Annotated in this window: 39 protein-coding genes, 1 tRNA gene and 2 pseudogenes (1 of these 42 cut by a window edge); 20 read left to right on the top strand and 22 right to left on the bottom strand. The window is 40.0% G+C overall.

Going from position 1 to position 57,671, the window contains the following annotated elements:
• The 4 genes from KME09_11455 to KME09_11440 all read right to left on the bottom strand — a co-directional run.
• Positions 1-467, bottom strand: partial view of a family 10 glycosylhydrolase gene (locus tag KME09_11455; protein MBW4534539.1) — the start only. 1,438 nt of this gene lie to the left of the window's left edge; 467 of the gene's 1,905 nt are visible here — the first part of the coding sequence; the start codon lies at positions 465-467; its stop codon lies off the left edge, out of view.
• A gap of 409 nt (positions 468-876) precedes the next feature.
• Positions 877-1,779 carry a hypothetical protein gene (locus KME09_11450; GenBank protein ID MBW4534538.1) on the bottom strand — a complete coding sequence of 301 codons (903 nt, stop codon included), beginning with the start codon at positions 1,777-1,779 and terminating at the stop codon, positions 877-879.
• 628 nt (positions 1,780-2,407) lie between these two features.
• A complete protein-coding gene (locus tag KME09_11445; protein ID MBW4534537.1) occupies positions 2,408-7,243 on the bottom strand; it encodes a caspase family protein in 4,836 nt (1,611 codons plus the stop codon).
• A 134-nt stretch (positions 7,244-7,377) separates the two neighbouring features.
• Positions 7,378-7,581: a hypothetical protein gene (locus KME09_11440; GenBank protein MBW4534536.1), complete on the bottom strand. Its 204-nt coding sequence runs from the start codon at positions 7,579-7,581 to the stop codon at positions 7,378-7,380.
• A 454-nt stretch (positions 7,582-8,035) separates the two neighbouring features.
• On the opposite strand from KME09_11440, the pseudogene KME09_11435 reads away from it, so the two are divergent.
• Positions 8,036-9,036 (top strand): annotated as a pseudogene (locus KME09_11435) (DUF4351 domain-containing protein).
• An 88-nt stretch (positions 9,037-9,124) separates the two neighbouring features.
• Here the strand turns inward: KME09_11435 and KME09_11430 are convergent.
• The 3 genes from KME09_11430 to KME09_11420 all read right to left on the bottom strand — a co-directional run bounded on the left by KME09_11430 (position 9,125) and on the right by KME09_11420 (position 11,262).
• Positions 9,125-9,271 (bottom strand): hypothetical protein, encoded by a 147-nt coding sequence (locus KME09_11430; GenBank protein ID MBW4534535.1) that lies wholly within the window; start codon positions 9,269-9,271, stop codon positions 9,125-9,127.
• On the bottom strand, positions 9,268-9,534 hold the full coding sequence (locus KME09_11425; protein MBW4534534.1) for a UPF0175 family protein: 267 nt from the start codon (positions 9,532-9,534) through the stop codon (positions 9,268-9,270). Before KME09_11425 ends, KME09_11430 begins: the two co-directional genes overlap by 4 nt.
• Before the next feature lie 270 nt (positions 9,535-9,804).
• A complete protein-coding gene (locus KME09_11420) occupies positions 9,805-11,262 on the bottom strand; it encodes a folate/biopterin family MFS transporter (GenBank protein MBW4534533.1) in 1,458 nt (485 codons plus the stop codon).
• A 90-nt stretch (positions 11,263-11,352) separates the two neighbouring features.
• Here KME09_11420 and KME09_11415 point away from each other — a divergent pair, with 90 nt between their 5' ends.
• The 3 genes from KME09_11415 to KME09_11405 all read left to right on the top strand — a co-directional run bounded on the left by KME09_11415 (position 11,353) and on the right by KME09_11405 (position 16,527).
• Positions 11,353-12,129, top strand: a complete 777-nt coding sequence (locus KME09_11415; protein ID MBW4534532.1) for a methyltransferase domain-containing protein — start codon at positions 11,353-11,355, stop codon at positions 12,127-12,129.
• Positions 12,130-12,346: 217 nt separating this feature from the next.
• The gene (locus KME09_11410) at positions 12,347-13,903 is read left to right on the top strand and encodes a CPBP family intramembrane metalloprotease (protein MBW4534531.1); all 1,557 of its coding nucleotides are present in this window, start codon (positions 12,347-12,349) and stop codon (positions 13,901-13,903) included.
• A gap of 203 nt (positions 13,904-14,106) precedes the next feature.
• Positions 14,107-16,527 (top strand): tetratricopeptide repeat protein, encoded by a 2,421-nt coding sequence (locus KME09_11405; GenBank protein MBW4534530.1) that lies wholly within the window; start codon positions 14,107-14,109, stop codon positions 16,525-16,527.
• A 77-nt stretch (positions 16,528-16,604) separates the two neighbouring features.
• Here the strand turns inward: KME09_11405 and KME09_11400 are convergent, their stop codons facing one another.
• The gene (locus KME09_11400) at positions 16,605-18,272 is read right to left on the bottom strand and encodes a mechanosensitive ion channel family protein (GenBank protein MBW4534529.1); all 1,668 of its coding nucleotides are present in this window, start codon (positions 18,270-18,272) and stop codon (positions 16,605-16,607) included.
• Positions 18,273-18,668: 396 nt separating this feature from the next.
• Between KME09_11400 and KME09_11395 the strand changes: the two genes are divergently transcribed.
• Positions 18,669-19,337: a superoxide dismutase gene (locus tag KME09_11395; protein MBW4534528.1), complete on the top strand. Its 669-nt coding sequence runs from the start codon at positions 18,669-18,671 to the stop codon at positions 19,335-19,337.
• Between the two features lie 252 nt (positions 19,338-19,589).
• Here the strand turns inward: KME09_11395 and KME09_11390 are convergent, their stop codons facing one another.
• Positions 19,590-21,884 carry a response regulator gene (locus KME09_11390; GenBank protein ID MBW4534527.1) on the bottom strand — a complete coding sequence of 765 codons (2,295 nt, stop codon included), beginning with the start codon at positions 21,882-21,884 and terminating at the stop codon, positions 19,590-19,592.
• A gap of 403 nt (positions 21,885-22,287) precedes the next feature.
• On the opposite strand from KME09_11390, the gene KME09_11385 reads away from it, so the two are divergent.
• From KME09_11385 to KME09_11375, 3 genes are read left to right on the top strand one after another with little or no spacing between them, the layout of a single operon-like run.
• Positions 22,288-22,656 (top strand): ferredoxin--nitrite reductase, encoded by a 369-nt coding sequence (locus KME09_11385; protein ID MBW4534526.1) that lies wholly within the window; start codon positions 22,288-22,290, stop codon positions 22,654-22,656.
• 56 nt (positions 22,657-22,712) lie between these two features.
• Positions 22,713-23,159, top strand: a complete 447-nt coding sequence (locus KME09_11380; protein MBW4534525.1) for a DUF309 domain-containing protein — start codon at positions 22,713-22,715, stop codon at positions 23,157-23,159.
• A gap of 32 nt (positions 23,160-23,191) precedes the next feature.
• Positions 23,192-23,533, top strand: a complete 342-nt coding sequence (locus KME09_11375; protein ID MBW4534524.1) for a histidine triad nucleotide-binding protein — start codon at positions 23,192-23,194, stop codon at positions 23,531-23,533.
• Positions 23,534-23,560: 27 nt separating this feature from the next.
• Here KME09_11375 and KME09_11370 read toward each other — a convergent pair whose 3' ends face one another.
• Positions 23,561-24,127, bottom strand: a complete 567-nt coding sequence (locus KME09_11370) for an HPF/RaiA family ribosome-associated protein (GenBank protein MBW4534523.1) — start codon at positions 24,125-24,127, stop codon at positions 23,561-23,563.
• A 347-nt stretch (positions 24,128-24,474) separates the two neighbouring features.
• Here KME09_11370 and KME09_11365 point away from each other — a divergent pair, with 347 nt between their 5' ends.
• Together KME09_11365 and KME09_11360 are read left to right on the top strand one after the other, a co-directional pair.
• Positions 24,475-25,254, top strand: a complete 780-nt coding sequence (locus KME09_11365; GenBank protein ID MBW4534522.1) for a DUF1206 domain-containing protein — start codon at positions 24,475-24,477, stop codon at positions 25,252-25,254.
• A gap of 81 nt (positions 25,255-25,335) precedes the next feature.
• Positions 25,336-25,473: pseudogene (locus KME09_11360) on the top strand (IS5/IS1182 family transposase).
• 100 nt (positions 25,474-25,573) lie between these two features.
• Here the strand turns inward: KME09_11360 and glgX are convergent.
• From glgX to KME09_11340, 4 genes are all read right to left on the bottom strand, one after another.
• Positions 25,574-27,685 (bottom strand): glycogen debranching protein GlgX, encoded by a 2,112-nt coding sequence (gene glgX / locus KME09_11355; GenBank protein MBW4534521.1) that lies wholly within the window; start codon positions 27,683-27,685, stop codon positions 25,574-25,576.
• A 115-nt stretch (positions 27,686-27,800) separates the two neighbouring features.
• The gene (locus KME09_11350; GenBank protein MBW4534520.1) at positions 27,801-28,652 is read right to left on the bottom strand and encodes an alpha/beta hydrolase; all 852 of its coding nucleotides are present in this window, start codon (positions 28,650-28,652) and stop codon (positions 27,801-27,803) included.
• Positions 28,653-28,766: 114 nt separating this feature from the next.
• On the bottom strand, positions 28,767-30,518 hold the full coding sequence (locus KME09_11345) for an EAL domain-containing protein (protein ID MBW4534519.1): 1,752 nt from the start codon (positions 30,516-30,518) through the stop codon (positions 28,767-28,769).
• On the bottom strand, positions 30,511-30,987 hold the full coding sequence (locus KME09_11340) for a response regulator (GenBank protein MBW4534518.1): 477 nt from the start codon (positions 30,985-30,987) through the stop codon (positions 30,511-30,513). Before KME09_11340 ends, KME09_11345 begins: the two co-directional genes overlap by 8 nt.
• A gap of 432 nt (positions 30,988-31,419) precedes the next feature.
• Between KME09_11340 and KME09_11335 the strand changes: the two genes are divergently transcribed.
• The 3 genes from KME09_11335 (at position 31,420) to KME09_11325 (ending at position 35,483) form a co-directional block, all read left to right on the top strand.
• On the top strand, positions 31,420-32,700 hold the full coding sequence (locus KME09_11335; GenBank protein MBW4534517.1) for a serine/threonine protein kinase: 1,281 nt from the start codon (positions 31,420-31,422) through the stop codon (positions 32,698-32,700).
• A gap of 174 nt (positions 32,701-32,874) precedes the next feature.
• On the top strand, positions 32,875-33,717 hold the full coding sequence (locus KME09_11330; protein MBW4534516.1) for a hypothetical protein: 843 nt from the start codon (positions 32,875-32,877) through the stop codon (positions 33,715-33,717).
• Between the two features lie 170 nt (positions 33,718-33,887).
• Positions 33,888-35,483, top strand: coding sequence for an NAD(P)H-quinone oxidoreductase subunit 4 (locus KME09_11325; GenBank protein ID MBW4534515.1), 1,596 nt, complete (start codon positions 33,888-33,890; stop codon positions 35,481-35,483).
• Between the two features lie 271 nt (positions 35,484-35,754).
• Here the strand turns inward: KME09_11325 and KME09_11320 are convergent, their stop codons facing one another.
• Positions 35,755-36,816, bottom strand: coding sequence for a response regulator transcription factor (locus KME09_11320; GenBank protein MBW4534514.1), 1,062 nt, complete (start codon positions 36,814-36,816; stop codon positions 35,755-35,757).
• A gap of 505 nt (positions 36,817-37,321) precedes the next feature.
• Between KME09_11320 and KME09_11315 the strand changes: the two genes are divergently transcribed.
• Positions 37,322-38,923, top strand: a complete 1,602-nt coding sequence (locus KME09_11315) for a sodium:proton antiporter (GenBank protein ID MBW4534513.1) — start codon at positions 37,322-37,324, stop codon at positions 38,921-38,923.
• A 96-nt stretch (positions 38,924-39,019) separates the two neighbouring features.
• Positions 39,020-39,391: a DUF2237 domain-containing protein gene (locus KME09_11310; protein MBW4534512.1), complete on the top strand. Its 372-nt coding sequence runs from the start codon at positions 39,020-39,022 to the stop codon at positions 39,389-39,391.
• 64 nt (positions 39,392-39,455) lie between these two features.
• On the opposite strand, the gene KME09_11305 is transcribed toward KME09_11310, so the two are convergent.
• From KME09_11305 to rpsT, 7 genes are all read right to left on the bottom strand, one after another.
• On the bottom strand, positions 39,456-41,033 hold the full coding sequence (locus KME09_11305; GenBank protein ID MBW4534511.1) for a pre-peptidase C-terminal domain-containing protein: 1,578 nt from the start codon (positions 41,031-41,033) through the stop codon (positions 39,456-39,458).
• 300 nt (positions 41,034-41,333) lie between these two features.
• Positions 41,334-41,666 (bottom strand): metal-sensitive transcriptional regulator, encoded by a 333-nt coding sequence (locus tag KME09_11300; protein MBW4534510.1) that lies wholly within the window; start codon positions 41,664-41,666, stop codon positions 41,334-41,336.
• A gap of 400 nt (positions 41,667-42,066) precedes the next feature.
• Positions 42,067-45,996, bottom strand: coding sequence for a DNA-directed RNA polymerase subunit beta' (locus KME09_11295; protein ID MBW4534509.1), 3,930 nt, complete (start codon positions 45,994-45,996; stop codon positions 42,067-42,069).
• Between the two features lie 60 nt (positions 45,997-46,056).
• Entirely contained in the window at positions 46,057-47,940 is a 1,884-nt protein-coding gene (locus tag KME09_11290) for a DNA-directed RNA polymerase subunit gamma (protein MBW4534508.1), read from the bottom strand.
• Positions 47,941-48,055: 115 nt separating this feature from the next.
• The gene (gene rpoB / locus KME09_11285; protein MBW4534507.1) at positions 48,056-51,367 is read right to left on the bottom strand and encodes a DNA-directed RNA polymerase subunit beta; all 3,312 of its coding nucleotides are present in this window, start codon (positions 51,365-51,367) and stop codon (positions 48,056-48,058) included.
• An 82-nt stretch (positions 51,368-51,449) separates the two neighbouring features.
• Complete coding sequence (locus tag KME09_11280; GenBank protein MBW4534506.1) at positions 51,450-52,238, bottom strand: TatD family hydrolase; 789 nt, start codon at positions 52,236-52,238, stop codon at positions 51,450-51,452.
• 112 nt (positions 52,239-52,350) lie between these two features.
• Positions 52,351-52,641, bottom strand: coding sequence for a 30S ribosomal protein S20 (rpsT, locus tag KME09_11275; protein MBW4534505.1), 291 nt, complete (start codon positions 52,639-52,641; stop codon positions 52,351-52,353).
• 261 nt (positions 52,642-52,902) lie between these two features.
• Here rpsT and hisD point away from each other — a divergent pair, with 261 nt between their 5' ends.
• The 5 genes from hisD (at position 52,903) to rpsD (ending at position 57,611) form a co-directional block, all read left to right on the top strand.
• Positions 52,903-54,198 carry a histidinol dehydrogenase gene (gene hisD, locus KME09_11270; GenBank protein MBW4534504.1) on the top strand — a complete coding sequence of 432 codons (1,296 nt, stop codon included), beginning with the start codon at positions 52,903-52,905 and terminating at the stop codon, positions 54,196-54,198.
• Between the two features lie 194 nt (positions 54,199-54,392).
• Positions 54,393-54,481: transfer RNA gene (locus KME09_11265), tRNA-Ser, on the top strand.
• Positions 54,482-54,627: 146 nt separating this feature from the next.
• The gene (locus tag KME09_11260; protein ID MBW4534503.1) at positions 54,628-55,989 is read left to right on the top strand and encodes an ABC transporter substrate-binding protein; all 1,362 of its coding nucleotides are present in this window, start codon (positions 54,628-54,630) and stop codon (positions 55,987-55,989) included.
• A 329-nt stretch (positions 55,990-56,318) separates the two neighbouring features.
• Positions 56,319-56,792, top strand: a complete 474-nt coding sequence (sodN, locus tag KME09_11255) for a superoxide dismutase, Ni (protein MBW4534502.1) — start codon at positions 56,319-56,321, stop codon at positions 56,790-56,792.
• A gap of 210 nt (positions 56,793-57,002) precedes the next feature.
• Positions 57,003-57,611 carry a 30S ribosomal protein S4 gene (gene rpsD / locus KME09_11250; GenBank protein MBW4534501.1) on the top strand — a complete coding sequence of 203 codons (609 nt, stop codon included), beginning with the start codon at positions 57,003-57,005 and terminating at the stop codon, positions 57,609-57,611.
• Positions 57,612-57,671 lie beyond the last annotated feature (60 nt).

Raw genomic sequence — 57,671 nt, 5'->3', positions numbered from 1 at the left:
AATTGACTTTGAGGGTAATTTGACCAGAGAATTTTTTGAGCGGCAGTCCATTCTTCTCTTGCTGCTTGATACTGCTGTTGTTCTACTAAGTAATTAAATTTTTGTCGTCCTTTAGTCGCTAACTGCAATGCAAGATGAGAATGTTGATATTTAGTGCTAGTTAACTTGATATTTGCCTTTTGCGTAATGGTGTCTGACTCCAGTAGTTTGCGAATTACAGATTCGGTGGAGATATCGACGTTACTTTGGGTCGCCTCAGCCATCAATAAAGTCGCTTTAAAGCGATTAATCAATCCGTTTAACTCCTGAGTCATTAAGCGGGCTTCGCCAGGAGTAATAGCCAACTCATCATTGGCTGGATGATTAAGCGTTGCTGATTTGACCTGCTCTTGGTTGAGGTTAGCCAGGGGAGTTGATGCCTCGACTATTTCAGAAAATAAGAGCATAGTAGTAACCAAAATTGGCATTAATTTAGTTACGACCCCAAGACTCTGTTTAATTCTAATTGTTATTAGAGAGCTATTAGGTGTTAAAACATCAGCATTTAATCGCACAAAAATCTCCTCAAGTATTCGCTATTTAATAGCAGTTTCAATCAAAAGTTATCTAATTTTAAGCTAGAGAATTTACTAAAGTATCAGTATTAGTAACGACTTAAAACTAATAGGGTTATTGAAACTACTAGATATTACGGGGAGAGTGATTGTGCTAATTCTTTTTGATACTATTTCTTCTTGAAGTTAGACTTGATATTTTAAGTTTAAATCTCGCGCAAAGACGCCAAGACACAAAGGGGTTAAATTTAATTTAGTGCATTGCTATAGAAAATTGGTATGAGTAATCAATTTATCAAATTACTAATTTTGATTAGTAAAATTAATTTTGCTGTTGATATCTTTCTAGAGAGCGATTTAATTCAGATTGTTGATATCTAATAATTGCTTCAACCTCTTGCGCTGTTCTTTTTAATTCCAAAACCTCTAATTCGGTAAGTCTCTTATTTCTTTCAAGCACTTGCAATTCCTGGTTTTTTTCAAACTTAACTCGTTCCTTGGCTAAAGCTGCACCATAAAAACTATCTTGCCATTCAACAACCCGCTCGAATTCTTCATTACGTAAATTAGCAGCTAAATTATTAAATAATTGTTCCGATAAAATCTCTCTTTTATCTTTAGCATTTTCGACAAATAGAGTCGCATATACTTCAGGTGAAACTATTCTTAAATAAGTTTGAGCGATCGCTAAATCTACTTGAGCTAATTGGAGATATTGTTGTAAAACTTCGGCGATATTTTTTTGTTTTGCACATTGTTGAATTGCGGTTAAACTCGGTTTAAAATCATCAGGAAGTTGTCCTTGATTATCACTAGAGTTAATTGAGGCAGCACCGATATGCGAAGCGGTATCTCCAACTATGCGAGACAAGTCCTTTAGGACACCAAGACTTAAACCTCCTGAACGAGAAAACGAAATCATTTGTTCTCCGCAGCTTAAAGAAGCATTTCCTTCAGGAACAACTAATTGAGTACGAGAACCATTCGTCCAAAAATTATCTTTGGCATCTTCATCAGTTACAGTAACGGACGATGTTCCACTATTAGCACTTTGTCCCTGTCCTTGTTGTTGTGAACCAGCTTCTTGTACATCAATATCAACATTTTCATTGTTATTGTTGTTATTGGTGACGCTTTCTGTATTTTGAGCCTTAACTTGATAACTTAGTACGTTAGAGACAAATGTAGCTATTAAGATAATTTTTAATAATTGGTAAGTCTTCATTTAAAATAAAGCTAGAAAAAAGCTAGAGTTAAAAATAAATAGATTTTAGTAAAATTATCTGGCCTAATTATTTATTTGCATATTAAGTTTTAAAGAAGAATTTATGTCAAATTTAAATACATTTAAAATGAAATATTTTGAGCATTTTATCGACATAAACTTTGCTCGTTTGGTTTGACATTAGGATTAGTAGCGAGATAATCAGTAAGGCGATTGCATCCTCGATTTAACAAATCATCTAAGTCTAATGATTTGACTGGTGTGTCCACGTATGGTTTTAATTAACTCCCCTGTTTTGGGGTTCCAGAGTTTAATAGTGCGATCGCTCTACAAAAACCTTCGATTTTATGAAGTGAGTTGATTGCTAAAGTTGAACTACTATTAGACAAACAATTAGAAAATACCAAAGAAAAAGTTTCCGAGTTTGAATATAGAAAAATGGATTTAAAGTATATAAAGAAATTCTTATTGCTTTGCTCATATTTTATCTTTTTAATAACTTTTGAAGCTGATATCTATAGTCATGATTATGATAATTTTTCTTACTAAGACTAATTTTCCAATCCAGTCATTGCGCTAAATAAACAAATTATATGATACTGTAGGGTAGGCTATCGCTGTTAATACTTTAACGACAAAGTTTTTGATCGCTGAATTTAACATTAGGATTAGTAGCAAGATAATCTGATAGACGATCGCATCCTCGATTTAATAAATCATCTAAGTCTAAATTCCACCAAAATAAACCCTGTTGTGATTCTCCACTAATGATCGATTGGTCGTCACTACTAAACGCCAAGCTATTAATTTGACTAGTATGTCCCCGCAGGTTTTTGATTAACTCTCCTGTTTTCGGGTTCCAGAGTTTAATAGTGCGATCGCCACTTCCAGTCGTCAATACTGTACCATTGGAATTGAAACTAACTGTAGTTACGCCGTCTTGATGCCCTGTTAAAGTATGTAATAATTCACTACTTTTACCTGCATCTTTAATCGACCAAATTTTAACTGTATTGTCCCAGCTTCCAGAGGCTAAAAATTTACTATCGGGGGTAAATGCCAAAGAAGTTATCGCCAGATTATGAGCTTTTATAGTTTGTAATAGATCGCCTTTAATCGTCCAGAGTTTAATTGTATTATCGTAACCAGCAGAAGCTATTAGTTCACTATCAGGACTAACTACAATGGTTTTAATACTATCAGTATGTCCAGTGACTGTTCTAATTATTTTTGCTTGACCTACTAGATTCCAAATCTTAATAGTTTTATCTTCACCAGCAGAAATTAAAGTCTGACTATCAGGACTAAAAACAAGACTATTAATACCATCTTGATAACCTTTAAGAGTATTAATTAATTCGCCTGTTTGAGCATTCCAAAGTTTAATTGTTTGATCCCAACTGGCAGAAGCAATTGTCTTTTCATCAGGACTATATTTGATTTGTGAAATAGTTGCTTGATGTCCTAGTAAAGTGTGAATTAAATTTTGTGTACCATCATTATTATTGCGCCAAATTTTAATTTTACTATCTCCATTGACATCTCCAATAGCAGCAGCAAAAGTATCAGGATTTTTCGGAGAAACTGCAACACTATAAATTTCTTCAACTTGATTGCGATCGCGAGGAAATATCTGCCAAATTTTCACAGTTTTATCTACACCAGTAGAAATTAATTTATAGCGATCGCTATTGGTTTTATGAGGGAGAAACTGAATATCTAATATTTCTCCAGTATGTCCAGTTAAAGTCTGTTGCAAAATACCCTCTTTGTTCCAGATATAAATCTTGCCATCAATTGTTGTCGTGGCTAATAATTTTTGATCTGGACTAAGACTAAGATGATTAACTGATTCTGGATGGGAATATGAGCTAATTAATTGTTGATTATTTTTAGCCCTTAATTGTACTATGCTGTCGTCGTTAGTTGAAATCGTATAAATATTATTTCCAGTTGATTTTGAAGTTTTCTGAGTCAGATAAATCGGATTAATAATTTGTTGCTCACTACCATCTAAAGGAAAAGAAATAGACTGTATTTGAGCTTGTTCTAAAGTCAGAGTTTTGAGCAAATTACCGTTTGCTTGCCAAACTTTTACAGTTCCATCATCACTAGCAGTCGCATATATTTTGCCATTATCGCTAATACTAATAGCATTTACCTGTTGACTATGACCTTCAAGTCGATTTAATTCTTGTGTGCCGTAAATAGACTGTTGCAAAGTTGCAGTAGTTTTATATTTAGTTTCTTGCCAATTTTCTTGACCAACTAAAGCTTTACCCAAGTTATTAATTTGTTGAAATTGCTTGCCTGCTTTGACACTGGTGGTTAAAGATTCTAACTGTTGATTGGAGAGTAATTGTGCTTCGGCGACAGCAGTTAAACTATCAATATTTTCAACTTGAGTAATTAGTTTCTGGCGATATGTACCCACTCCCAAAGCAGTAGCAGCAAGTGCTAACACTCCTAACACAACGGCAGTGAATTGTGCCTGGCGTAAGCGTTTTTTTGCTTCCTGTTGTTCGGCTAATCTCGCATCAATACAAATGGCAACATATTCTTTAGCCGTATCGGATAACTCATCGGTGTATTTAATATAAATCTCTTCCGCTTCAGCCAAACGAACACCCTTAAGTAAAAAATCATCCTGTCGATCCTTGTGCAACCATAAAACTGCTGCCTGTTCGATTTGACGTTGCGATCGCAATCTCGACCGATTTTCTTCTAGCCACCAGCGTAAACTTGACCAATGACGAATCAAAATTTCGTGGACAACTTCTACTGTTGCCTCCTGACGCATGGTTTCCAGAAATAGTTCGTCATCTTCTGGCGGGTTAGCTGCGCTACGGCTTTGTCCAATATTATTACCGCTATCTAGATTCACTACTAACAGTTTGGCATCGGTTAGAGTACGCAAGGTTTGATTAACTAAATCGGCGGGATATTTAGCCACGATTAAATCAGATTTAGTCAGGCGACGACGAGTATCTTCTGTCCCTTCTCCCAACTGGGTTAGGTTGAGAAAAATCCAACGCGCACAATCTTGAGATGCAGCATCGAGGCAATCGTATACTGCCTGTGCTTGTCTTTCTAATGCACCTTTGACCCCCTCTAACTCTTGATAGGCTTTGAGGGTTAATTGACCATTCTCTCTTTTTGACCATAGCTGCTGTAAGACAAACTGCAACAGAGGCAAATCACCAGAGGAACGATCTAAATCTTGTAACAACACCTCGACTAAACCAGACTCCACCTGTAAACCTACCTGTTGTGCTGGTTTAATAATCGCCTGGCGATAATCGGCTTCTGTCAAATACGGTGGCACTAAAATACTGTTTTTCTGCAATATTTGGGCTAATTCTGGGCTTTCAAGGCAAGCTGCCACAAAATCGGCTCTAATAGTTAGTACTAGTTTAAAGCGATCGCCTGCATATTCAACTGCACCTAAAATTAATGCCAGAAATTCTTGACGTTCACTCTCTCCCGCGAGGGTAAATAATTCCTCAAACTGATCGATTACCAATACCACCATTGCTTCGGTGCGAGTTCGCAACCAGCGGACAAACCCCTCTACTCCCTGATAGAGTAAGCCTTCAATTTGTAACTGTTGCTGCGCTTGAGATTGCCGATCTGAAGAGTCGGTCAACAACCTCGCTAAAGCCTGTACTGGCTCACTTCCAGGACGAAAACAACCTAACCACCAGCGATCGCTTCCAGGAATTTGCTTACCCTGTCTGAGTTGCGCCATTAATCCCGCCTGTACTACAGAGGATTTACCACTTCCAGAAGCACCCACTACCGCAATACTAGTCCTGTGGCTAATCTGATTAACTAACTTCTGGACTAAGGTTTCTCGACCATAAAAATATTCGCTACTGGCTTGATCGAAAGCCTTTAATCCCATATAGGGACAGATTCCTAAGTCAAATACTGGCTGATCACCATTACCATTTTTGATCAGTAGTTCAATTACTCCCTGTGTACCCGACAACCAAACTTGAGGTGTAATTCCTGTCCCCGCTAAAGCGATCTGTAGCTGGCTAATCCAAGCTGCAATCGGCAATCCTTGTTCAACATCAGCACTCTGTAGGGTTGCTAAGACGATATCAGCAAACTGTTGAGAATTATCTAAACTGGCATTGGCTGCAATTAAACACTGTCCGCGATCTGTTTCGAGTCGCAAATCTTCAACCCATTCTGCTAGAGAATCTTCTCCAGGACAATCTAAAATGACAATCTGCTGAGTAGCGTGGGAATTTTGCAGCATTTTTCTGAGCCAGAAACGCGATAAGCTAATCCCATCCTGTAAAATCAACCAAGATCCTGTCTCATTCGTCGATACTTCTCCTCGCAAGTATAGTAAAGCGGTGCTGATTTCGTTAGTTTCATTTTGAGTATTAAGACAAGTTGCGATCGCATTTTTCACCTCCGACCAAGATTCGTTGGTTTGGGGAAAATATCTCAGGTTAAAATCTCCCCCACTCTGCAATATCTGACTCAAGGCTAGAGTCTTGCTGTTCGCCTTAAACCCGCCATCAACTACCAAAGCCTGTCGGGGATTAACATCTAACTTACAAAATGACTGTTTACCTAAAATCACCTTGCCAAACCCTTCCACAATCCGCTTGGGAGTTTGTAAGGGGAACTCCGATTGCAGTTTGCTTTCTCCGCGACTACTTTTTTGCTGATTAATTAAGCGGATCTGCTGATTGGTTTTATCGATATAGCGTAATGTCTGATGATAAACATATTGATATAAAGCGTCGGCTTCAATTATCCCTTGAGCATCAGCAGCTTCTCCCCGCAAACCCCGCATCAAGTAATAAGTAAATACTCCATGTCCTAATTCGGGAAACTCCCAAGACTGTTGCGTCTGATCGCAAGAGAGTAAAGCATAAAAACCTTGGCTAGCTGCTGCTTTATGACGTAATGTCTTCACTAATTGCGAACTAGGATCGCCTAAAGATGCTGTCCCCCTAAGAGTCATCCCACCACTATGACAAGCATCCAACCACACAAGCTGTTGACTAGCTGCACAGTTACTTAACTGTTTAAGTAAGTTGTTTAAAGGTAAACCCGTAACCAGAAGATCTTGAGTATTAGTATCAGCTAAACATAAAACGACCTGTTGAGTTTCGGTCTCTAAAACACCGTGTCCTGAAAAGTAAAACAGAACCGTATCATCTTTCTCAGCGGATTTAATAATATGCTGGATACTTTGCTGAACTTCGATTAACTGAGGTAACTCACTAACAAAATCATGATGAATAATAACTTCTTTATTAGTCAAACTAGCAGTTGCTTCTTTTAGCGCTTCTCCCAACCCTTGACAATCTAAAGCAGAATACTGTAGCGCAGATAAATTTTGGCGATCGCGATAATCATTAACTCCTACCAACAAAATCCAAAGTTTAGCGGGTCGTAGATCGGGTTTTGCTTTAGTAGTTTTAGCGCGAGGACACATCGCTTGTTTAAGAAGTTATTTTAACTGTTCAGTATATATCCATAGGTTTAAGGTGATGTATTTATGCAATAGTTTTTAGCTAATTAAAAAATATCCCAGCTAGTTACTGAACTTTCTACAAGTTTAAGTACCAACTAAAACCCATAACTTTCACTGAAATCGAGCATACAAGATTCAATCTCTTCTAACTTAGATTGCAGCTTCTTATACTTAGCCGCCAAGGCGAGAAAGTCTTCGTAATGCTGTAGTGCTAATTCAACTGCTTCTTGAGGATGGCGATCGAGATACATTTTGAGACGAACAACTTGTAACTCGGATTCTAAAGGAAGAGAAATCATGATTTATTGGCGAAAAAAGTGAACAGTTTTTAATATTTTTGCAAGACTAGAATCTGAATTGTCAAACTATCTTGAAAGTTAAATCTTAGTTAAATACTTTGATTTCTCCATTTTTATTAACTACAAGACAGCTGCGATCGTTAAATTACTCATTACTTAGTGAATGACATACATCATAGTAATTAAACTATGGTAATAATTCTGTTTAAACTGATACTTCTCGTAGTTAAATAAACGTTTTATATACGATATGAAATTATATTAATCAAGACTGCAAATATATAAAATAGTGAATATACGTAAACCAGAAACATTTAATATTTTCTTAATAAAAAACTAAATACCGATTTTATTAATTAAATATTAAGTAAATTTAACTAAACGTCTAATGTGAATTAGCTTCGTTCATTTGCTTGCGCAGCTAACCCTTTAGCTAATTCCATACACTGTATCTATGGCTAAGATTAATCACGACCAACTATTTAAAGAGCTTTTAACTACTTTCTTCGTTGAATTTCTGGAACTTTTCTTTCCCTCTGTTCTTGAATATCTGGACACTGATTCAATTCAGTTTGTAGATAAGCGGTGCGACCCCGCGTCGGCGTAAGACGCAAGGGAACGCGCACCAAGAAGGAAATTTTTACTGATGTAGTTGGCGGTGAAAAGAAAATCATGGATATTGTTGCTCTAGCTAAGTTTCAAGAACAGGATTACTCGTTTCTAATTCATGTTGAGAATGAATCCAGCAGCAAAACTGATTTCAATCAAAGGTTATTCCGTTATTTCTGTAGTCTTTTCCTGAGATATAACCGCCCTATTTATCCCATTGTCGTCTTTTCCTACGATTCTCCGCAAAGGCTAGATAAAGGTAACTTTGTGATTGACTTTCCCGATAAGCAGGTTTTGAAGTTTGACTATGAAATAGTGCAGCTTAATCGTCTGGATTGGCGCGATTTTTTACAGCAGAAGAACCCTATCCTAAAGGATACCGCTTCGCATATAGCTGCTGCGCTGATGGCGAAGATGAAAATTGATAAACAAGATCGCCCGACGGTCAAGGCGCAATGTCTTGGTCTCTTGGTTACTCTCAAGCTAGACCCTGCCAAGATGCAGTTGATTTCAGGCTTTGTCGATAGTTATCTTCGTCTTAACTCTAATGAGGAGGCGTTATTTCAATCTGAGTTAAGTACAATGGAAATAAGGGAACAAGAACAGATTATGCAGATTACTACATCTTGGAAAAAACAAGGAATAGTTGAAGGTCGTGAACAAGGCATAGTTGAAGGGCAAAGCAGTACTATCCTACGTCTACTCAACCGTAAACTGGGAAATCTCCCAGAGTCAATCACCGATCGCATCAAGTCTTTAGAACCAATCCAGTTAGATTCTCTGACAGAGGATTTACTTGATTTTCAGTCTCTTGACGATCTTCAGAATTGGCTCAGTAACTCCTAGAGTAGGTTTTTCAACATTTTGTGAAGATCGCTATCTGGATATGGCACTAGCAGAAATCTTCTTTAAACAATACAATCGCTTTCGATCTCTAAAATTGTACTGGTGCTTTCTCCGCTTTTAATTCTTCATAGACAGCTTGAGGAATTGCGATCTCACCAAATAGATGGGGCAATAGCTCAACTTGTTCGATGAGTATCAAATAGCACAGCACAAATGTATCTGCTACAACAATCATTCAGACAAAAGATTATTCAGAGTTTGCCTGTCTTGTTCTAAATCTAACTCCGTATAATTTAAGTAAGCTTGCGACTTTTTAAAAAACTCCTCAACTTCCCAAAGAGAAGATAGATTAAGTAAACTTTGAACTTGTGCTGAGGTAAGAGAGCCAGTACGGTAAGCTTCTACAGCTAAAGCTTCCTTAGCTCGTTGAGATACATTTCCCCACTGGGCTGTTAATTGTTGTCCTATTGCTTCAGGAATATCTATTGTTATTTGCATTTGTTTTTTGACAAGATTATAACGGATGCAGATAGCATTACTATTTTAACTTTACGTCAGCGACAAAAAACTTATCTCATGTATTCCTTAATTTAGATAAATCATCGGGGCGATCGCTTTTACATTATTTTCCTCAACTCCAGCAGGTATAGCTCTAAGTAGAAACATTAGGACTTTTCCTATTTCCTATTTCCTATTTCTTATTTCTTACTTCCTATTTACGAGCCGATCACCCTAATTGTCCTAATCTAACTTTGTACGACTATCAATTCAGCATTCATCCTGACTCTTGTTGAGGTGATGATTAATCGCGAATTCTGGGACTAAACTAGGAGTAATCCCCGACTCGATTAAGCCACCTGAATTATGGATGGGTGCTTCTCCTGGGGCAAAATCATGGCTAGATTGTTCTGTTTGGGGATCTCCTGAAGGTAGCCAGCCTAAAAAGGGCAGAGGAAGCAGAGTAGAAAGATTAGTGATAATCACTAACAGCCAGAGGTTGTCGAAATTGCTTTCTGTGACTCCTAACCAAGAAGTCAGCAAGGCTCCTAATTCGTGAGACAGTAGCCCAGATAAATTCCAAATCGACATCAACAGAGCAAATAGAGTAGCTTCAACTCCTGGAGGGCAAAGACGTGCTGATAGTACCAGTACAGGCATCCAAGTAATCTGTCCTACAACGGTTAAGATCAGACTATCTCCTAAACTAAACCAATGATCGTCAATTCCTAAAGCTCGGTTAGTGTGGGTAACTAGAAGTAGAGTTGTCATCCCTAAAATGGCAGCAATTACGGTACTCCAGCCGAGAATCTTACGAAACGGTACGGTTTTAAGGTAACGCTGAAATAAGAAAATTCCTACCAAGGAAGCGAAGCTAGTCACTAGACGCACTCTACCCAGAAATTCAGGTTTAAATCCTAACTCGTTGGTACTAAAGAAAAAGAAGGCTGAATCGGCGGTGGGAGTGGCTTGCCAAGCAAACAAAAAAGCGATCGGCAACCAGACTTGTTTTTGCTTAACTGCCCCCCATAATTGCTGAATTTGACCTTTGACGGGAGATATTTGGGTTTCTGGATTATCTTGATTAACTTTTTCTTCGGTAATTAACCAAGCTACTGCTGAAACAATCAGGGGAAAAGAGGCAGTAATTTCAAATACCTGATTGCTGCTGAAGTGTTGTAGGAGTAAGCCACTAAAGTAGGCTGTTAATAGTCCTCCTAGGGCGGAAGCACCCCAGGATAGAGATTGCAATGAGCCAGATTGGGACAAAGACTCTTCCCTAGCTCGTTCAACAATTAGAGAATCGACAATTACATCGCTAATTGCTACAGCAAGAGAGGTAAAGAGAATAACTACGGTTGCGGTAAAAGCATTATTAACTAGGGTTGCTAAAGCTAGCCAAGATGCACAGCCGAGTAATCCTGATAAGATTAGATATGGTCGGCGACGATAGCCAAAGATAGGTAAACCATCAGAGATAAAGCCAAATAATGGTTTGATGATCCAAGGGAAAGCAGCGATACCTGTTAGAGCAGCTACTTCAGCAGGACTCAAACCCAGATCATCTTTTAAAAAAAAGCTAACTGCTAACCGCGATAATCCGAGTATTCCTTGAACGAAATAAACGGTCAGAATGCCGAATAGCTCTGCACTTGGCTGATTGCCAAAGAGAATTTTATCCTGAATTAGTTTTTTAATACCTTCGGACTCAAAGGGGTTAGCAATCATGTATATTATTAAAGTTTTATTACTATAACTTAATCATAAGCAATCTTAACCTTAAAAACCGTCCGCTCTAAGAATGAGTTTTAATCAAATATGAAATTTAGTGCAAAAATTAGTGCCAAATACTTTGTGCGGTTAATTAGCATAGTTGCGATCGCTTTTCTCTTAAGTAACTTTATCTACACTCCGATTGCTCAGGCTCAAGCTAGTTATCCTACCTATTACCGCGAGAAAAAGATTCATCATCCTGACGGCATCGGCAAATACTATATGAAGCGTGAAATCGCCCAAGTAATGGGGCATCAGGCAATAATGTGGTTGGAAAGAGAAAGTAGAGTAGAGTCAGAAAAACCTGATTTAACAGTCCAGAATTTAAACCTTAAGCCCGATGATGTGGTGGCGGATATTGGGGCAGGATCGGGTTATTTTAGTTTTCGTATGGCACAGCAAGTTCCAGAAGGCAAGGTATATGCGGTAGATATTCAGCCTGAAATGTTAGAAGCGATCGCCCTACTTAAGGAAGATCGGCAGATTACTAATGTTGAGACGGTTTTAGGACAAGAAAACAATCCTAACTTGCCGACTGAAAGCATTGATTTAGCCTTGATGGTAGATGCCTATCATGAATTTGCCTATCCCAGAGAAATGATGGAGGGGATTGTTCAAGCTTTAAAGCCAGGAGGCAGAGTAGTTTTATTAGAGTACCGTAAGGAAAACCCGATGATTATGATTAAGTCGTTGCATAAAATGACTCAAAAGCAGGTCAAGAAAGAACTTCAGGCAGTTGGCTTAAAATGGCAGGAAACCAAAGAACTTCTACCAGAACAGCATTTTTTAGTGTTTAGCAAAAGGCTTCGCCCTAGCTCTTAGCTATCAGCTCTTAGCTATTTACTTAAGTAATCTTCTGAAGCTAAAAGCTTAAAACTACGAAGTTCTATGCGTAGCGGTATCCTTTAGGACAAGCAGTATTATTATATATCTCATATTTTCAATTAACAACGCCGAACATTGATTACTATTCGTAGAAAAGGGATAATACCAGTATTAAGTATCAAAAATGACTAGAGAATCTGCTCGAGAAAAATAAATGACGATTAAACGAGTAATTTTAGCTTTACTAACTATCTTGGCGATCGTCCAAATTGGATCTTCTTTAAAAAATAGTTTTGATCAACCTCAAATTCAAAGCCGTTTAGAGCTATATCAAACTAATTTAGTACTCCAGGTGGCAGAGTTTAAAACTAGCCCAGAAAATGATTTCGATCTTAACGGTGCGGTTAGCTCTTTAGTCGGGCAAGATCCTTATGACGCAGCCAGCAAGAAGTATCAGCAAGTTCGTCAAGAATCGGTTACTAGTCGCGATAAATTTCAATCTCAGCTACAACAACTTAGCCAAGCTGAATCAAGTGCGATCGAGGTTGCCGATCCCACAATTAATAATAATCTGGCGCTGAAAACTCAGTTAAAACAGGAAATCGTTGAGTTAAATCAATTTGTCAACGAACTCGATCTCAAACAAGGAATTTTATTTGGAGTACAAAATAAATCAGCAGAGGCGATCGCTCTTTGGCAACAGGTAATCGATCGTCTCGATAACTCTAATCGTTATGCTCAAACGGCAACGGTACTAAAACAGCTATGGCAGGATAAAACTCAATTGGGTGCTGATGAAGTGGCAATAATTAACCGTAATCTAGATGGTTGGTTTCGCTATCAAGCTTTAGCTAAATACAATGAAGTTAATCACCTCAAAGAAGATTTAGCCTTGCTACAGGCACAAGAGTCGAACATTGCTCTCAACTCTATATTTAAACTCGCGCTAATTAGTGGGATTCCCGTTTTTGGTGGTATTGGTGGGGTAATTCTGCTGGTTTTTCTAATTATTCAGCGTTTTGTTAAGCCTGAAGCAGCAATTATTACAACTAATGGTCAAACTGGCTGGAAAACACCTTGGGATTGGGAAATCATTTGGCAAGTCTTAATTGTGGGCTTTTTCTTTGTCGGTCAATTTTTGTTACCGATTATTATTAGTCTGGCGGGCATCAATCCTAGTGGTTCGTCTTTGAGAATCAAGGCTTTATATGTCTTGGGAACTTATATTTTGATGGCTGTAGGCGGAATTTCCGTTTTATATTTATCGCTTAAATCATACTTTCCTCTCCCTGAAGAATGGTTTAGATTTAAGTTCAAAAGCAACTGGTTTGTCTGGGGATTTGGCGGTTATTTGGTAGCCATACCTTTAGTCTTATTAGTGTCGGCGCTCAATCAGCAAATCTGGCATGGGCAAGGAGGCAGCAACCCACTGCTATTTCTTGCTTTACAGGCTCAGGATCGAGTGGCGCTAGCGATCTTTTTTAGTACCGCTTCCATCGCTGCACCGATCTTTGAAGAAATCATGTTTCGCGGTTTTTTGTTACCGTCTTTGACACGATACACTTCCGTTAACGGTGCGATTGTGATTAGCGGTTTTATCTTTGCTGTGGCTCACTTAAGTTTATCCGAAGTTTTACCCCTAGCTACTTTGGGCATCGTCTTAGGATTTGTCTATACGCGATCGCGCAATCTTCTTGCTCCCATGTTGCTCCATTGTCTCTGGAATAGTGGCACTCTAGTTAGTCTGTTTGTCTTGGGTAGTGGAGTTTAATATGAAGTCCGTTTAGACAATTTCAATTAAAACTCGCGCAAAGACGCAAAAGCGCAAAGATTTTATAAGAAGTAATTAAGCGGACTTGATATAATATTGGGTTCGGCAAAGTCTTCCACACCTAAGACCTGCGATCGCTTTTCAAAAATATAGTAAGCTTTATTCAAGCTGAGTAAAGTTGCGGATATTTCTTTAAATCATTAATGGTTGACCCTCAAGCTATTTGGCAGTCAATTAGCAAGTCTCTTGTCGATAATCAGGATTTAACCAGAATCTTATTGACTATTACTGGTTCAAGCGTAACTGTAACTGGCTTGATTACTTTGATTTGGTGGTATCGCAATCAAAAGCGAAAGCGAAAATTTCCTGTTGCTATTGCTTCTCCTTTTGAAATTATTCGTCCTCATAGTGATGTACTATCTATAGTTTTTCCTGGGGATAAACAAGATCCTTTAGCTGATGCCTCAATTCGGTATCAAAATCGTTGTCCAACCAGGCAAATAAGTGTCCGCCAGGAATTAATTCGGCAGCTTGAGGAATCAAATTGGCTTTTAATTGAAGGTAGAACAGGATTAGGCAAAACTAGAGAAGCAGCAGAACTCGCGCAGCATTTTAATCGGGAAGGCTGGACGGTTCTATGGCTCAAGTTAGGAGCATGGATAGACGAACCCACAACAGAACACTTGAGGGAACTTAACAGCGATCGCAAATTGCTTTTTCTGCTCGATGACCTCAACCAAAAAATGTCTTATGGTTTAAAACAAAAATCTCCCCGTGCTGAAACATTGCCCCTTGAGCCTTTAAACGAACCGTTACAAACCAGACTGCTAAAGACCTTAAAAATATACGAGGAATTTTGCCATGATGGAGAAATAAAAGTAATCGCCACTGCTCGGAATGAAAGACAGCCTGACACTTTTGGTAAACCTAGTGCTTGGAATAAATTAGAAAAAAACAAATATCCTCAATTTTGGAATCGTTTTACTGTTTACGAATTGCCCGAACCAGAAGATGAAGCAATTTCTCAGCTATTGAGAGTAACTATTCCTGATACAGAAATTTATGCTACAGAAGAAAACTATTTACCCATCGCCAGACAAAATGACCGTACCTTTAGAAACGTGGTAGAAAATCTAGTCAGGCTAAGAAACCGAGAATTACCCTTAACACCTAATAATTATCGCGACACTCTTAAAGATAACTGGAGTAGACGTTATCAAGATGCAGTCAAGAGATATCCTATAGCTGTCTGTATTTATGGTGCAGTGGATTTATTAAAACAATTAAACATTACTTTAACAAGAGAAATTATTAAACAGACCGCTTTACTAATCTTGGATAATCAACCTTGGCAACTATGGCATCCTTATTCCATTACCAAAGTCTTAAATTATCTAATTGATGCCGAACAAATTCTTACTCCTCGTGACGGACAAATTGAAGCTCGCGAACGAACTATTGAACCTCAACAATATATTAAACAGCTAACTAAATTAGTTTTAAAACTTAAGGAGAAACAACTTGATCCTACCTCATTGTATAATTTCGGGGTGAATCTCACCAACTTAAACTTTTACCAAGAAGCTCTCCAAGTCTATAATAAGTCTCTAAAAATTAATCCTGATGATAGCCAAGCTTGGAATAACCAAGGTAGTGTGTTAGTTAGCTTAAACCTTTATCCAGAAGCCCTCCAATCTTTTAATAAAGCTTTGGAAATCAAACCTGATAAAAATGAAGCTTTGTATAACAAAGGCAATGTGTTGGTTAATTTAAACCGTCACCAAGAAGCACTCGATTTCTACGATCAAGCTCTGAAAATTAAAGGCGATTTTTATCAAGCCTGTCATAACAAAGGCATTGTATTAGCTGACTTAAACCGTCATGAAGAAGCCCTCCAATTTTTTAAAAAGGCTCTGGAATTGAAACCTGATTTTGACCAAGCCTTATATAGTCAGGGTAATGTGTTAACTAACTTAAAGTGTTACGAAGAAGCTCTCGATTCCTACGCTCAAGCTCTGGAATTAAAACCTGATAATGATCAAACCTGGTACAACAGAGGCATTGTGCTGAAAGATTTAAACTGTCATCAAGAAGCTCTCGATTCCTTTAATAAGGCTCTAGAATTAAAACCTGATTTTTACCAAGCTAGGTATAATCAAGGTAATATGCTGGTTAGCCTAAACCGTTACCAAGAAGCTCTCGATTCCTTTAATAAAGCTCTAGAATTAAAACCTGATTTTTACCAAGCCTGGAACAACAAAGGCAGCGTGTTGGTTAGATTAAACCGTCACCAAGAAGCCCTCCAAGCCTTTGAAAAAGCTCTAGAATTAAAACCTGATTTTCACCTAGCCTTGTATAATTTTGGTACTGCACTATTTGACTTAAACTGTTATCAAAAAGCTCTCCAATCCTTCAACAATATTCTGGAATTAAAACCTGATTTTCACCTAGCCTGGTATAACAAAGCTTGTATATTTTCTTTACAGAACAATGTTGACTTGGCAATTGAGCATTTGGCAGAGGCAATTAAGCTAAATCCTGAATATCAAGAGATGGCAAAAACTGACTCGGATTTTGACAAAATTCGCGATGACTCTAAATTTAAAGCTTTGATTGATGATTAGCTCTTAAAATTTGTACAATATTTTGCAATTAATATTTAAGTTTAATTGTGTGTGTAATTAATAAGCTTTTATAGGCTTTAATTTTTTTGATCTGGAATTAAATTATGCCGACTCAGCCAAATCTGTTGCTGAGGGAGAGGTAAGGGAATACCCGCTGCTTCAAAGGCATTTTTGAGACGACGACGAAATTCGCGGGAGATTTCCCACTGTCTTAGGGGTTCGGTTTTAAACCAGAGGCGAATAATAAAACCGCGTTCGGCAAATTCTTCTACACCTAATACCTGTGGTGGTTCCAGAATTTTAGCGCGACATTCACAGTCTTGATACATTTGCTCGGCTATTTCTGTAATTAAGGCGATCGCTTCATCGACATTGGCGTAATATGCCACAGGAATTTTTAAATCCGATCTCGACCAACCGTTAGAATGATTAGCCACCACGCTGATCGAGCTATTGGGAATAGTAATTAAACGCCCTTCTCCATCTCGCAGTTGAGTAATACGCAAATTTAAGTTTTCGACTAAACCCCCTACCTCGCCGATAGTTATCACATCGCCAACGGCATATTGATCTTCAAAAATAATTAGTAAGCCGTTAATCGTATCTTTAATTAAGTTTTGAGAAGCAAAAGAAAAAGCTAAACCTAAAACTCCCGCGCCAGCCAGTAAAGGGGTAACATTAAAACCAATCATGCTGAGGGAGATAAATAAGGCAATTCCCGCCCAAATAAAGGTCATAATCCCTCTAAATAATCGAGAGAAAGTATTAACTCTTACCTGAAGTCGTTGATTGATATTGTTATTTAAAACATAGTTCTGGGTAAAAGCATCATTAGTAATAGCTGCATTAATTCTAGCGATCGCCGCATAGCTTAAGCGGATTAAAACATAGCAAACCCAGATCACAACCATTAACTGTAGGGGAATTCTGAGGATAGTAATGCTCCATAATTGGATCGGGCGAGTTTGGGGAAACAAACCTAAAATGATTAATGTGCCACCAATCCAAATAGTTAACTGAATCAGTTGCAAGAGGCGGTATTTTACTTCCTTAAGGTTAAGTGTTCTTCTTTGTTCTAGTTGAGATGGTAGATCGGCATCTTGGCTGAAGGTAACTTTTGTCTGGGTTAAACGTTTGATCCAGCGCCACAACATAAAGTTACTCAATACCATCAGCAACAATCCTGTCCCTGCTAACTTAGCTTGCTGGAGTAAATAAGCAGGCTGTCTTTGCAACTTAGCTTGTTCTAAGCCTCTTTTAATGCGATCGCCAATTTGCTTTGCTTGAGTTTCTAAGTCAATACCATCAACATTGATATCTTTGGGTTTGAGAGTTAAAACAGGAATTTTTTTGCTGCCAACTAATGCCTTCAGGCTTTGCCGATTTTGATCTCCTTGTGCAACAATACTTAGTTGAACAGAATCAGCATTCAGATAGGTATTTTTAATCTCAGCTAACTGTTCTTCCACATAGTTAATGCGTTGAGCCAAATCAGATTTTTGGTCAGATAATTTAAACAAGCAACTGCCATCTAAATAGACGCAAACTGACAAGATCTTATTAGCTGAATCACTTTCTATCAAAGTTGACAAATTTAGTTTGGGTGATAATGGCAACTGCGCCCAAGTAGGAATAGCCAACAAATTCAGCAAAAGAACCGTGCCGATCAATACCTCAAAAAAATTTCTTTTAATCTTGCTACCCATAAAACATTTTGAGTTTATCCCACCTTGGGTTTCTTGCATCCTAAATATTAACTCAGTAACCCAAAGATGCAATGAATTTAGGTATTTTTACGCTCAAAAAAAACTAATAATTATTACTCAAAAAAACAAATTTAATTACATTTATTCAAGTAAATAAATTTCAATTCAAATATAATCTGCCAATTATTATTGGTCGAGGCAAAATTATTGTAGATAAAGTTAAAGTAAATTTTTTACAGATGAAGCGATAAGTGCGATGATTGACTACTATGTTAATACAATAAAATTGTCAACTCTCAATAATTATTAATTATTTCAATGTACTCCAAAAAAATTTACGGTTTAATGATGGCGATCGCGATCGCCATAACGTTAGTTCTTCAGTCAAACAACAGTGTGGCAGATGCTTCAGAGCGTACAACCATCAGCAATCAAATGCTATCTTCCCAAACTACTTTGGTTGCTCAAGCCCCAACGACGGATGAATTTACCCTACCGCCTTTACCCTATGCCTATGATGCTTTAAATCCCTATATCGATAGCGAAACCATGACCATACATCATGATAAACATCATGCTAAATATGTCACGAATCTCAATGAAGCGATCGCTCTCCATCCTGATTTAAAAGGGCAATCCGTTGAGGATCTGTTGCTTAATCTGGATACTCTTCCTGAAGATATTATGACTACTGTACGCAACAATGGCGGTGGTCATGCCAATCACACTATGTTTTGGTCAATTATGACTCCTAATAGCCAGGGAGAACCCACTGGTGAAATTGCCGAAGCAATTACAACAACTTTTGGTGACTTTGCCACTTTTCAAGAAGAATTTAATACTGCGGGAACAAAACGCTTTGGTAGTGGTTGGGCTTGGCTAGTAATGAACGATCAAAAAGAATTAGCCGTTACTAGCACTGCTAATCAAGATAGTCCCCTAATGGAAGGTCAATACCCCATTATGGGCAACGATGTTTGGGAACATGCTTATTATCTTAAATACCAAAACAAGAGAGAGGATTATTTAAACGCCTGGTGGAATGTGGTTAATTGGGATGAGGTAAATAAGCGATTTCAAGCAGCCAACAGTTTCTTTGAATAGGCGATCCTCAAGCCGATTAGTAGATTAATTAACTAATGTTACGCACCTGCTAATTTACTCTATAGCTTTTACGTGGGGGTTTTGGGAATTAGGGGTTTTGGGAATTAGTGATACGTTAACTTCTATCTCCCTATCTCCCCATCTCCCTATCTCCCTATCTCCCTATCTCCCTATCTCCCAGTCTCCCTATCTCCCTATCTCCCTATCTCCCTACATAATTGTAATTACTAACTCTTCTGTGGGTAACGTGAGTTACCTAAGTCCCTTGAATTTTTCAATTCCACCTAAGAATTCATCGGTCATCAAATTCCAAACAGTGCGATGTTCATTAATTCTCACATTGGCTTGCACTTCCATCCCTGGTCGGATATATTTCTTTTCACCATCAACCATAAGATAATCCTGATCCAAATTTACTTTGACGGCGTAACGGAAGAAATCGTAGGGTGGTTCTGGTTCTAAGGAACTGGCGCTAATAAATTGAACTTTGCCATCAATGCCACCATACCTGCCAAAGTCGAAAGCACTAATTCGCACGTCAACAGGCATACCTTTTTCCACAAAGCCAATTTTGTCAGTCGTCACAAACACTTCTGCCACTAAATCTTCGGTTGGGACAATTTGCAATATAGGTTTAGCTGCTTGACCAGCAGGAGGAACATAGCCAGGATAAGCAGTTAGATCGAATACATCTCCCGTAATAGGAGCAACAATAGTTTGATATCTCAAGTTTTGCTCTGCCCCCGCAACTTGACTATTGATTTCTGCAATCTGTTTATCGTTTTCGACTATGGTTTTATTTAGCTGACTATCAATTTCTGAGAGTCTGATGCGGTTGCTTGCCCTTTGGTCATAGAAATCTTTTTTCGATACCGAAGTAGTGTTGCTTAACTGTTGTTTTGCCTGAGAGATGTCTAAAGATAATCTTTCTCCTTCCTGGAGCAAACGATTAATTTCTGCCTGTAAAGTGGTTATATCCTGTTCCTGGCGATCGCGTTCTAAATTTCCTTGCTTCATCGCATTGACCATTGAGGCATTGCGATCGTTGATTTTTTGTCTTTGTTGAGAAACCTGATATTTGGCGATGCCACCTGCTTTATAAACAGGCATCATTGAGGCTAAAGTTTCCCGTTCAATCTTGATACTATCTTCCGCCTGTTTCCTCGACTCTAGATTACGGTTAATAATTTCTTGTAAATTCTGTTTGCCTGTTTCCAACTGCGCCCGAGTGTCTTGAAGCTGAATGTCATTTTGCTCCGACTGTCTTTCTAGCTGTTCAACCTCCAATCTGGCTGATGCGGTGCGTTCAGTTAAGTCGGCTCTAGAAGCTTGTAGTCGCTGAAGTTGATCGGGATCAAAATTACCTCCAGAACCGTTTAAAAGATTATTTAACAATGCGTTCTCATCTCTTAATTCGGCTCGGTTGCGTGACAAAGAAGCTACTTCTGGGGGAATTTTCAAAGCAGCCACTGTGCTATTAAAATTATTAGCATTAACTTTGCCAGCTAATAAAGCTCGATAAAACCTATTTTCCTGTTTTAAAGTTTTGCGTACCTGAGTTAAAGAATTTACCTGCGCTTTAGAAGTGGTGGTGTCTAAAACCATCAAAACATCGCCTTCCTCGACGCGATCGCCCTCTTCAACTCGAACTTCTTTGACTACACCGTTGGTAGGAACCTGAATTTCCTGGGTTTTGCCTATGGGTTGAATCATTCCTTGAGTAGGAATTACCTGCTCAATCTTGGCAAATTTTGCCCAAATAAGCGTAAATGCAGTGACTCCCATAATACAGGCCATCGTCAATCTCGACCATCTGGGCGAAGGGCGGAGCATTACCGTCTGCTCAAATTTGCGCGTTTCTATCGACGCTGGTTTACGCTTTACCAAGGCAGCATCGTCGTTACTAGCTTTACTACTTATTAGTTGTCCAGGGGGATAAGATTTTTCAGTCGCTGTTGTATCTGCAATGCGAGCAGCCAGAGGAGACATGATCGGTAGCTTATCTACCTCTTCTGCCTGCGGTAAAGATAAATTACGATAAATTCCTGGCCCAATTTGCGCATAGCCACGATGAATCGATCTAATTGCATCAATTAATTCTTTCGCGGGCGTACCCTTAAGCAAATAACCCATTGCTCCAGAATTGAGGGAGTTAGCTACATATTCCTGGTTGTCAAAAGTACTCAGTACTAGTACCTTAACGTCAGGAAACTTTTGACAAATTATTTTAGTGGCATCTATCCCATCCATCCCTGGCATTTCCATGTCCATCAGAACTACTTCTGGATTTAAGGATTCCACCTGATTAATGGCGTGTTCGCCATTTTCAGCAACACCAACTATTTCAAGATCGCTTTCTGTTTTGATTAGAGCTTTTAATCCTTCCCGAATCATTTTTTGATCGTCGACGATTAAAATGCGAATTTGACGATTTAAAGAATTAGTCAGATCATTATTTACCGAACTTACCGAACTGTTAGTTCCGATATCAAAGGACAAATTACTAATCGATGAGTAATTTCTATTGCCACTGCTGGATGAATTCATGATTTAAATATTTAGTAACTGCTTCAAATATTGGATTGTGAGCTAGCTTCTCAAAGAAACATTAGAATTATGGTTAATTAGGTTTTACAGAATAGTCATAAGCATTTTGAATTATTTTTAATGAAACCATAACCAAGGTTAGCTGAACACAAGAACGATTGTGTACCTAATTGAACATTAATAACCGATCTATTTTAGGTAAAGATTGGCGATCGCCAAAATATTAGACAACATAAATTTTCAATTATTCAGTATTACTACTGTTAGATCCTAGATTTTCGAGTCTTCTCCTTTAATAAGTTACTACTATAATGCTGAAACAGCTCAATATATTATTCCCACCAATCTGGAATTATTGTGCAGCAACCTATAATAAGATAAATTTTTTTCATTTTGATCATTTATGACTACATCAAAACCAACTACAGGTCAAAGTCCTGACAAAACTCTCGAATCAATGAGGAAATTTGCTGAAAAGTATGCTCAACGCACAGATACTTACTTTTGTAGCAATTTATCCGTTACTGCTGCCGTAATTAAAGGATTAGCAGAACATAAGCAGGAACTAGGTTCTCCTCTTTGCCCCTGTCGCCACTATCAAGACAAGGCAGCAGAAGTTAAAAAAGCTTACTGGAACTGTCCTTGTGTGCCGATGCGAGAAGAAAAGAAATGTCACTGTATGCTGTTTTTGACCCCAGACAATCCCTTCGCTAGCAATACTCAATCTATCACGACTGAACAAATTAATCAGCTTTGTAGTGAAATGGACTGAGGAATTACAAGCTGACAAGTCCCTAGATTTTAACCAATAGCCAGAAAAAAAACTTTATGGTTACTTCCCCTGAATTTGAACGAGGAATTGCTGAATTTAATCAGCAGCAGTTTTATGCCTGTCACGATACTTTAGAAGCAATTTGGGTTGATGCTCCTGAAGCAGATAAGCGTTTTTATCAGGGAATTTTACAGGTGGCTGTAGGTTGCTATCATCTCAGTAATGATAATCTGCGGGGGGCAATTATTCTTCTGGGGGAGGCGGTTAGAAGATTATGTGACTACCAGCCAGACTATGAAGAAATTAATGTTGAACAGCTATTAGAACAGGCTATGGCTTTACTTCAGGCACTTCAGCAACTCCAGCCAGAGCAAACCAGCGATTTCTGGCAACAGCTCTTGCAAAAGCAGTCGGGAGCTACAAAGAAAGAGTATGATGCTAATTCCATTGCCGATTTAGTTGCTAGTTGCCAACTGCCCTATATCAATAGAGTATTGAATTAATTGAATTAATCGCCTTATTTTGAGAGATAGCTATGACAGATACTATTTTTGGCAAGATTATCCGTCGCGAGATTCCTGCTGATATTGTCTATGAAGATGATTTGACTCTCGCCTTTAGAGATGTTAATCCTCAAGCACCAACCCATATTTTAGTTATTCCCAAAAAGCCGATTCCTCGCCTGTCTGAATCAGCTCAAGAGGATACTGCACTGATGGGACACCTACTGATGACAGTCAAAAAGATTGCTCAACAGGAAAATCTGAGCAACGGATATCGAGTCGTGATTAACAATGGTGCAGATGGCGGACAGACTGTAGATCATCTGCATTTACATCTGCTTGGCGATCGCTCTATGGGTTGGCCACCAGGGTAAGAAACTATTAAATGTAATTAAATGTAATTAGCTGCCAGGGTCTAAAAGCTGTACTGTAGTCGCTTGAGGCCCCATTTCACCCATGGTTTCTTTATATCTAACTCCACTTCCTACTTTTATGCGCTCAAAATCATCGTTGGTTACGCTATTACGATGAAAGTAGATTTCTTTTCCTGTACTAATTTCCTGGATAAAACCATATCCCTGTTCGGCGAATAGCTTTGTCACCATTGCACTTACTTGCTGTTCGGGGTGTATTTTTCTTTCTCCTTTTTGCTCAGTAGTAATACTAATCAATTGACGACGTGCTGCTTCAAAAGCATCACGAATTACTGTTTTTAAGGGAGGATATTGTTTTCCCACAGCAGGACTTTCTACTACCGCTAATTCACGACCATGAGGAATGGTAATATCAATACTTACTCGATAAGGTGAGCCACTGCTTGGATGATCGTTGTCTTTCTCAATTACTACACGACAGCTATTCATGTAGTCACAAAACTTTTCTAGTTTGGCAATTTTTTCTTCAACCAAACTTTGAATTGCAGCGGTTTTTTCTAGGTGACGATAAGTGATCTCTGGCTTAATTTTCATTAATTATTCTGGATATATCAACTATTTTTCTTCAACCTGTAATTTGATTAACTAGCGATACAGCTACACAAAAATATCGGCGATCGCAATAATTAATCTTGTTTCCTAGCAAAATCGAATATCTAGTAGATAGAAAGATATAGTTCAGTTCCTTCGAGACTAAATTTTTGCACCATTGTAAACCTGACATCAATTTTGATACATCTACCTCTAGAAATAGTTTTATCTTCAGCTTAGTAATTTAATTAGATATATTGCTCAATAATTCAAATATATTTACTTAGATAGATGTTTAATTAGCAGTAATTTAAGAAGATTTGAAGCATATTTATAATTAATTAATAGTAATGGAAAAGTTAGCAAGATTTGGCTATGCTGCCAAGGGTTTTGTCTATGGAGCGATCGCGATCTTGGCTTTACTAGCAGCATTTAGCGTAGGTGGCGAAACAACTGATACTACTGGAGCTTTACAGGCGATCGCTCAACAATCTTTTGGCAAAATATTATTAATTTTAATCGCTATTGGTTTGGTAGGATATGTGCTGTGGCTTTTAATTCAGGCTATCAAAGATCCTGAACACAAAGGAAAAGATGCCAAAGGGTTATTCTCTCGCTTAGGCTATGCAATAACTGCCTTAGTATATATGGGAGTAGCTAGCAACGCTGCATTACTAGCTTTTGGTTCTAGTAGTAGCGGAGGAGGAAATTCTCAACAAGATTGGACAGCGAGGGTGATGCAGCAGCCTCTTGGTAGATGGGTAGTGGGATTGGGGGGAGCGCTAATTATTGGTATTGGCTTTTATCGAATTTATCAAGCTTACAAAACTAAATTTCGTCAGGAATTAAATCTTGCCCAACTTGACTCACAACATAAAAACTGGCTAGTAAATATCAGTCGCTTTGGTATAGCTGCAAGAGGCGTAGTATTTATTATGATTGGCTTTTTTATTTTGCAAGCTGCTCATCAATATAACCCCCAGAAAGTTCAAGGATTAGACGGCGTGCTATACACTTTAACCCAACAACCTTTTGGGAAAGCTTTATTGGCTTTAATGGCTTTTGGACTATTATCCTATGCTATATATCTAGTGGTTCAAGCTCGTTTTCGTCGTATTCAAATTAACTAGGGCGTGTCATCAATTAGAAAAATGCGCTCGCTTCGGAAGAGATAGAATAATCCACAGAAGAGCTAAAAGGAAGAGTAAATTGTGACCAAACGTTATGCTTTGAGAGATGATCAGTGGTCAAGAATTAAGAATCTACTTCCAGGAAGAGAAGGAACGGTGGGAGTGACAGCCAAGGACAATAGATTGTTTATAGAAGCAGTACTATATCGTTACAGAGCAGTTAATTTCTTGGGTTCTATCTATCTTGCTTCTTCTGTCGTTTGGCTTAATTGATGACACGCCCTAATGTTCCTTGTTTACTCATCCTGCGAAGTCTAGGTTATAGACTAAAGTTGGGAATAGGTACAATACTGCCCCGATCTAATAGCACGACAGACGATCGCGCTGCTACTAGATAGCGGTTATCGTATATTTTCTTGGCCGTTGCTGGATCGGCAATATCATCTGGTGCAGGTAAGGCAGTATCAACTATGCGATGCCAAGAGTTACCCAACTTGAGAGATGGTAATTCAAATTGTAATGGTTTCCAATAGGCATTAAATATTACATGCAATCGTTCACCGCTGGGAGGATGACAAAGAGAAAAAGCTAAACAGTGAGAATCGTCACTCCAGTCAGGCTGTCTTAACTTCTGTCCATGCCAAATGATGTGAGGTTTGTCGCTAATCTGGTCTATTTGTAAAAACTTTTCTTCGCGGAAGATCTCCAGTCCTTTAGCAAACCGAATCAATATTTTGACAAAGCGTAATAAGTCCTGATGTTGTTCGACCAAATCCCAGTCAAACCAGCTCAGTTCGTTATCTTGACAGTAAGCGTTATTGTTGCCCTGCTGAGTATGGCGAATTTCGTCACCCATGAGTAACATCGGTGTTCCCTGGGACATAAATAGCACCGTTAAGAAATTCTTAATTTGCTGCCAACGTAGCTGTTGAATTTCAGGATCTTCGGTAACTCCTTCTGCGCCACAGTTCCAGCTAAAGTTATGATTGCTGCCATCACGACTCTCTTCTTGATTTGCCTCATTGTGTTTTTCGTTATAAGAAACCAGATCGTTGAGGGTAAAACCATCGTGACAGGTGACAAAATTCACACAGCGATTGATATCTGTATCTTGACGGAAGTAAATATCAGGACTGGCTAAGATTCTGGCAGCCAAATTCTTGAGCGCACCGCGATCGCTTTTGACAAAACTGCGCACATCATCGCGAAAAGGGCCATTCCACTCAGAAAACCAATCTGCCTGATCGACAAACTTACCTACGTCATATAATCCCGCAGCATCCCAAGCCTCAGCAATCAGTTTACTTCCTGCTAAGACAGGATCGGACTCAATAATGGAAAGAATTTTTAATGCTCCCGCATCTTCAATCGGTTCACCGTAAACGTCTCTAGACAAAACAGAAGCTAAATCAAACCGAAAACCATCAACGTGCATTTCCGAAACCCAGTAGCGCAGGGAATCGACAATTAACCGAGCAACTACAGGATGATTACCCTTAAAGGTATTGCCACAGCCACTGTAGTTTTTATATTCTGCCTGATTGTCTTCCAGAATATAGTAGATCTGATTATCCAACCCTCTAAAAGAAAGAGTTGGCCCATTTTCATTGCCTTCGGCGGTATGATTGAATACCACGTCTAGAATCACTTCGATCCCTGCTTTGTGGAGAGCTTTAACCATGTCGCGAAACTCGTCTACAGCCCCCAAAGGATCTCGCTGAGAACTATAGCCTCGGTGGGGAGCGAAAAAACCAATGGTACTATAGCCCCAGTAGTTTTTTAATCCAGGACGAACATCTTGGGGATCGAACTGATGAACTGGTAATAATTCTACAGCAGTAATGCCTAACTCTTGGAGATAGGGAATCTTGTCAATTAAGCCTGCATAGGTGCCTCTTTTTTCAGGCGTAACACCAGAATTAGGATTACGAGTAAAACCGCCAACATGCATTTCGTAGATCACGCTGGAAGCATAGGGAATCCGAGGATGGCGATCGCGTTCCCAATCATAGGTACTGGGGTCTACTACTACCCCTTTAAGTGCCTGGGCGCAATTATTACCTCGACTTTCAGCAGCCTGGCGATCGTAAAATTCTTCGCCCACAATTGCTTTAGCGTAGGGATCTAGCAACACTTTGGTTTTATCAAAGCGATTTCCTTGTTCGGGGGCATACTCGCCATAAACTCGATAGGCATAGATTTGTCCAGCTTTTAGATCGGGAACAAAAACATGCCAATAATGATAAGTCTGGTGGCGAATTGGATCGAGTTCAATGACGTGATCTGGTTTTGCAGACTGAGCCGTATTAAACAGCAGTAGATCGATTGCTGTCGCATTTTGTGAAAAGACGCTGAAATTCACTCCATTGGGATAGACAGTTGCTCCTAAAGGAAAACTCGATCCAGGCAATACCATTGGTTTCCTCACCATATTTTTGATTTAACTATCAGCCTCTAGCTCTTAACTCCAGGATTTACCATAGCATCATCAATCCAATGTTGCAGTATTTAACTGAGCATAACCTTTGGGAGTCATGAGTTGATGACTATTTAAGAAATTCCCAGATATAGGAATTAACTAAGGCAGGTTGTTCTTGCTGTACCCAGTGGCTACAGTTAGGAATGTATTTAATTTGCCAATCTCTAACATAAGCTTCTGTACCGTAGGTTAATTCTTTCCCCAAGGCTGTGTCTGCTTCACCCCAAATGGTTAAAGTTGGGATCTCTAAAATTGGCCATTCGGGTTCGCTATTGAATAATAAGGGAAAAATACCACGATAATAGTTAATCATTGCCGTGAGCGCCCCTGGTTTGGCTGCTGCATCGCGATAAGCATTCAAGTCTTCCTCGCTAAAAGCAGTTTTATCGATCGCCATTCCTGAGAAAGCCTCTTTAATTGCCTGATAGTCATTCAACTGGAAGAGTAACTCTGGCAAAAAAGGAATCTGAAAAGCCAGGATATACCAACTTTTTAATAATTGTTGTGGTGTGCGTAAGCCTTGAGCAAACTTAGCTGGGTGGGGAATATTTAAGACAATCAGTTTTTCCACCATTTCAGGATAAGCATAGGCAAAATTCCAGGCGATCGCGCCACCCCAATCATGAGCGACTAAGATACAATCTTCATAGCCTAAACCTGTAATCACACCTTTGAGATCTTGAATAAATTCTGACATTTGATAAGCTGAGGGTGATGCTGGCTTGTCACTATCGTTATATCCGCGTAAGTCTAATGCCACCGTGTGATAATCCGAGGCAAATTCTTGAATCTGGTGTCGCCAAGAATACCAAAACTCAGGAAACCCGTGAAGCATCAACATTAACTTGCCCGATCCCTGGCTGACGTAATGCAGATTAATGCCGTTGGTAGAAATAAAATTGTGTTGCCAATTATCCATCACAAACTGCTCTAAGTTTAGAAAATTGAACTATAGCAATACTAGACAATGTTAGGACGTTTTTTTACTACTCCCTACTCCCTATTTGCGAAGCTTATCCTTTAGGACTACCTACTACTCAATAGCCTGCACTATATTCATCACATCGACACTATCAAGAGGATGAGCAAAAAGATATCCCTGCCCATATTCGCAACCTAAACTTTTCAATATTTTTAATTGGGCTTGGGTTTCAATTCCCTCGGCAATAACGTCTAAGCCCAAGCTATGAGCTAAGTTAATAATCGCTTTAACGATATCATAATTAGTATTATTGATCTCAGGGCCGATAAAGGAACGGTCTATTTTTACCGTATCAACAGGTAAATAACGTAAATAGTTCAAGGAAGAATAGCCTGTGCCAAAGTCATCGAGACATAGTTTAATTTCTCGTTCCTTCAGTTGTTCGAGAACTCTGGTGACAGCCGAGGTGTTTTCCATCAGAGTACTTTCAGTAATCTCTAATTTAAGGTCTCTTCCTGCCATATTTAAAGATTCCAGCAGATTATCTATTTGAGGAATTAATTCGGGATGATAAATCTGAATTCGGGAGAGATTAACACTCATGGTTAAGGGTGAGTCACCCGCAAAAGACTCCTGCCAGGTTACTAGCTGACCACAAGCCTCTGACATTACCCATTGCCCAAGAGCAATAATCTGTCCAGTTTCTTCGCAAATTGGAATAAATTTATCTGGGGAAATTATGCCTAAAGAATCATGTTGCCACCTGACGAGGGCTTCTAAACAATTAATCTTGCCTGTGTCGAGAGAAACAATTGGCTGATAGTTTAAATATAACTGGTGATTATCGATCGCCCGTTGTAAATCGTTTTCTAACCGTAATCTTTCTACTGCTGTACTCTCCATTTTCTCGTTAAACAGCACCGAAGTTCTGGCAAAGTTCGCTTTAGCATACTGCATGGCAGTATCTGCCCAACGCAACATTTTTTCTGGTTCGCGATTATGAGCTTGATTTAAGGAAATGCCAATACTTACCGTCGAGCAAACAGTTGCACCATTAATTTCAAAAGGTTTAATTAGTTCGCGATATAAACGCTCGGCTCGATTAATGACATCATGCTGATTTTTGAGTTCGGTAATTAGTAGAGCAAATTCATCTTCCCCAATTCTGGCGACTACGTTTGTATCGAGATCGATGATGCACTTTTCTAAACGTCGAGCGATCGCCATTAACAGTTTGTCACTAATTTCATAACCGAGACTACGCTTAATATTGTGAAAGCGATCGATGCTCAGTAGCAATACAGCAAAAAGATTTTGGGCTGATTCACCGACTGTATTGTGGTCAGCATAAACATTAAATTCTTGATTGTGAACGATTTCACTATTAAGATGGTCTAAAAATGAGATTCTGTTGGGTAAGTCGGTTAGCTTATCGTAATAAGCAAGATATCTTAACCTTTTTTGGGCTGATCGATACTCTTCCCTAAAAATAGCTTCCCTTAACTCTCGCTCCACCGCAGGGAGTAGGCGGGACAGTTGTCCCTTGATTAAATAATCGTGCGCTCCTGCCTTCATTGCTGCCACGGCAGTGTCTTCGCCGATTTTGCCCGACACAATCACAAAAGGTAAATCCAACTGCTGTTCTTTTAAGATCTCCAGAGCAGCGATCGCACTAAACTGAGGCATGGAATAATCAGCCAAGACAATATCCCAAGGTTTATTGGACAAAGCAGTTTCGAGATCCGCTCTGGTGTCAACTCGCTGATGAATTACCTGATAACCACCATTTTCTAGGGCGATCGCTAATAGTTCGGCATCGTCTTCTGAATCTTCAATAATTAAGACTCGCAGAAGTTTACTCATTTGGGACTCCAAAAACAGGGGGAAGCTGATTGACAGTCAGCCAATATGTACTTATCTCTCTCACAAAAGTTTGGAGCTGTGTAAAGTTAATTGGCTTCCTAATATAACTGTTGCAACCATTAATATAACTGTCAACGAGATCCTGTGGCTCATTTGAAGAGCTTATTATGACTACAGGAATAATTTGAGTATAAGAATTAGCGCGGATGCGCCTTAAAACTTCAATGCCGTTAATCCTTGGGAGATTTAAATCTAGCATTACCAAAGCGGGCATGGTTGCTACGGATAAATCCCCTAATTCTCCTATTTCACTTTGATTATCTACTTGTCTTTGAAGATAGTTTAAAGCTTCAATTCCATCGGCTACTATGATTAAATTATGCGGAATTTCTCCCTGAGCAAAAGCTAGCTTCATCAACTCGCGATCGTCAGGATTATCTTCCACTAACAAGATATTTTTAGTTGGCATTATTATATATTTTCAAGTTTGACAAAATTAGTCGACAAGTGAGACTAATTATTATTAATATTTATCTGATTAATCAGTTATTTTTTTGACTTTTGAAATAAAATATGATTTAGATATTTTAATTTTAGATACTTCATGTTTTTGGTCTTTTTGTATCTTTTATCATATTAAATACTTAATAAGCAAGAATCAAAGCTTATTTTTAATAAAGAGAATTTTGCCAGAAGGTTAACTCTTAAAAAAAGTATTATTTCACTAAAGATAAACTTTAAAAATTAAGAAATTAACTTTTGTTAGTTTAAAATTTATCTTTTATCTGTTTGCTTTTAAGACTTAAGCTGCAAGCTTATAATAAACAAAAGTCATCTGGGTTTGCTTAGTCCTTAATTTAAAGTTATCAATAGTAAATTAGCATTAATATAAAAGTTTAAAATGAGCGAATATTTGGATTTAACTAGCTATGGATATCAAATTAAAGCAGAATTAGGTCGTAATCGCGAGGGGGGAAGAATTACCTGGAAAGCCATTGAAATTAAGACCCAAAAAACTGTAGTTATTAAACAGTTTTGTTTTGCTCAAGTGAACTCCAGTTGGTCAGGATACAAAGCTTATAGCCAAGAAATCGCAGTGTTACAAAAATTAAGCCATCCTAACATTCCTCAATATCTCAACAGTATTGAAACTGATAATGGTTTTTGTCTAGTTCAAGAATACATCAACGCTACTTCTTGGCACAACTTTCGCCAATTAACCACAACCGAAGTTAAGCAAATTGCGGAAAAAATACTCGATATCTTAATTTATTTACAGCAGCAAACTCCGCCGATCCTGCATCGGGATCTTTCGACTGAAAATATCTTGCTGGATGAATCTCTAAATGTTTACTTGATCGATTTTGGCTTTTCCAGCCTGGGAAGTCAGGAAGTTGCTGCTAGCAGCGTTTTTCGGGGGACACCAGGATTTATTGCTCCAGAACAAATCATCAAACCCACCACAGCATCGGATATTTACAGTTTAGGGGTTAGCTTAGTTTGTTTACTAGCCCACAAAGACATCACAGAAGTCCGTGAGTTCGCTTCGGCTGATGATCCCTATCAACTAAACCTCAAAAAGCTTTTACCCGACATAGATCGTCAGTTTTTAAGTTGGCTGGAAAAAATGACCAATGCTAAAGTTAGCCAACGCTTCTCTGATGCTCAAGCTGCCAAAAATGCTTTGCTCAAACTAGAACTACCCATCGTCAGATCTCAAGACATAAGTACTCTAGCGCCGAGCAGCACATATATCAAGCCAAAAATCATTGGTGTTGTCGCAATTTCTGTAGTTACAACATTTGCCACTTGGGGAGTAAACTTTGCTACTAGTCGGGTTGAATTAAGCGTCACAACCGTAGCGATCGCCATTTTAGCCACAATCGCGATCGCCGTTACTCAATTAGGTGCAGCAACAATAGTTAATTCCGATCCCCAGACAAAAACTCAGGGAATAGCCTTGGGTGTGATTATACCCGCCATCTTAGTGGGCGTTAGTAGCTTGATTGGGGGGATTGAATTAGCAGTAACGATCTCAGCAGCGATCGCCATAGCCGAAATTTTGCTACTTTCTTACTTCTGGAGACAATTACCCAGCAAAATAGGAAATTTAGCTCAAGCAGGTTTTTGGCTAAGTGCGATCTCGATCGGCATTGTTCTGGGTTTAAACTTAACCAACTAGCACGATCGATCAGTAATACCACAAGGATACAATGTCAGTAGTCAGTAATCAGTAATCAGTAATCAGTAATCAGTAATTAATTATTCATCACATCTAAAACTGTTCGCTATAATTCAAGATGGAATAATCGAGGGTATTCTAGATCACATAGGCAGTGTTGTGGAGGAGACGGCATTGGATGAACTCAGGGCAGGATTAGCTTTAGCCACAGAAGAAGAATTACAGCAGATCACACAGATATTATTTAACCGTCGTTTTAATCCCCTAGATTATTGGCAGACACCTGAACCAATTGAGATCCAGAGCCAGGATTTAGACTTATGGCTCGATTCTTTAGACCAAAGATTTCGCTATTTAGCAGCCGATGGGATGACTGTATTGCGAGGGCGGACTCAGGAAGTATCTTATCGAGATATCCTCATTAAAGTTTGTCACTATCTTAAAATTCCCTATTCTCATCAGATGAAAACGACGGATATTGAAGCCGAAATTTTTCTCCATCTAGTTAGCAAAGCTTGGGACAAATTGCCTCCTCAAGAACAGAAAACCCTTCAGGCGCAGGTGGGCAATTCCCTAACTACAGCCCATCCTCCAGAACCTTTACCAATACATTTGCAACACAATCCTCTAACAATTCTGCTGAAAGGAACAGGAATTGTAACGGTTAATACTGTGCTTAAATCATGGTTACTTAAGCATATTGCTCGACAGTTTGCCCTTCATTTTGCGACTTATCAAGCAGCCAAAACAGCTCTCATCAAAGGTAGCACCACGGCAGTAGCAGGATTAAGCAATCAGCTAGCATTACAGGCAGCCAAGAAAGGGATGGTGACAAATGCTGCTCGTTATGGGGCAGCCAGAGGTATTTTTAGTATTTTAGGGCCAGTAGTGTGGGGCTATTTTGTCGCCGATTTAGGTTGGAAGGCGATCGCTACTAATTACGGTCGAGTTATTCCCATCGTCTTCACTCTGGCTCAAATTAGGTTAATTCGTGGAGAATATTTAGGATTAGGTTAAGTATTGTAGAGTAACAAAGCGATCCCCTAAGAAAAATACCTCAACCTATAAACAATTTGTTAAGAATGCTAGGGGTAGGCTGAAATACCTCAGAACATATAAACAAGAAAGGAAGTTTATAAGTAAAACGACCTAGTAAAATTTCTGGTAAAATTTTCGCTTTTTTCTCTATGACCCACTTTCCTTGGTTAACTACCTGTATTCTATTTCCCATCGTTGCTTCTTTGTTTTTGCCGATTATTCCTGACAAGGAAGGTAAAACCGTTCGTTGGTATGCTTTAGTGATCGGCTTAATTGATTTTGCCATTATAGTTTATGGTTTCTATCAAGACTATGACTTTAGCAATCCTGACCTACAGTTAGTCGAAAGTTATGCTTGGATACCTCAGCTAGACCTCAACTGGTCAGTTGGTGCTGATGGTCTTTCCATGCCCTTAATCTTGCTTACGGGCTTTATTACGACCCTGGCAATGATGGCAGCTTGGCCTGTTACCTACAAGCCTAAGCTCTTTTATTTTTTAATGTTGGCAATGTACGGCGGACAAATTGCTGTCTTTGCTGTTCAGGATATGCTGCTATTTTTCCTCGTTTGGGAATTAGAACTAGTTCCTGTATATCTAATCTTGTCCATCTGGGGTGGGAAAAAACGTCTTTACGCTGCGACCAAGTTTATCCTCTACACCGCAGGGGGTTCACTGTTCATCTTAATTGCCGGCTTGACGATGGCATTTTACGGCGACACAGTGACCTTTGACATGAGTGCGATCGCCGCTAAAGATTATGCCTTTAATCTGCAATTATTTCTCTATGCGGGCTTTCTCATTGCCTATGGGGTTAAACTACCGATCTTTCCCCTCCATACCTGGCTACCAGATGCCCACGGAGAGGCGACAGCCCCTGCTCATATGCTACTTGCAGGGATTTTGCTAAAAATGGGTGGTTATGCTCTGTTACGGATGAATGCGGGAATGCTGCCTGATGCTCATGCGTTTTTTGCCCCTGCTCTCGTAATTTTGGGGGTGGTAAATATTGTTTATGCAGCCTTAACTTCTTTTGCCCAGCGTAACCTCAAGCGTAAAATTGCCTATTCATCAATCTCTCATATGGGGTTTGTCCTAATTGGCATTGCTTCCTTTACCGATTTAGGAACTAGCGGTGCAATGCTGCAAATGATTTCTCATGGTCTGATTGGGGCTAGTCTTTTCTTTATGGTGGGTGCTACCTATGACCGCAGCCATACTTTAATGCTGGATGAGATGGGTGGCGTTGGTCAAAAGATGAAAAAAATCTTTGCTATGTGGACGACTTGTTCCTTCGCTTCATTAGCCCTCCCAGGCATGAGTGGCTTTGTCGCCGAACTAATGGTCTTTGTTGGCTTTGCTACCAGTGATGCTTACAACTCCACTTTTAAAGTGTGTATTATTTTCTTAGCAGCGATCGGCGTGATCCTAACGCCAATTTATCTCCTTTCAATGCTGCGGGAGATGCTCTATGGCCCTGAAAACAAAGAATTAGTAGACCACACTAACCTAGTCGATGCTGAACCCAGAGAAGTATTTATTATCGCTTGTTTACTGATTCCGATTATTGGTATCGGTTTGTATCCTAAACTGGTTACCCAAATCTATGATTCCAGTATCAGTCAGCTGACAGCCAGATTGCGTGCTTCTGTACCCAGCTTGGCTCAACAAATGCCAGCAGCTTCTAATAGTTACTCGATGATGTCTTTAACTGCACCCAAAATTGAATCAGTTGAAAGTAAGTAACTTAATATCCATTCGTGACAAGTTAAAGGACTACGCTTAGGATCAATGGGTTTTTAGCTATTAGCTTTTAGCTATTAGCTTTTAGCCTTTGATTTTATAGCCCTACGTAAAAACGTTAGGACATCTTTGAAATACTACTTCCTATTTCCTATGTCCTATTTCCTACCTCGCGCATTCCCTTGCGTCTTACGCCGACGCGGGGTCGCTCGTCTACTTATGAGCCGATTACTATTAATGTCCTAATCTAATTTTGTACGACTATAATGGTTCGTTAATTGGTTGATTCCACATCTTTACCTGGAATGATGTTGTTAGGATTGATTAGAGAGTCCCCTGACTTGACCACAGACAGTAAGACATATCCTGAAAACAATGTGGCTAATAGAGCAAATACTCCGCAGGCTCTCAGCCAACCCTGAGTGGTCTTAAGCTTTCGATCTACATCATATAATGAAGTTCGCATTGGATTGAGTACAGATATTAATTCCTGGCGATTTTTTAACTCATAATCTTCCAAGTCAGGACGCATCTCATCACGCTGTACAGCCCATTCCTGTAGTGCTGCTCGCTGACGTGACCAATCATCTAAAGCCTCAGATAGTTTGCGATCGAGATCTTGTCGCAAACTAACAATTTGCTGACTAAATTGGCTGCTTAAACTACGATTTGCTTGATTAAATTGGTTGTTAACGTTGATTAATTCTTGACGTATCGATCTCCAACTTGATTGATTTTTATGTTCCAGCTGACTAAACTTATTCCCTTGGTTAGCATCTATTTTGCCTTCTAATTCATCAAGGCGTTGTTCTAGTTTTTGCTCGATTTGTGTCAAATTATTTGATGAGTAGTGAGCATTTTGTTGAGCAACCAGATCTTCTAATTTAAGACGATAGGTTTCAATTAATTCTTCTACTTGAATTTGTAAGGGTATTAAAGAATCATCGTTTTGCACCGACTCTAACAAGTTAATGTTTTTGTGAACAGAACGGATTTTCTTCACCAGTTCCTCGGCTGTGGTATTTTTGAGTAGATATCCTTTAGCTCCAGCCCGCAGTGATTTGCCTAGATAAATATCATCATCATGACCACTCAGAAAAATTACTTTTACTTTGGGAAACCGCTGGGAAATAATCTTAGTTGCCTGTAAACCGTCCATCTGGGGCATATCAATGTCCATCAGCACCATATCAGGCTGAAGCTGTTCTACCTTAGCGATCGCTTCCTGTCCATCATGAGCAACCCCCACAACATTAATATCTTTTTCCACATCAAGCCAAGTTTTCAACATTTCACAGAGCAGAGCTTGATCGTCTACTAATAAAATAGTAATCATTCAATATACCTAAATAATCTTAAATTTCTATATTCTTGATTCTTGCCCAAGCAAATTTCCAATTTATATTTCAGATTATCTTAATAGATCGACAGAAAAAAAAATGATTACACATCAACTCTTAAACTGTTTGTAAAGAAGGTTTATGCAACTATAAAAATAAGAAATTAAATATTAAACAATCTACAATTTATTTACTTAATTATCTACCATCAATATTTTAAAAAGTACGCTGATTTAAAGCGGTTATTTTAGAATTTACTTGAATATTTATGTATATATTATGTCTTTAAAATAAGTTCTCAATAGTAAACAAGCCTCTGACTGAGTAAAGTTGGTCATTAAGGTAATTATTCTAAGTATATGTATATATACGGTTAGATAATTTTAAAGTAATTGAAATAGTTACTCTGATCTACCTTATCTTAGTAAGCATGATCAAAATCTACGACACAATTAACTATACTGTGCAACCTGCCTCAAACCGTATTTCTCAAGTGACTTTATGGAAACAATCTTTTTAGCAATAGAACCCAGCCTAACGGAGGTATCTATCGAGGACAATCTAGAACAATTTTTGATCGTCTTGTCCGTGTCTTTAAGCGTGGCAACTATTTCACGCATCTTTAGTTGGTTTCGGCAAATTCCCTATACCCTATTGTTAGTAATCGTCGGACTTGGTTTAGCCTTCGTGGATATTCGGCTAGTCAGTCTTTCTCCTGAACTAATTTTAGAAATTTTTCTCCCGCCTTTACTATTTGAAGCCGCTTGGAATACACGTTGGCGCAGTCTCCAGAATAGTTTAATCCCTGTAAGTCTATTTGCAATTTTTGGCGTAGTTATTTCTGTAGTTGGAGTAGCCTTTCCCCTCAGCTATTTTACTAATATGTCTTTGGCTACAGCTCTTTTAGTTGCTGCTAGTTTATCTTCCACCGATCCTGTATCTGTAGTAGCTTTGCTGCGGGAATTGGGAGCAAGTAAACGTTTAACAATTTTGATGGAAGGAGAAAGTCTGTTTAATGATGGGGTAGCGGTAGTCGCATTTTTGCTGCTGGTTAACATTCCTCTAGGTATTGGCGAATTTGATATCTCCACCATCATAATTCGGTTTATAACCTTTGTGGGTATAGGTTTTAGCGTTGGTGGCTTAATTGGATTTGCGATTTCTTATCTAACTCAAAGATTTGATTTACCTTTGGTAGAGCAATCCTTGACTTTGGTGTCGGCTTATGGAACATATCTAATTACTGAAGAATTAGGCGGTTCAGGGGTAATTGGCGTTGTTATCGCTGGCATTATTTTAGGTAATTTTGGTTCTCGGGTTGGTATGAATCCCCGTACTAGACTATTAGTTTCTGAATTTTGGGATTTTCTGGCATTTTTTGTCAATTCTATTGTTTTTTTGTTGATTGGTGACCAAATAAACTTTAGTAGTCTTAAAAGTAACTTCGGTCTAATTGTTATGGCGATCGCTTTTGTCTCATTTACCAGAGCAATAATGATCTTTGGCTTGGGCAATATTAGTAATTTATTTAGTCAAACCAAAACTAACCTCAGAGAACAAACTGTACTTTGGTGGGGTGGCTTAAGAGGTTCTGTCTCGATCGCTCTTGCATTAAGTGTTCCTGAAGTGTTAGCAAGTAGACAAGAAATTATTGATACAGTTTTTGGAGTAGTGCTATTTAGCCTTTTGGTTCAAGGATTGAGTATGAAATGGCTATTAAGTACTCTCGATCTAGTTGGCGATCAGCCTTTACGTCAAGAATATTCAGAGTTATTAGCCAGGAAAGTAGCCATGAAGCGTGTTTTAAAGTATTTGATTAATAATGAATTAGCTTCAGAAATCGATCCTGAATATTATCGCTATCAACAAGAATTGGTTAAGGGAGAACTAGAAAGTATTAAAGACAAAATGGTTTCTATGCAGAAAAAGTATGAAAATTTGCGATCGCTAACTATAGAACAGTTAAATGAGCAAATGTTAGATATTGAAGCTGATACTTATGCCGAATTTATCCGAGCTGGTAAACTAAATGAAAATCTTTCTTCTGTATTACAAAATATTATTGCTAAAGCAGGGGATACAGAATCTATAGGTGAAAACTGACAATTTTGAGGCGTTCGTGATTGAGCATCTTTTTATGACTTAATTTCGCTAAAATTTATTTATATTCACAATCCCTATCGATCGAATAATTTAGCTATGAATGCCAAGAATGTTTTAGGTGGAGAATTAAAAATATGCTGCACCTCTCCCATGACAGGATTTTATCGTAATGGGAAATGTGATACTGGGGCAGAAGATCGAGGTGTACATATAGTTTGTGCTGAAGTTACCGCTAAGTTTTTAACTTTTAGCCAGGAACAAGGGAATGACCTCAGTACACCGATGCCGATGTATAATTTTCCAGGTTTAAAACCAGGAGACTGTTGGTGTTTGTGTGCCTTACGCTGGAAAGAAGCATTAGATGCAGGTTTTGCACCACCCATTAATCTTGAAGCTACCCATGAATCCATGCTGAACTTTCTTCCCCTAGAGGTGCTGAAAGAACACTCAATGGAGTTGAATAAGTAGCAAGTTGCGATCGCTATTAGAGCAGTTTTCAATATTTCAATATTGTTGCTGGCAAAAAAATATATTAACGACTTACTTTCAAAACATATTCACCAGTACCGTTTTCATCATAGGTATTGACAATTACGTTATAAACCCCGTCTTCTGGAAGAGTTACGCTCAGTTGCGAGTTACTATCTTCTGGACTAATATCATCATTCTCCCCAACAGTTTTCCCGTTACTGTCTACTAACGCGACAAAGGCATCAAACATATCGCTTTCGAGGTTAATAGTCACAGATTCCCCCGCTTTACCCTGTATTGGATAGAAGTCGTATAGGCTGCCATCATCCTCAATCACGCGATCGCCTTTTTCTAAGCTGCCTTTCTCAACTTTTTCAGACAAGCCAGCAGTTTCACTATTAATCGCCACTTCTTCAGACTGATCTGAGTTGGCTATTTCCGTATCTGACTCTCCCTCGTTCTCTGCTAATTTTTTTTGTTCTTGTGCTATTTCTGATTCAGCTTGAGCAATCTGCGAATTTTCTGCTGGATCTGTTGCCGTTTTAGCTTCTTGACTAGGTGGATCATCATTCACAGCAGGGGCTGGAGGTGCTTGGGGTTGAGGGGGAGTAGGTAAATTAGCAGCAGTATCATTTGTTGCTACTGATGATTCTTCTACTTCTACTTCTGTTTCTTTCGTTTCTTCTGCTACAGATTCATCACTAGGCTGCTGAGACTCGACGTTGGGATTAGTCACTGGTATACCAGGAAGAGTGACTTCTGGTTGAGTGGTGACTGTCTCTTCGGGGGTTGCAGAGGTTTCTGCTGGGGCTGTGGTGACTGTTTCTTCGGGTGTTGCAGAGGTTTCTGCTGGGGGTGTGGTGACTATCTCTTCGGGTGTTACGGGAGTTTCTGGTTGAGCTGTGGTGACTGTCTCTTCGGGTGTTGCTGGGGTTTCTGCTGGGGCTGTAGTGACTATCTCTTCGGGTGTTACGGGAGTTTCTGCTGAGGCTGTGGCAACATCCGCCTGAATAGGAGAATCAGAATAGGCGATCGCACATACCTTAGCGTATCTGGGGTCTGGTTTACAAGCAACTCCTGTATCTTCAGCTTCAGGACTTAACAGACTTTGACGACGACGGCGATCGGGAAATAGTTCATCCACCACTAAGTCCATGACAATTCCTGAAGCGGTTTTTTTGCCGTAACTAAAGTACTGAATGTTATTGGAGTTAGCAAAATTTTCTAGCTCAGATATAGCAGCCGCAGCAGTTTGGGAGGATTTTTCTAAAGGAGGTAAAGGCTGTTGCTGTTTCAAAAAGGCGATCGCTTCTTCCAATGCGTCTCTTCCTCTATTAGTTCTGACTGGTTTTTCTCCAGGTAATCTCACCCAAATACCATCATAGTATTGTCGCTGCTGCTCCAACCACTGAGCATAGTCTTGAGGGCTAGTCCTCACTCGATTAATTTCTGACAAGATTTCAGGCTCTAAATCTGCGATCGCTGTATTAGATGCCGTCTGAGGATTGGCTGGATTGGTCTTAGTTTGGGCGAGAGTCAATCGTGGTTGAATTGCTAAAACTAAAAGGTTGATCGTGATGCTAAAAATCCCCAGTTGCCAACCAGGAAAAGAAATTTTAATCATCTTAGTTTTACCCATTGTATAATTCCTTCCTCGCAATTAGAAGCCTATTAATACCTACTAGGTCGTCAAATTTGTTTTGAGTAATGAGTAATGAGTTTTTAACCTACTACCTACTACCTACTACCTACTACCTACTACCTAATCTCAACCCATCAATTCAAACTTGACGATCTACTACGACACGCCTATGTTAGCTCAAGTTTCCTCAGCATCAAGTAGGAAACTAAAAAACAAAGTAATAAATAGTTAGATGCAGGCAATTAAGGTTAAGTTCCTGTTTTCTCCAAGTTTTAATTGGCTCAATAAAATTGCGCTTTAAGGCAAAAATCGGTTCAAAGCATTTTTTAACTCTTTAATCTCCGCCTCCAAATTTCCCTGATCTACCGCCCGAATCAAGCATTCCTCCAAATGCTCTTCCAAAATAATTTTGGCCACACTAGAAATTGCCCCTTTCACCGCAGCAATTTGGTTGAGTACTTCTGGGCAAGGACGATGCTCATTTACCATTGTTTTGATGCCACGAACATGACCTTCAATCCGAGACAGACGATTAATTATTTGCCTCAAAGATTCCTCATTATGAACATGAGGCGAAATATCTGAATTACTCAATGTATTCTTTTTAGCAGGACTCGATTGATCGATCATCTGGTTTTAAAATTTCTAAACAGTAAACAGCAGAAATTACTAATAATTCAAGGTTAAGAAATACAAAATTAAATAACTTAAAAAGTTATAAACATAAACAATATGTGACATTTTTTAAGCGAGATTTAGATCAAATAATTTAGTTTTAATTATGACTAATGTGAGTGGCGATCGCTGAATATAATTGCCAAAATTATCCTGTTGTTGCTAACTCTTAAACTAGAATAATTAGCTCTTTCGCCTGCTGAAATAAAACAGCTATAACTACATTGTAAATAAGTTAGGCTAAAAAAAGAACGATGCAATGATGTCTTAAAGATTGCTCCTGATTCATCATCACATCGTCTAGAATACTTGATTAGCTAGCTAATTAAGCTATAGATAATTGAATATTTGTTAACTAAATATCATCATCATCATCATCTATAGTAGAACCATCAAAGCCTGTCGCTAAATCTCTGGCGGTTTGATCATCTAGAATCATGTTTTCGTCGTCACTAATATTTTGATATGAGCGACGTAGGTTAGCTTCTGAATTGCTGCCAATGTCTTCTGGCAAACGATATGATTCAAAATCATCACCGTAACCATATACCGCATTACTCCGCATTCCGACCTCTAAATCGCCACGACCCATCGGTTCATCAAGAGTATTAAATCCAGTTCCCGCAGGAATTAGACGGCCAATAATGACGTTTTCTTTTAAACCTCTAAGCCAATCAGACTTGCCTTCAATAGCTGCCTCAGTTAAGACTCTAGTAGTTTCTTGGAAAGAAGCAGCGGAAATGAAGCTATCAGTATTGAGAGAAGCTTTGGTAATACCCAATAATACAGGAGTATATTGAGCAGGTGCGCCTCCAGTAATCGACATTGCCTCATTTACCTGTTCAATTTGACGTAACTCTAGCAACTCACCAGGAAGAATAATCGTGTCTCCACCATCGTCAACTCTGACTTTAGCAGTCATTTGCTTCACAATCACCTCAATGTGCTTATCGGAAATATCAATTCCTTGACTTTGGTACACAGACTGCACTTGGCGCACTAAAAATAGCTGGGCTTTTTGTAATCCAATCAAAGAAGCTTCGTAACAGCCTTTATCTGGCAGGTGATAGTTAAAGTAAGTTTCTAGAATTTCATGAGGGTTAGCAGGGCCATCGGTCAAAGGTTCTCCCGCCTCGACCACCTGACCATCACTAACGATCGCATTTTGTCCAGGTTTGATGGGATAGTCACTAACTACACCATCTTCTTCAATAATCTTGATATCGACGGTTTCGTTTTCTTCGTAGACTACCTGACAAACCCCAGAACTACGACTCAAAATACAGCCTTCTTTGGGCTTGCGGGCTTCGAGTAACTCTTCAATCCGTGGTAGACCTTGAATAATATCACCAGTTTTAGAACGCTCAAACACCAGCAGTACTAAGTTATCACCACGCTGTACTAAGTCACCATGATCGATGTGCAGGACAGCACCTTGGGACACACGGTAAGGACGTGTATGACGCAAGACTACAGTAGTTTTTCCTGTCTGCTCGCTAATATTTATGACTTGACCTGAATTCTCCAGACTCACTCCTTCAGCCAGTTTAGTACCAGAAACCAGAAGATCACCTTTTTTGTAACTAAAGCTTTGAGGAAGATCCAATTCATGAGTGACTACATCGCTATCGCGCACAATCAAGATACGGCGAATTGCCTCTGAACCTTCACGAATCCCCTGAACTTCTCCCGCCGATTTACACAGAATTTCTGTCCGTGCAATAGTTGCACCCTTGACAATTTCTTCGCCGTCTTCGACTAAAACTCTAGTTTGAATTTCACCGCTATGGGGATCGACATCAGTGTCTCTTCTGAGAACTAATGATTCTAAGATCACCATTTGTAGTCTTTGAGTATCAGGATTATCCTCGTCAGGCTGTAGCTCAATATCAGCACTTAGGTTGGCAACAAGATCGCTAACTTCAGTGGTGTCAATTTCTAAGACTAACTGAGTACTCAACAGCGATAAACTGTTTACCGACTTAACTCGTTCACCATCTTTATAAAAGAGTCTTTGTACAGAGCGCAATTCAATTTGACGACCATCATCTTGATTAATTGACGCTTGAGAAGGAATAGAAGGTCTATCGGCTACAGGAAATTCTTTGACAGGACGTAAAATCAAGGCAATGCCTTCAGTAGTCTCGATCACTTCACCATATCGAAGCTCTTTGGTCACAACTCCTGGTAATACTTCAGTTCCAGGCTGAATTAGCTGTTCGTGCCATTCATTTTTAGGATCATCTATTTGATGAATTTCGCCTGGCTTAATGATGATTTCCCGCAGAATATCGTTTTTCTGTACCACCTCGGCAATACCTGAAGATTGACAGAAAACATCTTTAACAACTTCTGCTCCCGCTTCAACAAACTCGCCATCCTCGACGATTAAGAGGGAAATATCTTTGTTGACTTCATGGCTCTCTTCAGGAATCCAAAGTAAAGTTCCACCCTGCTCGATCTCATAACCCTGCTTGCGATTGCCTTTACCAACGGTGATCCCACCATACTTGATGATCCCGCCTGTCTCAGTCTTGTAAAAATCATCAATTAATTCGGCAACGACTTGCTTATTCTGTACTTTCGTGCCAGGAGCAGTTTTGAGTAAGAACTTGAGATCGTCAGCAGTGGTAATAATATATTGCTCACGACCACCATCACTTTCAACCCTAACTTTTGCTTGGTCGAGAGATACCGAGGCGGTTACAATTTCAATCTCACGGCTATCAGGAATCATTCTAACTACCCCACCATTAGCAGCAGTCAGTCTAGTCTGCGCTAAAAGATCCCCTGGTTTAACTTTGTCGCCGTTTTTAACTAAAGCTTCAGCACCAGGAAGCAAGTTATATACCTCTCCTGATAAAACCCAGAGTAGACCACCTCTTTGAGCAATTCGGGTAGTATTGCCCTGACGATCTTTCTTGTCTTCAGGAATTAAATCGGCAAAAAGAATTTCTCCTGCTAAGTCAGAACTTACATCCTTGGCAGCTTTTTCGGTTGATTTTTGTACTTTAGCCATTGCTACTTCAACTAGCAACTGACCTTTGGTGACTTCTTCTCCATCCTTAACATAGATTAAAGAGCCAGCAGTCAAGGCGGTATTAACTGTTTTTCCTTTGTGAGGAATTAGCTTGATATCACCAATAGTTTCGACCTGATTTCTTTCGTCACCGTGACGGGTGCGAATTGCACGAGTGCTTAAACCCTGCCCAAACTCGACTTTACCATCGGCTTTGGCTCTAATCTGACGAGCGACTTCCCCTGTAAATACCCCTCCAGTGTGGAAGGTACGCATGGTTAGCTGAGTACCTGGTTCACCAATGGATTGCGCGGCAATGATTCCCACCGCTTCTCCCATGTCAACCATATGCCCATGTGCCAGACTCCAGCCGTAGCATTTTTGACAAACGGAACGTGCAGCTTCGCAAGTAAGAGGAGAACGCACCATAACTTCTTCTACGCGATCGCCAATTTCGATGGCTAAATCTTGATCCATCGCCTGATTGCGAGTAGCTATCACTTCTCCTGTCTTGTCATCGATCGCATCACTAGCCAGAACTCGACCCAAAAGACGATCGGAAAGATTGATTAAAGTGCGATCGCCATCTTTCATGGCTTTCAAACTAATACTCCGTTGAGTTCCACAATCTACTTCCCGTACAATTACGTCCTGGGAAACGTCAACTAAACGACGAGTCAAATAACCAGAGTCAGCTGTTCGTAAGGCTGTATCAACCAAACCTTTGCGCGCACCGTAAGAAGAAATAATATATTCCGTTACGGTTAATCCTTCACGAAAGTTAGTCTTAATTGGTAAGTCAATGATTTCCCCTTGAGGATCGGCCATCAGACCACGCATTCCTACAAGTTGACGTACCTGAGATAAATTACCCCGCGCTCCACTAAAGGCCATCATATAGACAGAATTTAAAGGGTCAGTCTCGCGGAAGTTGGTGACCACCTCATCCTTCAGATTTTCCGAAGTACTGTTCCAAGTATCAATTACTTTTTGGAAACGTTCTACCTCAGTAATTTCTCCTCTGGCATAGCGTTCCTCTGTTTCTCTAATTTCCCCCTCGGCTGCTTCTAATAGTTCAGCTTTAATGGGCGGTACTTTTAAATCATCAACACTAATAGACACACCTGCTACTGTTGCATAACGAAATCCTAATTCTTTTAAAGAATCCGCTACCGTCGCACTATGAGCCGATCCATATTCAGTGAAGGCAAGAGCCATCAGTTTTTTAAGACGACCCTTATCAACGATGTGGTTATAAAATTTCATTTCTGGTTATTTTTGTTCCTAGCTACTAAAACTTTTTAATTCGAGGCTGACAAGCTTTTTTTACACTGCTGCCGACAGAGCTTCTTGCACAGTCTTGTTATAAATAATTCGACCAACAGTAGTGTGTATGTACTGAGAAATTTGCTCTCCTTCGGCAGATCTCTTGACAAATCTTTCGCGATAGTATTCGATTTTGCCACCATCACCCAAGTCTTCTGAGTCGATAACTTCTGTATCAGGCTTCTCTGTAACCACTTCTCCTTCGTAACGCAGCCAAACACGAGCATGAAGATCGATCTGTCCCTGTTCATAAGCTTTGATTGCATCATCTAAATTGCCAAAGCGACGACCTTCTCCTCTAACTGCTTTAGGATCATCGGCTGTTAGGTAATAGCAGCCCAAAACCATATCTTGCGATGGAGCTACGATGGGTCTACCTGTGGCGGGAGACAAGATATTATGACAAGCCAACATCAACAATCTAGCTTCAGCCTGGGCCTCTAAAGATAGAGGAACATGAACGGCCATTTGATCGCCGTCAAAGTCAGCGTTGAAGGCAGGACATACCAGGGGATGAAGCTGAATTGCTCTTCCCTCTACCAAAATTGGTTCAAATGCTTGAATACCTAAGCGGTGGAGAGTTGGTGCGCGGTTAAGCATTACAGGGTGTCCCGCAATCACTTCTTTTAAGACTTCATAGACGCTGGAATCGTTGCGCTGGATCAGTTTTTTCGCTGCCTTGATATTGTTCACCATCCCACTGTTGATTAGACGATGGATTACAAATGGCTGGAACAATTCGATCGCCATTTCTCTGGGCAAGCCACACTGATAAATCTTGAGTTTGGGGCCGACGACAATTACCGAACGACCAGAGTAGTCTACTCGTTTTCCTAGGAGGTTCTGACGAAAACGACCTTGTTTTCCTTCAATAATGTCAGATAAAGATTTTAGCGGACGATTATTTGCCCCCACAACAGTACGACCACGACGACCATTATCGATCAGCGCATCGACTGCTTCTTGCAGCATCCGTTTTTCATTACGGACAATAATTTCAGGCGCGAGGATCTCTTGCAATCTGGCTAGACGATTATTACGGTTAATTACTCGACGATAAAGATCGTTCAAGTCAGAAGTAGCAAAGCGACCACCATCTAGCTGCACCATCGGACGCAAATCAGGCGGAATTACAGGAATAGCATTTAGCACCATCCACTCTGGGCGAGAACCTGTGGCGACAAAGTTATCAATTACCCGCAGACGTTTGATTAGCTTGGCTCTTTTCTGTCCTTTGGCATCGGCAATTTGCTCTCGCAGTTTCTCGGCTTCTTCTTCTAGCGCCACTTCTTCCAAAAGCCGCTGTACCGCTTCTGCACCAATCCCAACTTCTACCCCTACTAGTTCAGAATCTTCACTGTATAGCTGATCTTCAATTTCAATCCACTGATCTTCGGTTAGTAGTTGTTTAGCAGACAGATTCCCCGCATTACCAGGATCGAGAACGACATAAGCATTGAAGTAGACTACCTGTTCTACATCTCGCAGAGGCATATCCAACAGGATGCTCAAGTAACTAGGAATACCCTTAAGATACCAAACGTGGGTTACGGGGGCAGCTAATTTGATATAGCCCATCCGATGACGACGCACCCGTGATTCAGTCACTTCGACACCACAACGTTCGCAAACAATACCACGATGACGCACCCGCTTATACTTACCACAGTGGCATTCCCAATCCTTAGCGGGGCCAAAAATCCGCTCACAAAATAACCCGTCCATTTCTGGTTTAAGAGTACGGTAGTTAATTGTTTCAGGCTTGGTCACTTCTCCTACCAACTGACCATTAGGTAAAGTTCTTTCTCCCCACTGGCGAATTCGCTCAGGAGATGCAATACCAATTTTGACGTAATCGAATCTTTGTTCTATTTGATTTCTCATTATTAATTAGGAATTTAAGAATTAGGGTTGAGGAATTAGCTATTACTTGACCAGAAATGAAGGTATAAGAAGCAACGTCCTCATCCTTCATCCCTCGATCATTCATTCTTTTTGGTTAGACTTCTTCAGTTGATTCCTCTCTTTGCAAAGATTCGTAAGTAGGTCGGTTCGGAGTACGGCGAGGAGTATCTGCCATCAAATCTACTTCTACGTCTCGGCTACTACCATCTTCCTGCGCCTCCAGTTTGTGGACTGCTATATCCAGACCTAAAGACTGTAGTTCTCGCATCAATACTTTGAAGGATTCTGGAGTTCCAGGGCGAGGAATTGGTTTACCTTTAACAATTGAGTTTAGGGCTTCGTTACGTCCTTGCATATCATCAGACTTAACCGTCAATAACTCTTGTAGAGTATAGGCTGCGCCATAAGCTTCCAATGCCCAAACCTCCATTTCACCAAAGCGTTGTCCACCCTGTTGTGCTTTACCACCCAAAGGCTGTTGAGTTACTAAAGAGTAAGGGCCAGTAGAACGAGCGTGAATCTTATCATCTACGAGGTGAACCAGTTTGAGCATATAGGCTTTACCCACCGTCACAGGACGAGCAAACTTTTCTCCCGTACGTCCATCAAAGACTTGAATTTTCCCTGGATTTTCTTCATCGTAAACCCAAGATTTGCCTGGCTTGCGAGCTGCATCCTGAATCTTGCCGTGAACGGTTTCTCTTGACGCTTCTTTGCCATACATTTCATCGAAAGGCATCATTTTAAAGCGTGTTGCCAGATTTTCACCAGCCCAGCCTAAAAGGCACTCAAATACTTGTCCGACGTTCATCCGCGAAGGCACACCTAGAGGATTGAGGGCAATATCAATCGGTGTACCGTCGGGTAGATAGGGCATATCTTCAATGGGTAAAATGCGAGAAATAATCCCTTTGTTACCGTGGCGACCAGCCATTTTATCTCCCACCTGAATCTTACGTTTCTGAGCCACATAGATTCGCACGACCATATTAGCGCCAGGAGGCAATTCATCACCTTGCTCTCTAGTGAAGACGCGCACATCAACTACCCGTCCTTTTTCACCGTTAGGTACTCTCAAGGAGTTGTCCCGCACGTCTCTAGCTTTTTCGCCAAAAATCGCTCTGAGTAGCTTTTCTTCAGGAGGCTGATCTGATTCTCCTTTGGGAGTTACTTTCCCAACTAGAATCTCCCCTGCTTCTACCCAAGCCCCAATATGAATAATGCCTCGTTCGTCTAGATTACGTAGAGCATCTTCACCAACATTAGGAATTTCACGGGTAATTTCTTCTGGCCCTAATTTTGTTTGCCGAGCTTCAATTTCAAATTTCTCAACGTGAATACTAGTGTAAACATCGTCATACACCAGACGCTCACTAATGAGAATCGCATCTTCGTAGTTGTAGCCTTCCCAAGGCATATAAGCAATTAAAACATTTTGTCCTAATGCTAGCTCGCCTCCTTCTGTGGATGAGCCATCTGCTAGTACCTGACCTGGAACTACATCTTCCCCTGCATAAACTAAAGGACGCTGATTTAAACAGGTATCTTGGTTAGAACGCTGATACTTTTGCAGCTTGTAGACAATTTCTTCTCCAGGTTGGGGAGCATATAAACCGTTATTGCCTTCCTCTACTCTGACTCGCACAACTTCTGCATCAACGTAGGTCACAATACCGTGAGTACGCGAAACTACTACCATTCCTGAGTCACGAGCTGCTTGAGCCTCTAACCCAGTTCCCACTAAAGGACGTTCAGGACGTAACAACGGCACAGCTTGACGCTGCATGTTAGAACCCATGAGGGCGCGGTTAGCATCATCATGTTCGAGAAAAGGAATTAAGCTGGTTGCTACCGAAACAATCTGTACGGGAGAAATTGCTACATAATCTACTTCTCCAGGATCGCAAGTAGAAAATTCTTGGCGATAACGAATAGCGATCGTTTCACCTAGAATATAGCCATCATCATCGGTAGCTACGTCTCCAGGAGCAACTCTCATATCGTCTTCTTCATCAGCAGTTAGATAGACGGCCTCTTCATTTTTTAACACTCGACCGTTATCGACACGGTAATAAGGAGTAGCAATAAAGCCATAGGGATTGACACGGGCATAGGTTGCAAGAGAACCAATCAGCCCAGCGTTTGGACCTTCAGGTGTCTCTACAGGACAAATTCGACCATACTGGGTAGGGTGAATATCTCGCACTGCAAAACCTGCTCTTTCTCTGGTCAAACCACCAGGCCCTAAAGCTGAAAGACGACGTTTATGAGTCAACTCGGCTAAAGGATTGGTTTGATCCATAAACTGAGATAGTTGAGAGGAACCAAAGAACTCTTTGATCGCTGCGACTAAAGGTTTAGGGTTTACTAGGGCTGCGGGAGTTAAGCTATTGGCTTCGCTAACCGTCATCCGTTCGCGAATAATTCTTTCTAAACGGTTCAAGCCGACACGAACTTGGTTTTGTAGTAGTTCCCCAACCGATCGCACTCGACGATTTCCTAGGTGGTCAATATCATCGGTGCTACCGCCATCAAATTCGAGGTTAATTAGATAAGCTACTGCTGCTAAAATATCCGTAGTAGTTAATACTCTTGTAGTATCAGGCACAGTCAAACGGAGCTTTTTATTTAGCTTGTAACGACCAACCCTACCCAAGTCATAACGCTTAGAATCGAAAAAGCGAGACTCTAATAGTTGCTGTCCACCACTTACTGTGGGAGGTTCACCAGGACGTAATTTACGATACAGTTCTAGTAACGCTTCTTCTTCACTAGGATTACCTTCTTTATCTAAAGTTTTTTGATAAAAATCGGGGTGACGAATACCGTCGAGAATCTCGTTATCGCTTAAACCGATCGCCTTGAGCAATACTTGAGCTGAAAGTTTACGAGTCTTATCAATTCTGACCCAAACTAAACCATTTTTATCCGTCTCAAACTTCAACCAGGCACCACGGTTAGGAATCAAAGAAGCAGAATAGGTACGACGACCATTTTTATCAGTTTCTGCTTTGTAATAGACCCCAGGCGATCGCACAATTTGATTAACAATTACCCGTTCTGCACCGTTAATGATAAAGGTACCGCGATCTGTCATTAACGGTAAATCGCCGACAAATACCTCCATTTCCTTGATCTCACCACTTTCTTTGTCAATCAGGCGAGTGGGTACATATACTTGTACGTTATAGGTACTATCACGACGTTTTGCTTCTTCCATCGAGTACTTTGGCTCTTTAAGCCTATAGTTCTCCCCCATAAAGTGCAGTTCAAACTTACCCGTATAATCAGTAATTGGGGAAAAGCTATTCAGTTCCTCAATTAACCCTTCTTCCAAAAACCAACGAAAGCTAGAACGTTGAATCTCAATCAAGTCTGGTAGCAGATTGTAAGTCAAATTAGTCATGAAGATGATGGTTGTACGATGTTTTACTGGTTCGGCTAATCAACGAAGATAGCGTTAGAGAAAAATTTGTTTTATTGCTTTATTATTTAGTTTTTAATTGGATTCCAAATAACCGACAGGCGTTAGCAGTAGTTTGTTCGGCAATAGTTTCTAATGAAGTTTCTCGTAGTTGGGCAATGTACTCTGCCACATACAGGACATAGGAAGGCTCGTTAGTTTTGCCTCTTTTGGGAACAGGAGCTAGAAAAGGACAGTCTGTTTCAATCAATAAGCGATCGCTAGGCACAATTTTTGCTGCTGCTTGAACCTGTTTGGCACTTTTAAAAGTAACAATCCCGCTATAGCTGATATAAAACCCTAAATCGAGAAACCATTGAGTTTCCGTTTCATTCCCCCCCCAACAGTGCATTACTCCTTTTACTGGGCCTTCCGTCTGGCAAAAATCAGTTAATACTTCTTTCAGTTTAGCTGCTGCATCACGACAATGGATAATCACTGGTAGATTAAGCTTTTGAGCTATTTTTAATTGTTCTTTTAAAGCTAAAATCTGCTGTTGTTGATTGTCGGCTTTATAGAAGTCCAACCCTGTTTCGCCAATTGCTACCACCCGATTATCAGAAGCAGCTAAGGTTTCAATCTCATTGGCAGTATCGCTTTGCCACTTATGAACATCCAACGGGTGCAAACCAACCGCAAACGACAATTCAGGGAAACGATCCGCAATGGACTGTATTCCCTGAAATTCTTTTGGTTCGACACATGAATGTACGAGATGAGCTACACCTACTGACTGCCAGCGCTGCCTTAACGAGGTTAAATCCCCTTGAAAAACATCAAAGTTGATGTGAACATGGGTATCTATTAACTGCATTTATACCTGGTGTATTGCTTGGTTATTTTGCTTATTTCCGTCTGTCTTGAGGATTAATTTCTCTTAAGACCAAAGTGTATTTCTACTACTTTTTTTTAGTTATTGTTATTTATCAGACAGCAGTAGCCTGCTTGAGAACTTTAGCGATGCGAGATTTTTTTCTCGCGCCATTGTTTTTATGCAGCACTTTACGTTTTACAGCTTTATCAATTTTGCTGTAGGCTTCAGACATAGCCTGATTAACCACTTCCATATTTTCTGAAGTTGGGTCGGCTGAATAGGTTTCTACCGCACTAAAATATTTTTTAGTTAGGGTCTTGAGCGAAGACTTGTATGTCTTATTACGTAAGCGGTTGCGCTCTGCTGTTCTGATACGTTTGATTGCCGATTTGGAGTTAGCCACAGTTTTTTAAACAGAAATTGCTTTGGTAAGTAATTAATTTGAGAATTACACATAGAATTGGATTTTACAGTGTAGCAAGTATTTTCACTGACTGTCAAGCTGCTCAGATAATTTGCTTTGGTTAGGAGGTAGCTAGTCATTGACAGTGAAATTAAGGTTAAGGTTGGACAAGAGTGGCTTTCTTACTGTAAAGATTCATATAATAAGTTAGAAGTAAAAGCTCACTTCTGTGTACAAGCTCAAATGGATATGGGGATCTCGATGCTGCGAATAATTGATGATCGGCAAACTGAGGCACAAACAGAATTAAAACGGATCAGCGATCGCAACAATGGTGATGACGTTCAGCCCAAAGAAGCGATGGTCAGGGAAATCGTCACTAATGTTAAGCAAAATGGCGATCGCGCTCTGTTGGAATACACTGAAAAGTTTGACCAACAACTTCTTCAGGCTGACCAACTCAGGGTTAGAGGTTCAGAGTTGGACGCTGCTTATCAGCAAATATCTAAAGATCTGCTTAGTGCAATTCAAATCGCCTGCCAAAAAATTGAAGCTTTTCATCGTCAGCGGGTTCCTAAATCTTGGGTGCAGTTTGAAGAAGACGACGTAGTTTTGGGTAAACGCTACACCCCTGTAGATCGAGCAGGACTATACGTTCCTGGAGGAAGAGCCTCATATCCGAGTACTGTCTTGATGAATGCTATCCCTGCCAAGGTAGCCCAAGTTCCGCGCATTATTATGGTTACGCCCCCAGGTCAGGATGGAAAAATTAATCCAGCGGTATTAGTAGCTGCACAAGAAGCGGGAATAGAAGAAATTTATCGCGTTGGTGGAGCGCAGGCAATTAGCGCTCTGGCTTATGGAACCCAAACTATTCCTAAAGTCGATGTTATTACAGGGCCAGGTAACATTTACGTTACCCTAGCCAAGAAGATGGTTTATGGGACGGTAGGGATAGACTCTTTGGCTGGGCCTTCGGAAGTACTCGTGATTGCTGATGAGCAGGCAAATCCAGTCTATGTAGCTGCGGATTTATTAGCTCAAGCAGAACACGATCCGATGGCTGCTGCTATTTTAATTACCACTAGTCGAGAATTGGCTCAAAAAGTACAGCACGAAGTTACTTATCAGCTAGCAGATCATCCCCGTAAGATTTTGACGGAAAAAGCGATCGCTCATTATGGTCTAATTGTTGTGGTCGATTCATTGGCCCAAGCAGCAGAATTATCCAACCTATTTGCTCCAGAACATCTAGAACTTGAAGTTGCAGAGCCGTGGGACTTAATTGAGCAAATTCGTCACGCGGGGGCAATTTTTATCGGTAACTCGACTCCCGAAGCAACTGGAGATTATTTAGCTGGGCCAAATCATACTTTGCCAACATCTGGTGCAGCTCGTTATGCTTCAGCATTGGGAGTAGAAACTTTTATGAAGCACTCTAGCTTAATTCAATATTCGGCAACTGCTTTGAAAAAGATGTCCAGCACAATTCAGATTCTAGCTCAAGCCGAAGGTTTACCTTCTCATGCTAATTCAGTGAAGTTTAGGACTGAATAAAGATTTGCTGTTAAATTGACGATGTTACATTGACTAGCTCTCGATCTCGCGCTGGCGTAGACGTTTGGGCGCAATAGCTCAGACAAATTAACTGCGAAGATCTTTAATAAAGGTTAAGTTACGCCATAATTTGCTTATTTTTGTCATCAGTCCAAATAAATCTGTTATAATTCAAAATCGATGAGTAGCGACCTGGAGAGGTGGCTGAGCGGTTGAAAGCGGCTCCCTGCTAAGGAGTTATGGGGTGTAAACTTCATCGGGGGTTCGAATCCCCCCCTCTCCGTATTAAATCAAAACCTGTAGAGCTTATCTATAGGGCAGTCTCTCCAGAATTTTACTTAGCTGGGCTGAATATGCTGAATATATTTTATTTTTCGAGTACAATTCCAAGCTATTAATCATTGACTGGAATTAGAGAAGATTTAGAATATGAAAAATTTTAGCTGGAAATTCGGCAAAAGCGATCGCTCTCACTCGACAATGATGCTAGCTTTAATCTCATTGAGCGCTGGCGTATTACTTACCTCTTGCCAAGGAGGAAATGCTCCAGAAGCAAATGCTCCAGCAGGAGATGCTCCAGGAGGAAATACTACAGCAGAAAGTGACGGTCTTAAGCTAGGAAGTTTAGCCCCTGCCACAGGAGATCTTTCCTCTATTGGCCAAAACTGGCCCGCAGCAGTACAGCTTGCCGTAGATACGATTAATGAATGCGGTGGTGTAAATGAAGCCCAGGTTAGTCTAATTTCCGAAGACGACCAGACAGATCCCAGCGCAGGTAGTAGCGCCATGACCAAGCTTGCCGAAGTAGACAAAGTTGCAGGAGTAGTCGGGTCTTTTGCCAGTAGCGTATCTGGAGCAGCAGTTGATGTAGCAGTACGAAATAAGGTAATGATGGTGTCTCCTGGTAGTACCAGCCCAGTATTTACTGAACGGGCGCAAAACGGCGAATTTAGCGGCTATTGGGCGCGTACTGCTCCACCTGATACCTATCAATCTCAAGCGCTAGCAACATTGGCAAAAAAGCAGGGATTTAAAAATGTAGCGACTGTTGCGATTAACAATGATTACGGCGTAGGCTTTGAAGAACAGTTTGTCAAAGCATTTAAAAATCAAGGGGGTAATATTGTTGGCAAACCCGTACGCTACGACCCCAAAGCGGCAACTCTCGATAGTGAAGCAAAATCAGCTTTTAGTACTAAACCAGATGCTGTAGCAGCGGTTTTATATGCCGAAACTGGTAGTGTCCTGCTCAAGTCTGCCTTTGAACAAGGATTAAGCGATGGCGTGACTGTTTTATTGACCGATGGGGTTTACTCTGACGATTTTATTACACAGGTAGGCAAAACGTCTGATGGTAAATCAATTATTGCAGGTGCATTAGGAACTGTCCCTGGGGCAAATGGCCCAGCGCTCAAAGAGTTTACCGCCCTTTGGAATGAAAAAGTGGGCAAAGAATTAACTGCTTATGTTCCTCACAACTGGGATGCAGCCGTTTTGATGATGTTGGCAGCCGAAGCCAGCGACGCTAATACAGGAGAGGGAATTAAAGGTAAAATTCTGGAAGTTGCTAATGCCCCTGGAACTGAAGTTACCGATGCTTGTAAAGCTATGGAGTTAATCCGCAGTGGCGAAGATATTAATTTTCAGGGTGCTAGCGGTAATGTCGATATTGACGCCAACGGAGATGTTGTTGGCAGCTATGACGTTTGGCAAGTCGGTGAAGAGGGTACCTTGAAAGTGATTGATAAAGTAGATCCTGTAGCTCCCAAGGCTGCTAAGGCTGCTAATTAACTCAATTCCTAGCTCAATGGCTGTCTTGGTTAAGAGGGACAGCTATTGAGGTCTTGACTAACAGTTAATGGCAAAAGCTAACCTACTCATTTAAATTTAGAATCGGCAACATCAGCCAAAGTTTAACAAGCATTAAGATTAAGCATCTTGCAAATGACCCCTAAATCAAACTAAGCTAAAGGTCGATAGGGGAGAGATAAATCGCCAGATCTATGTGATTGTATCCATAGAGAAACTGCCCCATAGTTCAAATCATTGCCGTTCTGATTAAATTCGTTCGCAGAAGCACATTTTAGAAACATTTTAGAAACCGAACACCACAAATTATGATGTTGAAACAAGTCATTTACCAAATTAAAAATTTCTTTCCTGCACCTGAAGTTCACGCCCATTGCGATGGCCCTTGCGGTGTCTATGATCCATCTTCCGCACGTGTTACAGCAGAAGCTGTTGTTTCCATGACTAAAAAAATCATGGATCTTGAAGCTCCTACTTCTGGAGATAAAGCAGCAAATATTGCCTATCAAAATACTCTTTCTCGCTATATTGCCATTAAAGAAGAACAGGCTCAAAAAACTAAAGAAGATTTATTAATTCTTTGGACAGACTATTTTAAGCCAGTGCATCTGGAGAAATATCCCGATCTCCACGATACCTTCTGGAAAGCCGCTAAACTTTGTTCTGCTTGTAAAGTAGAAGTTAGTGCTGAACATGCTAATGAGCTTATGGATGCAGTTCAGAAAATTCATAATATTTTCTGGGAAACTAAAGGACGTGACGTTAGCTTCGTCAAAGCGAGCTAATTTTCATAATTAAAGCTGTAAACAAACTTTTGTAAAAGTGAGTTGGTTGTATCTGACTCACTTTTTTAGCTAGTAATTTTTGCCAAATGAAAGTTAACTCACTAATTGGCTTTGATTACAACTTAATTTTTTAGCTTAAATCTCCAAACTCATGTATAATTATATATTTGGAGATATTTCATCAACTGTAAACTAGAGAGGAAATAATATATGTCTCGCTATAGAGGTCCGCGTCTGCGGGTCGTTCGTCGTTTAGGGGATTTACCTGGGCTAACTAGAAAAAGCGCTCGTAAAGCTTATCCACCTGGACAACATGGTCAAAGCCGTCGCAAACGCTCTGAATATGCGATTCGTTTGGAAGAAAAGCAAAAATTACGCTTCAATTATGGCGTTACCGAAAAACAGCTAGTGCGTTATGTCCGTAAAGCTCGTCGAGTAGCTGGTTCGACAGGACAAACCCTCCTAGAGTTATTAGAAATGCGCTTGGATAACACCATTTTTCGTTTAGGAATGGCTGGTACTATTCCCGCAGCACGTCAGTTAGTGAACCACGGACACATTACAGTAAACGATCGCGTAGTAGATGTTGCTAGCTATCAGTGTCGTCCTGGAGATTCGATCAAAGTGAGAAATCGCGATCGCTCTCGTAAGCTAATTGAAACCAATATGGAATATCCTGGGTTAGCTAATTTGCCTAGTCACTTAGAATTCGATAAGGCTGCTTTATCTGGCAAGGTAAACGGTGTCATTGAACGAGAATGGGTAGCTCTACAAGTAAATGAACTACTCGTAGTTGAGTACTATTCAAGAATGGCTTAGAACACCATACATTGAACAATTGTTAGTTAAATAACTGGCGCTACGCAAAGAAGAGTTAGC

Source organism: Pleurocapsa minor HA4230-MV1 (assembly GCA_019359095.1).
GTDB lineage: Bacteria > Cyanobacteriota > Cyanobacteriia > Cyanobacteriales > Xenococcaceae > Waterburya > Waterburya minor.
Note: the sequence above shows the minus strand (reverse complement) of the source record. Positions and strands in the feature narration are given on the sequence as shown.

Bases quoted from the DNA above. Each gene is read 5' to 3' on its own strand.
- KME09_11295 (MBW4534509.1), bottom strand. From the start codon at position 45,996: ATGAAATTTTATAACCACATCGTTGATAAGGGTCGTCTTAAAAAACTG.
- KME09_11450 (MBW4534538.1), bottom strand. From the start codon at position 1,779: ATGAAGACTTACCAATTATTAAAAATTATCTTAATAGCTACATTTGTC.
- KME09_11320 (MBW4534514.1), bottom strand. From the start codon at position 36,816: ATGATTACTATTTTATTAGTAGACGATCAAGCTCTGCTCTGTGAAATG.
- KME09_11370 (MBW4534523.1), bottom strand. From the start codon at position 24,127: ATGAAAATTAAGCCAGAGATCACTTATCGTCACCTAGAAAAAACCGCT.
- KME09_11310 (MBW4534512.1), top strand. From the start codon at position 39,020: ATGAATGCCAAGAATGTTTTAGGTGGAGAATTAAAAATATGCTGCACC.
- KME09_11260 (MBW4534503.1), top strand. From the start codon at position 54,628: ATGAAAAATTTTAGCTGGAAATTCGGCAAAAGCGATCGCTCTCACTCG.
- KME09_11410 (MBW4534531.1), top strand. From the start codon at position 12,347: ATGACGATTAAACGAGTAATTTTAGCTTTACTAACTATCTTGGCGATC.
- KME09_11300 (MBW4534510.1), bottom strand. From the start codon at position 41,666: ATGATCGATCAATCGAGTCCTGCTAAAAAGAATACATTGAGTAATTCA.
- rpsD (MBW4534501.1), top strand. From the start codon at position 57,003: ATGTCTCGCTATAGAGGTCCGCGTCTGCGGGTCGTTCGTCGTTTAGGG.
- KME09_11350 (MBW4534520.1), bottom strand. From the start codon at position 28,652: ATGGATAATTGGCAACACAATTTTATTTCTACCAACGGCATTAATCTG.
- KME09_11445 (MBW4534537.1), bottom strand. From the start codon at position 7,243: ATGTGTCCTCGCGCTAAAACTACTAAAGCAAAACCCGATCTACGACCC.
- KME09_11415 (MBW4534532.1), top strand. From the start codon at position 11,353: ATGAAATTTAGTGCAAAAATTAGTGCCAAATACTTTGTGCGGTTAATT.
- KME09_11375 (MBW4534524.1), top strand. From the start codon at position 23,192: ATGACAGATACTATTTTTGGCAAGATTATCCGTCGCGAGATTCCTGCT.
- KME09_11400 (MBW4534529.1), bottom strand. From the start codon at position 18,272: ATGCAAGAAACCCAAGGTGGGATAAACTCAAAATGTTTTATGGGTAGC.
- rpoB (MBW4534507.1), bottom strand. From the start codon at position 51,367: ATGACTAATTTGACTTACAATCTGCTACCAGACTTGATTGAGATTCAA.
- sodN (MBW4534502.1), top strand. From the start codon at position 56,319: ATGTTGAAACAAGTCATTTACCAAATTAAAAATTTCTTTCCTGCACCT.
- KME09_11340 (MBW4534518.1), bottom strand. From the start codon at position 30,987: ATGCCAACTAAAAATATCTTGTTAGTGGAAGATAATCCTGACGATCGC.
- KME09_11385 (MBW4534526.1), top strand. From the start codon at position 22,288: ATGACTACATCAAAACCAACTACAGGTCAAAGTCCTGACAAAACTCTC.
- KME09_11345 (MBW4534519.1), bottom strand. From the start codon at position 30,518: ATGAGTAAACTTCTGCGAGTCTTAATTATTGAAGATTCAGAAGACGAT.
- KME09_11395 (MBW4534528.1), top strand. From the start codon at position 18,669: ATGCTATCTTCCCAAACTACTTTGGTTGCTCAAGCCCCAACGACGGAT.
- KME09_11365 (MBW4534522.1), top strand. From the start codon at position 24,475: ATGGAAAAGTTAGCAAGATTTGGCTATGCTGCCAAGGGTTTTGTCTAT.
- KME09_11390 (MBW4534527.1), bottom strand. From the start codon at position 21,884: ATGAATTCATCCAGCAGTGGCAATAGAAATTACTCATCGATTAGTAAT.
- KME09_11280 (MBW4534506.1), bottom strand. From the start codon at position 52,238: ATGCAGTTAATAGATACCCATGTTCACATCAACTTTGATGTTTTTCAA.
- KME09_11440 (MBW4534536.1), bottom strand. From the start codon at position 7,581: ATGATTTCTCTTCCTTTAGAATCCGAGTTACAAGTTGTTCGTCTCAAA.
- KME09_11380 (MBW4534525.1), top strand. From the start codon at position 22,713: ATGGTTACTTCCCCTGAATTTGAACGAGGAATTGCTGAATTTAATCAG.
- KME09_11305 (MBW4534511.1), bottom strand. From the start codon at position 41,033: ATGGGTAAAACTAAGATGATTAAAATTTCTTTTCCTGGTTGGCAACTG.
- KME09_11315 (MBW4534513.1), top strand. From the start codon at position 37,322: ATGGAAACAATCTTTTTAGCAATAGAACCCAGCCTAACGGAGGTATCT.
- KME09_11420 (MBW4534533.1), bottom strand. From the start codon at position 11,262: ATGATTGCTAACCCCTTTGAGTCCGAAGGTATTAAAAAACTAATTCAG.
- KME09_11425 (MBW4534534.1), bottom strand. From the start codon at position 9,534: ATGCAAATAACAATAGATATTCCTGAAGCAATAGGACAACAATTAACA.
- KME09_11430 (MBW4534535.1), bottom strand. From the start codon at position 9,271: ATGATTGTTGTAGCAGATACATTTGTGCTGTGCTATTTGATACTCATC.
- KME09_11290 (MBW4534508.1), bottom strand. From the start codon at position 47,940: ATGAGAAATCAAATAGAACAAAGATTCGATTACGTCAAAATTGGTATT.
- KME09_11325 (MBW4534515.1), top strand. From the start codon at position 33,888: ATGACCCACTTTCCTTGGTTAACTACCTGTATTCTATTTCCCATCGTT.
- glgX (MBW4534521.1), bottom strand. From the start codon at position 27,685: ATGGTGAGGAAACCAATGGTATTGCCTGGATCGAGTTTTCCTTTAGGA.
- KME09_11335 (MBW4534517.1), top strand. From the start codon at position 31,420: ATGAGCGAATATTTGGATTTAACTAGCTATGGATATCAAATTAAAGCA.
- hisD (MBW4534504.1), top strand. From the start codon at position 52,903: ATGCTGCGAATAATTGATGATCGGCAAACTGAGGCACAAACAGAATTA.
- KME09_11405 (MBW4534530.1), top strand. From the start codon at position 14,107: ATGGTTGACCCTCAAGCTATTTGGCAGTCAATTAGCAAGTCTCTTGTC.